Below are 54664 nucleotides of genomic sequence, written 5' to 3' on the forward strand. Positions count from 1 at the left end.
GTTGGCGGCGCGTGACATCTTCGCGAAAGTCGGCCCGCGCAGGCTCGATCTGGCGAATGCGATGGATGCGCGCAGCACAGCGACGGGCGACGAAGCGAAACGCGCGCTCGGCCAAAACATACCTCCCGGTGCTTGAGTGAAGTTCGTTGCGCTGGCGCGACAACGCGTGCAGGGTGCTTTATCGACGGCGATTGAAGCGGGCGCCGTCGCCTACGGGCCTTCGTGCCTGGGCCCCAACCAAAGGAGGACGCAATGTCTTCCAGCAATCCAGAACATTGTCTTCACTCCGACGACCTCAGCCTTCTGGTCGAGGTACTCGCCGCTGCCGGCTACTACGGAACGACCGCGACGGCAGACCCGGGCGGACGGCTTGCTGCCACGCGCTTCCTGATTGCGGCACTTGAAAGCGGCGTCGACAGCCACGCCACTCCGGAGGCGGCGCTGGCCGAGCCGGGCACTGCCGCGGAGTTTCCGAGGTCCCCTTCCCGTCCGGCGCCTTATGAGGAATTCAGACAGGCTGCAGTTGATCGAAAGACTGGCAGCGTGGCCCGCTGAGCCACCATCGTGGGTTTCCAGCCCACCCATCTAACCCCTATCTTCCGGCGGTCGGGGCGGAAGCTGGATCGTGCCCCTGCGTATGCGGTCTTTGAGATTGAGAATATCGAGAAGATCATCCGCTTCGTCGCGCGGCAAGTTGGACATCAGATAACCGTCAACAACAACCGGTTGCCCGGTGAAGACATCGACAACCGCCCAGACATTGTTGGCTTCGACCTTGAGACCGTACCTTAGTGTTGTCATCAGCCCAGTCCGTAATCGGGGTTTACCGCCTGCCCTTGCTCAGCCACATGCGGCATGGCGGGGCGATCGCTCGCATTGCCCTGAGGTGGCCTGAAGGCCCAGACAAGAAAAACCGACAGTGCGACCAGAAACAGTGAGAAGACCAAACGGGAGGACATCGCGCCTCTCCTTCATCGAATGAGGCCATCGCGGCTGGGGGGTGTCACGCGGCTGGGGAAAGAAAGCGCGCAATAACCTTCTGCAGGGTCTCGGCAGCCGCTCGGTTCAGCGCGACCTCGATCTGGCCGTCGTCGCATTCCAGGCAGAGAGTGCCGATCAGCGGCGCCTTGTGCAGGGTGATGATTTCGCTCTGGTAGAGTTTGTTCGGCTCGGACATGACAGTCTCCAGTTCCAAGCGACGAGCTTAACACATCCTCGATCGGCACGTGGCTTTTATCACGCGAGCAGCGAGAAACTCGGGAGAAACACCGGCGTCGCGCCAAAAACACTTTAAATCTGCGTCGGCAGACACACGCGCCTCAATTGAAACTCAATCGACGCGCAATAGTATATCCAAGTAAATTTGGCCGATGTGGCTTTCGCGGTATCAGAATTTCTAACCGCACCTATTCTCCTAAATTTTCGAACGACACGCAAGCTTCGGATCCAGTGCTTGGTCCATGCTTCGCCTCGAAGCACATCGCGCATTGTAACGTCTGTTCGTTCCCCGAACCTTGGTTGATCGGTCGATAACCGGCTCATCGCAGCCGACCGACCGTGCCTGCCCACACCTAAAAGGACTGAGACCACTATGAACGCTTTATCTTTTACGAAACGCATCATCCGCGGCCCCCGCGACCAGTCGCCGGTTCACCGCTTCCAGGTCGGCCAGCTTGTTCGCTCGAAGGGAGCGCTGACCAGAGAGTCGACCATCGGGGACACCTACCGCATAACCGCCACGCTCCCCATCCGCGACAATGCGCTCCAGTACCGCATACGCAGCAGCGACGAATGCCATGAGCGCGTGACCGATGAAGGCAATCTCGAACTGATCCGTCCCGCCGATGAGCGAATGGCCCTGGCCGAACGGGCCTTCAAGTCCAGGCACGCCCTTTAGATCCAAACCATCGTCCTAACAGATCAGCTGCAGGAGGCGATCATGAAGTACCACATACCGGCTCAGATCTATCTATTCGACTACCGCGGCCTGCTTGCCTGGATCGCCCTTTCGCTGGCGGTCGCCGTCGTCGTGACCACGATCCTTTTCGGGCGGATCTTGTGACGGCCCGTCTCTGGCCGGCCTGGCTTACCGCCAAAAGGATTACGACCATGCCGCTAACCTTCCCGAACCCATGCCGAAGCTTCGATGAAGCGCGCAAGGCCGTACGTTTCCTTGGCCATGATGGCATGTTCGAAGTGCCCTTCTATGTTGAGGCGGCGGCCCTCTCCCGTGGCGCGCCCACCCGGACGACCGAAGCAGCCTGCTTGCTGGCCTTCGATGCCGCGCGCAACGCAATCCACGAGGCCGCGACGGCAGCCTATGCCAAGGGGCGCCGGACGATCTATGTCCTCACCGCCGATGACTTTCGCTAGGTCCCGGGCCAAAACGCAGCAGCCTTTCGACCAACACCCCTTGGCCTAGCAGGGGTCTCCGCCTTATGCGGCAACGCCCCGCAGCGGCCGAAGGGCGTGGCAATCTCAACTGCACTGTTGAAATGCGCCCTGCTCTCCTGTGGGCGACGCTGTCGCGAGCGCTTGTCGCCGGCGCCTTTGCTATTATTATTCCGCGAATTCCAAACCCGTACCCGTGCATGCCACACCCGGCAGTTTCACGGACCTTCTGAAATCACCAAGCGACAGAACTTTCATGAAACTTGGATTCATCGGCACCGGCGCACTCTCCTCGGCGATCGTCACCGGCCTCAAGACGCTTCCCGGCGAGATCACCACCGTCGTCCTTTCGCCGCGCAACGAAGAGATCGCTGCGGGCCTTGCCGCCCGCTTTCCTGACGTGACTGTCGCTGCCGACAATCAGGCGGTGCTCGACGCCTCAGACACGGTCATGCTCGGCGTCCGGCCGCAGATCGCCCGCGACGTGCTGCCGACCCTGCGCTTTCGCCCGGATCACCACGTCGTCAGCCTGATTGCGACCTTCTCCTGCGCCGAGATCGCCGCCATGGTCGGCCAAGTGAAGCGGGTGACCAAGGCCTTGCCAATGCCGATGATCGCGATCCGCCAGGGCCCGACGATCATCTTCCCGCTGGATCCGGATATGGCGGCGTTTTTCGGCCGGCTCGGCACGGCGATCGAAGTAACAAGCGAGAGCGAATTCGATGCGCTAAGTGTGGCGACCGCCACCTATGCCAGCTACTTCAAGTACCTGGAAACGATCCATAGCTGGCTAAAGGACAACGGCGTCGACGAAGCGAAGGGCCGCGCCTATATCGCCAGCCTGTTTGGCGCGCTCGGCCAGGCGCCGGAAACGACCCCGGACGCAAGCTTCGCGCATCTGGCGCAGGACTACGCGACACGCGGCGGCATCAATGAGCAAGTGCTGCGGGAGTTGACGGAGCACGGCACCTTCGAAAAATTCAGGGAAAGTCTCGGCGGCATCCACCGGCGGATTATCGCAGCGTCGTGAGCCACTGGCGCAACGGAAAAGCCCCTCATCCGGCCTGCCGGCCACCTTTCTCCCCGCAAGCGGGGCGGAGGAAATTCGCGGCACCCACTCCGCCAACAATAAACACCACGATTTCCGCCTCGCTGCGGCTCCGCTCGGCGAAACTAAGATCGGGCCACGTCCCCTCGTTAGGGTGAGGGGCAATCCGGTTTGCAAGGACTCCGGCTAGCCTCGTCCACCGATGCTGGCCGAAGCGCAGCGGCTTACGTGAGCGCTCGTCCCTGCAACGAAAAATAAGCTCTTCCTAATCCCTATATCTGCGCTACCCTGCGTTACATCTCAGTGCGCGACTGCTGCGTCTTGGGACGGGAGGCACACCAGTGAAATTCCTCGAATACCTGCCCTACGCCATCGGCTGCGCCGCCGGGCTGCTGCTGTCGCTGGTCGTCGGCGCGGTCTGCAGCCTCTCGGATGACGTGAAGATGGTCGAATCCGTCGCCCTCGTCGTGCTCGGTGGCGGTGTCGCCGAATGGTACTGGAACCAGTTAAGCCGGCGGTAACGGGCAAGCCTTCATAACTCGGCCCTGTTCATCCGCGGGGCCGCCATGACCGACATCGCCAGCCAAAATCAAGCCGCAGGCGGACGCCCCGGCCGCGTCGTCGTGGTGACCGCGGGCGGCGAGAATCCCTGGATCATGATCAACGCGTTCTCCGCGCATTTCGCCGACGTTACGGTCGTCGAGGAGCAGCCGGAATCGAAGGGCCTGTTCCTGCGCCGCCGCGCACGCAAGCTCGGCTGGCTGACGGCGCTGGGGCAGCTTGCGACCATGATCGCCTCGCGCTTCGGCAAGCGTTTTACCCGCAAGCGCGCGGACGAGATCTCCGCGACCTACAAAGTCTCGGGAAAACCCGATCCGTCGATCCCGGTAAAATCCATCGCCTCCATCAACGACACGGACGCCACCGCCCAAGTGCGCGCGCTCAAACCCGATGTCGTCTTCCTCATCAGCTGCCGCATGCTGAAGGCCGAAACGCTGGCCGCCATCCCCTGCCCGGTCCTCAACTTCCACGCCGGCATCAACCCGGCCTATCGCGGCCTGATGGGCGGTTACTGGGCGCGGATCAACAACGACCTCGAAAACTTCGGAGCGACCGTACATCTGGTCGATGCGGGCGTCGATACCGGCGGCGTGCTCTACCAGTCGCGCCAGAAGCCTGCCCCTCACGATACGATGCACACCTATCCGCTGCTGCAGACGGCGGCTTCCACGGATATTGCGATTGCCGCCGTCGGCGATGCGCTCGCCGGAAAGCTGCAGGTCATCGATGTCGCAGGCCCGTCACGGCAATGGTATCACCCGCCGATCTGGACCTGGATATGGAACGGGCTGAAGCGCGGCATCTGGTAGGCTGACAAGCCGCCCCTTACCTCCTTCCGACATCGGCTAAAAGCCTGAAACTGCGGGTAATCCTTGCCGATGGTTCGTGGCTGCAAGAAGTGCCTCAACTGCGACTTGCGCATCACCGCCAAGACGTCTGATATGGCATCCGCGCCAGCGTCGTTTTTGGACATATCCGACGTCGTGGCGAGATGAGCCCGGACGCCGGTACATGCGCATTGTCGCAGAACGAGGAGAACAACACCCCATGGCAGATCGCATTATCGTCTACTGGCGCGACATTCCGGCCCAGGTCATCATCAAGAAGGGCCGCACGACGGCGAAGCGCGAGCTGTCTCTGCGCTTCACCGAAGCGATCGACATGTGCGCCATGCGCACCGGTGCGGCTGAAACCGACGACTACCTCGCCGAATGGCGCAAGGCCGATCCGGTGCCGGTCTCCGACGATCTGGAAACGGAAGCCGACCAGGCCGCCGCCGAGCTCGAAGCCGCCTATGACCGCGAACGCCTCGTCGCCCTCGTCAAAGCCGGAGGCCGCGACAATGGCTGACGCCAAACCGCCGAGCGAGCCGAAGGTCATGAAGGGCAACGCCGCCCCGGCCGCCAAGGCCGCAACCGGCGCGTTTACGCCGTCTGGCGTTTCGCCGAGCCGCCGCTCGCGCCACAAATATACGGTCCGCCTCTGGGCGGTCCGCAACTCCCGTTTCCTCGAATGGTTCTACCACCGCTTCGCCGACCTGTTCCTGCTGCTTCACCCGCTGTGGAACGCCATCGGTTATGGCCGGGTCGAGCGTCCGGTGACCTTCGTCGAGCGTCACGTGAAAGGCTTCCTCTTCGACTGTCGCATGTGCGGCCAGTGCGCGCTGTCCTCGACCGGCATGTCCTGCCCGATGAACTGTCCGAAGCAGCTGCGCAACGGCCCCTGCGGCGGCGTGCGCGCCAACGGCAATTGCGAGGTCGAGCCGGACATGCCCTGCGTCTGGGTGCAGGCCTGGAAGGGCTCGCAGAACATGGAGAAGGGCAACGCCATCATGAACGTGCAGAAGCCGGTCAACCAGTCGCTGCGCGAAACCTCGTCCTGGCTGCGCGTGACGGCGGAAGCCGCAGCGCGCCGTGAAGCGGCATCCAAGGAAGGCCAGGCATGAGCCCCGACATCAATCCCTTCGATCCCGGCGCGCCGCTCGAGCCCCTGCCCGGCCATTCCTCCCGCGGCCGTCTTGAGCGGGTTTTGCGCCGCGGCGAGTTCGCCGTCACCGCCGAACTCAACCCGCCTGACAGTGCAAACCCGCAGGACGTCTACGAGCGCGCCGCGATCTTCGACGGCTGGGTCGACGGCATCAACGCGGTCGATGCCTCCGGCGCCAACTGCCACATGTCCTCGGTCGGCATCTGCGCGCTTTTGACCCGCATGGGCTACGCCCCGATTATGCAGATCGCCTGCCGCGACAAGAACCGCATCGCCATCCAGGGCGACGTGCTCGGCGCCTCTGCCATGGGCGTTCAGAACATCATGTGCCTGACCGGCGACGGCGTGCAGGCCGGCGACCAGCCAGGCGCCAAGCCGGTCTTCGACCTCGACTGCATGTCGCTGCTCGAAACCGTCCGCATCATGCGCGACAACTCGAAGTTCCTCTCGGGCCGCAAGCTGACGACACCGCCGCAGGTATTCCTCGGCGCTGCGATCAACCCCTTTGCCCCGCCTTACGATTTCCGCCCCTATCGTCTGGCCAAGAAGATCGAGGCCGGCGCCCAGTTCGTGCAGAGCCAGTACTGCTTCGACGTGCCGATGTTCCGCGAATACATGAAGAAGGTGCGCGACCTCGGTCTGCACGAGAAGTGCTATATCCTCGTCGGCGTCGGGCCGATGGCATCGGCCAAGACCGCCCGCTGGATCCGCTCCAACGTGCCGGGCATCCATATTCCGGACAGCGTGATTACCCGACTTGAGGGCGCGCAGGACCAGAAGAAGGAAGGCAAGCAGCTCTGCATCGACATCATCAACGAGGTGAAGGAGATCGAAGGCGTCTCCGGCATTCACGTCATGGCCTACCGCCAGGAAGAATATGTCGCAGAAATCGTGCATGAATCGGGGGTACTGAAGGGCCGCCGCCCCTGGAAGCACGAGACGCTGCCGGAGGATGCGATGGTTGCCGAGCGCCTGGAGCACATTCGCGAGGGCAAGGAAGAAAACCAGCAACAGATGGCCGAAGCCGCGGCCCATCACCCGCACTGACCGCAGACAAAACTGGCGCCGGCCACAAGGCGCCTATCATCGACTTCACGGGCGTGATTACATAGACGCCAAATGACAAAGGACCCTGCATGACCCGGACCATCGTCGCTTCCGCCACCCGCGAGATCATCATCGGCTTCGACCAGCCGTTCTGCGTCATCGGCGAACGCATCAACCCGACCGGCCGCAAGAAGCTGGCCGCCGAAATGATCGAGGGCAACTTCGATACCGTCATCAAGGACGCGCTGGAGCAGGTTGCCGCCGGGGCGACGATGCTCGACGTCAACGCTGGCGTGACCGCCGTCAACCCGAACGAGACCGAGCCGCCGCTCTTGGTCAAGACACTCGAAATCGTCCAGGGCCTCGTCGACGTGCCGCTGTCGATCGACAGTTCGGTGACGGCCGCGATCGAGGCGGCACTGCGCGTCGCCAAGGGCCGCCCGCTGGTCAACTCCGTGACCGGCGAAGAGGAAAAGCTCGAAGCGATCCTGCCGCTCTGCAAGAAGTATGACGTTCCGGTCGTTGCCATCTCCAACGACGAAACCGGCATTTCCGAAGATCCGGATGTGCGTTTTGCCGTCGCCAAGAAGATCGTCGAGCGCGCCGCCGACTTCGGCATCAAGCCGCACGACATCGTCGTCGACCCGCTGGTCATGCCGATCGGCGCCATGGGCACCGCCGGCCAGCAGGTCTTCGCACTTCTGCGGCGTCTGCGCGAAGAGTTGAAGGTCAACACCACCTGCGGCCTGTCCAACATCTCCTTCGGCCTGCCGCACCGCCACGGCATCAATGCCGGCTTCATTCCGATGGTCATCGGCGCCGGCATGACGTCGGCAATCATGAACCCCTGCCGCCCGCAGGAAATGGAAGCCGTGCGTGCGGCAAACGTGCTAAACGGCACCGACCCGAACTGCACCCACTGGATCAAGACCTACCGCGACCACAAGCCGGCCGAAGGTGGCCACGTGGTTGCGGCAGCACCAGTGGCAGCCGCCGGTGGCGGACGTCGCGGTGGCCGCGCGGCCCGCACGGGTGGTGCGGCTGCCAGCGAGTAGTTCCTGGATCGGCGCTGATGCGCTCGAGGGAGAAGGACGATGAGAAGCCAGTTGCGCCTCCTTGCCGTCGTTCTCCCTCTGGTCGTTATCGCCAGGTACACACTGTTTGACGATGCGGCCGAGTTTCAGCGGTTCTACGCCGCGCTCCGCAGCTATGGTGCACCCGTGATCATCGTGACGGCTGCCGTACTTGGAACAATAATGATCGCCACCGTCACCAGGAAGGTCTATCTCGGTCCGCAGGAGCAGGTGATCAAGGCTTGCCTCTGGGGCAGTTCGGCCGTGCTGGCCGCGACTCTTGCCTATACATTCGCAGTCGTAAAACTTGCCGGGGCGCCGTAGCAACGCACGTCGGTTCATCCATCCGCCAACGCAAAGTGGAGATCACCATGACACGCAGCCTACGCCTGGATGCCGCCACCCTCTGGTTCGAGGCCCCCTTCGTCATCGCCGTCCGACTGCAGGAGATGCAGATGGCGGCGCTCACCGGCAAGACCCAGGACGTGACCGAGCTTCATCGCATGGTCTCCGAGAAGATCGCCGCCACGGCCGAAAGCGTCATGGCCGTGAACATGGCCCTTTGGAAGGCCGCCTTCGACAACACCTTGCGCCTGATGACCGGCGGCACGGCGTCTGGCCACGGAACCGCGATTGCGTCCGCAGCCCTCAGGCCCTATGGCAAGCGCGTGCGCAGCAACGCCCGGCGGCTGTCGCGCAAGTAAGCCTGACGCGCCGTGCCCCACGCCTAACTGTTTGAAACAGAAGCTTCCATGTCGGGATTGGACAACTATCGGGCGCCGTTCCGGTGCAGTCTGAAACCGTTTACCCGTGCTTCGCCTGACCCATTGAAGCGGACCTGACGAAAGACCACAGAGCATGCGCATTGAAGGTACCTCCGAGATCGAGACCAACATGACCGAAGCCGCGCAAAAGGACCCTCTCGTGCTGTTCATGCCTTCGGGCAAGCGCGGCCGCTTCCCGGTCGGCACGCCGGTTCTCGATGCGGCGCGCAAGCTCGGCGTCTATGTCGAAAGCGTGTGCGGCGGGCGCGCCACCTGCGGACGCTGTCAGATCGTGGTGCAGGAAGGCAACTTCGCCAAGCACAAGATCGTCTCGTCCAACGACCACATTTCTGAAAAGGGCGCCAAGGAAGATCGCTACGAGAAGATCCGCGGCCTGCCCGACGGCCGCCGCCTCTCCTGTTCCGCCCAGATCCTCGGCGATCTCGTCATCGACGTGCCGCAGGATACCGTTATCAACGCCCAGGTCGTGCGCAAGGCCGCAACCGACCGGGTGATCGAGCGCAACGCCGCCGTTCAGCTCTGCTATGTCGAGGTGGACGAGCCCGACATGCACAAGCCGCTCGGCGATCTCGACCGGCTGAAGGTGATGCTGGAGAAGGACTGGGGCTGGAAGGATCTGCTGATTGCGCCGCACCTGATCCCGCAGGTGCAAGGCATTCTGCGCAAGGGCAACTGGGCCGTCACCGCCGCCATCCACCGCGACATGGATAGTTCGCGCCCCTTCATCGTCGGCCTGTGGCCGGGCCTCAAGAACGAGGCCTACGGCGTTGCCTGTGACATCGGCTCGACGACGATCGCCATGCATCTGGTGTCGCTGCTCTCGGGTCGCATCGCCGCCTCGTCCGGCGCCTCCAACCCGCAGATCCGGTTCGGCGAAGACCTGATGAGCCGCGTCTCCTATGTGATGATGAATCCTGATGGCCGCGAGGCGATGACCAAGGCCGTGCGCGAGGCGGTCAATGGTCTCATCGGCAAGGTCTGCGCCGAGGGTGAAGTCGACCGCCACGACATTCTCGACATGGTCTTCGTCGCGAACCCGATCATGCACCACCTTTTCCTCGGCATCGACCCGACGGAACTCGGCCAGGCGCCGTTCGCGCTCGCTGTGTCAGGCGCGCTGCAATATTGGGCGCATGAGATCGATATCGACGTCAACCGCGGCGCGCGCCTCTACATGCTGCCCTGCATCGCCGGCCATGTGGGCGCCGATGCGGCGGGAGCAACCCTCGCCGAAGGGCCCTATCGCCAGGACAAGATGATGCTGCTCGTCGATGTCGGCACCAATGCCGAAATCGTGCTCGGCAACAAGGACCGCGTCGTCGCCGCTTCCTCGCCCACGGGCCCGGCCTTCGAAGGTGCGGAAATTTCGTCGGGCCAGCGCGCCGCCCCCGGCGCGATCGAGCGCGTGCGCATCGATCCCGTAACGCTGGAGCCGCGCTTCCGCGTCATCGGCGTCGAAAAGTGGTCGGACGAGGAAGGCTTTGCCGAGGCGGCCGCATCAGTCGGCGTCACCGGCATCTGCGGCTCGGCGATCATCGAGATCGTCGCCGAGATGTATCTTTCCGGCATCATCTCCGAGGACGGTGTCGTCGATGGTGCCATGGCGGCAAAAAGCCCGCGCATCATCCCGAACGGCCGCACCTTCTCCTACCTCCTGCACGAGGGTGAGCAGCGCATCACCGTGACGCAGAACGACATCCGCGCCATCCAGCTCGCCAAGGCAGCGCTCTATGCCGGCATCAAGCTGCTCATGGAAAAGCAGGGCGTCGACCACGTCGACACCATCCGCTTTGCCGGCGCCTTCGGCTCCTTCATCGATCCCAAATATGCGATGGTGCTGGGCCTCATCCCGGACTGCGATCTCGACGACGTAAAGGCCGTCGGCAACGCCGCCGGTACCGGCGCACTGATGGCGCTCTTGAACCGCGGCCACCGCCGCGAGATCGAGCAAACTGTCAGCAAAATCGAGAAGATAGAGACGGCGCTTGAATCAAAGTTTCAGGAGCATTTCGTCAACGCCATGGCGATGCCGAACAAGGTCGACAGCTTCCCGAATCTTTCGACCGTCGTCACCTTGCCGGAGCGCAAGGTGAGTAGCGATGACGGTGAAGGCGGCGGACGGCGGCGGAGGAGGAGCCGGGAGTAGTCCGGTAACCATTCCGAGCTCTCACAAGTCTCTGCCGTGTCGAAATACGACAACCGCCGTATGTCTTCGTTCTCACCGCAGGTCTACGCCGAGGTTGGCGCGCTTTTGCGCGTGCTTTGAACCAAGGAGAGACCAATGAAAATCATCATCGCAGTTGCGGCATCGCTTGCATTCGCCGGCTCCGCCTTCGCAGCGACTTCGCCGGGGGCCGCTGAAAATCAGCCGACCGCCAAAGCCATTGAAGCAATCGAGTTGGCGGGCGGTAGCGGGAAACCCAACACGACGCCAGGCACGGGCAGGTCCAACCTCACGCGCGGCAAAACCTCGTACTTTGGTTGACGCAAACGAAGGGCGGCACCAGCCGCCCTCTCGCCATGAAAGTGGCGGCCGACCGCACAAACGAAAGTCCTCGTTTGGTCGCGCATCGGGCTATTATGCTGTTTGGTGAATGTGGACACCGGAGATTTCAGCTTGCCTTAATTCCGGCGGCGGGCGACGGTCTGATGAAACCTATTCCTTAAACTGGCATCCAGAACCCATGAACGACAAAATTCTCGATACCCTGACCGGCATGTATTTCACCGTCGACGATCCCGATGGCACCTATGGCACCGGTCAGATCATCCGGCTTGCCGCCGAGGGGATCTACTTCATTCGCTACGACGGCAACGAGGTGGAATTGCCGATGGAGCTCGTTTCGATCGGCGAAATGCTGCAGACCACCGAAGAAGACTACAAGCTCTGGCGGTTCTTCGACACGACCGAGGAACGGGACAAGTGGATCGAGTGGCTGGACGCCCCCTCGAAGCCGCGCGTCGTCTCGCTGGTGCGGCCGACGCCTGCTCCGACGAAATAGGGCATCGTTGGAAGGTGACCGGGGCGGCTTTGCCGCGCCGGATTGGGCTTGGCGCGGTGGCTGCGGCGCCTCCCTCAAGGCTGGATCGAGGAAGGCTTTTCCTTAAGCCGTTCCATGAACCGACCATAGTCCGGCCGGAACAGGGCATAGGCGGTGGGTGCGGCATCGAACCAGTTTCTGGTCCCGACTTCAGCGGCCACCGGAAGCCTCCTTCTCCTAACGATGGGGGCGGCCTTCAGGCGGCTCGCGAACCCTTCCCGCTCCAGCGCCGCCCCGAGCGCCTGTAGCACCGCAAGAACCGGATATCCGATTTCCAGCTCGAGGCTCCGGATCGCCAGGAATTTCATCTGCCGGTGCGGCTCCAGAGTTGTCAGGAGCGCGACGCCCTTTTTCTTCAGCCGCAGGCCGGTCTTCCTGCCGTCGTCGAGGCCGCGCCGGGCAAGGAGCCCGCCCTTCAGCATCAGGCTGACCGTCTGGCTGATCGCGCCCTGGGTGAGACTGCTGTTGCTGGTGATCTCGGTGACAGTCTCGGCGCCGGCGGCAAGCGCGCGCAACAGGGGCGTATAGCGCGGCCTGTAGTCGATCTTCAGGGTTTCATATCGCTCGGCGGCACCCTGATCGACGCGTTCGCCGACATATCGCAGGAGTTCGCCGAGGTGCCGAGGTCTGGCACTGGCAAACACCCAGGGGCTCTCCCTCACCGAAATGGCCTAACCCATTTGGATCATGACGAAATCAGCGAATGATCCTATAGGCCTAGACGGCCGTTCACCGCCCTTTGTGTTATGCTTTAAGGGAGGGAGTAGATCCATGGCACCCACACGATCCGATGTTTCCGAACGCGTAAAGGCGATCCTCGTCGAGCTGCTCGGCGTGAAGGCTTCCGAAGTGAAAGACGATGCCGAGATCGAAGAGGATCTGGGCGCCGACTCGCTCGAAGTGTCTCAATTGGCGATGTTGGTGGAGGAAGAGTTCGAGATCTATCTGACCGACGACTCTGTCGAAAAGCTCGTCACGGTCGGCGACCTGATCGACTTTGTGCTCGCGTCGAAAACGCTGAAGTGATCATCCGGCAATAAAAAAGGCCGGGGCGAAACCGCACCGACCTTCCTCATCATCGCTCTTACACCAGTGCCAGTACATCCGTGGTCAAAAGTCTAAAGCGACGCGACAGTTGCGAGCGGCGAACACATTCAGCGCTCATAAGCAAATGTCGACAGATGGACTTATACGAAGCGATTGTGTTCGAAAGATGTCCACACGCGCTGCGCGTCGCTATTAAATAAACAGCCCTGGCGCCTTGCAAGCGCGCGAGGAAGCGCCGGGCATTCCAGACACAGAAAACACCGCGCGTTCGACGGAACGTGCGGTGCTTTGGTTGAGAGGGCGAACCGACCCGGATTACTGCGGCGTCAGGTCGAAGCCGAACCACTTCTCCGACAGGCGCTTGATGGTACCATCGGCCTTGGCAGCGGCAATTGCGTCGTCGAACAGCGCCTTCAATTCGGGGTCGCTCTTGCGCAGGCCAACGGAGCTGCCGGCGCCGAGGAAGCCGCCCTGGAAGCGGGGGCCGGTGATGACCATGTCGCTGTTGGCGGGCTTTTCGACGGTCGTCTTCAGGTAGCCCATGGACGCCATGACGAAATCGACGCGGCCGGCGACGAGATCGAGATCGTGCTGCTCGGTCGTCTTGTATTCGCGCACCTCGACGACGTCCTTCAGATATTCGCCGATGAAGCGCGCCGCGATCGAGGCGGTCTGGACGCCGATGGTCTTGCCTTCGATCAGCGGCTTCAGCTCGTCGACCGCCTTGCGCGCGCCGGCCTCGTTGGAGGCAAGCGAGAAGAGCTCGCCCTTCATCGGCAGGGTTTCGAGATCACCGCCCTTCAGCGTCGCGAAGGCCTGGCCGGTGCTGCCGTAGGACATCGAGAAGTCGATGACTTCCTTGCGCTTCTCGGTGGCCGACATGCCGGCCATGATCGCGTCGAACTTGCCGGCGTTGAGCGCTGGGATCATGCCATCGAAGGACTGCGCGATGACGGTGCATTCGACCTTCATGTGGTCGCAGAGGATCTTGCTGAGCTCGATCTCGTAGCCGTCGAGCGTGCCGTCCGCCTTGGTCAGGTTATAGGGCGGAAAGGCACCTTCGGTGGCGATCGTCACCTTCGTCCACTTCTTGTCTTCGGCCTGCGCCGGCATGGACATCAGCCCCGCGGCAACGGCAAGCGCCGATGCCATGATTGCGGTGGTCTTTTTCATTGCAGCATTCCCCTTTTGTGGATGTTGATTGCTTTGTTTTTCGGCCCGCCGATCACGACAGGCTTCAACTCTTGATGAACTGGCGGAAGCGTTCGGACTTGGAATGGGTGAAGACCTCGTGCGGCGGCCCCTCCTCCTCGATCGTGCCCTTGTGCACGAAGACGACGCGGCTCGAGACGTCGCGGGCAAAGCCCATCTCGTGGGTGACGACCAGCATGGTGCGCCCCTCCTCCGCCAGACCGCGCATGACGCGCAGCACCTCGCCGACCAGTTCCGGGTCGAGCGCCGAGGTCGGTTCGTCGAAGAGCATCGCCTTCGGGCGCATGGCAAGCGCACGGGCGATCGCGGCGCGCTGCTGCTGGCCGCCGGAGAGATGCGAGGGATAATGGTTGCGCTTGTCGGCGATGCCGACCTTGGCAAGCAGTGCTTCGGCCTCCTCGATCGCCTCGACGCGCGGGCGCTTCAGCACATGCACCGGCGCCTCGATGACGTTTTCAAGCACGGTCTTGTGGGACCAGAGATTGAAGCTCTGAAACACCATGCCGAGTTCGGAGCGGATGCGGTCCACCTGTTTCTGGTCGGCCGGGCGGCTGCGCCCGTCGTTCGATGTCTTCAGCCGGATCGCCTCGCCGGCGACCTCGATCGTGCCCGAATTCGGAACCTCCAGCATGTTGATGCAGCGAAGCAGCGTCGACTTGCCGGAGCCGGAGGATCCGAGGATGGAAATCACCTCGCCCTCGCGCGCGTCGAGCGACACGCCTTTCAGCACCTCGACCGGGCCGAAACTCTTGTGAAGGTCGTGCACGCGGATCGCGACCGGTGCGGTGACGGCGGCGGACATGTTCAATGGGCTTCTCCCTTGAGTTCGGCGGAGATCGGCAATGGCGCGCGCAGCTGCGGGTTAAACCGGTGTTCGGCAAACGCAACGAGCCGGGTCAGCACGAAGTTGATGGCGAGATAGATGAGACCGGCGACGACGAAGACCTCGATCACCCGGTAGCTCTCCGAGATCAGCTTGGCGGCGACGCCGGTGATTTCCATCAGCGTGATGATCGAGGCGAGCGAGGTCGCCTTGACCATGGAGATCATCTCGTTGCCGTAACCGGGCAATGCCTGGCGTAGCGCCTGCGGCATGACGATGCGGCGAAAGATCATGACGCGCCCCATGCCGCAGGCGCGCGCTGCCTCGACCTGGCCGTGCGGCACAGAGAGGAGGCCGCCGCGGATGATTTCGCTCGCATAGGCGGCCGTGTTCAGCATCAGCGCCAGCACGGCGCACCAGTAGGGTTCGCGCAGAAGCGGCCAGAAGATGCTGTGGCGCACGGCCGGAAACTGGCTGAGGCCGTAATAGATCAGGAAGATCTGCACGAGCAGCGGCGTTCCGCGAAACAGGAACACGTAAGTGCGGGCAAAGAGATCGAGCGCAAGAATGCCCGACAGACGGGAGAGCGCCAGCCCAAGAGCCAGCACCGAGCCGAGCGCGATCGATGTCGCGGCAAGCTCCAGCGTCAGCGGCAGCGCCGCCGCCAAGCTCCAGAAGGTTTCGAGGGCAAATTTGATATCCATCAGCCCCTCCTGACGCCGCGCGAGAACCGGCGCTCGGTAACCTGAAGAACGAGGCCCGACACGGTCGAAATCGCGAGATAGATCATGGCTGCGATGAAGAAGAAGTCGAAGGGACGGCTGGTCGATCCGGCGCCGATCTGCGCCTGACGCAAGAGTTCGACGACACCCGTGACCGAGACCAGTGCGGACTCCTTCAACACCACCTGCCAGACATTGCCGAGACCGGGCAGCGCATAACGCAGCGTCAAGGGTGCAATGATGCGGCGAAACTTGAGGAGCCGGCCCATGCCGCAGGCGGTTGCCGCCTCCAACTCGCCCGGATGCACGGCGCGGAAGGCGCCGCGATAGACCTCGGTCTGCTGGGCGCCTGAGGTGATGCCGACCGCAAGCGCACCGGCGATGAAACCGGGGAAGCTGACGAAACCCTCCGCACCGAACAATTGGCCGACGGCCGTCACGACGGCGCTGCCGCCGAAATAGAAGAGATAGATGACCAGGAGGTCGGGAATGCCGCGAAGGACCGTCGTGTAGGCCTCGGCGCAGCCACGGACGACCGGGCCGCCGGAGATCTTCGCCCAGGCGCCGAAGGTGCCGATGAGGCCGCCGATCGCAAAACCGGCAATCGCGATCAGGATCGTCATCCAGGCGCCGGCGGCAAGCGCCGGGCCCCAGCCGTCCGGCCCGAAGCTGATGATGTCGAGGAAACCGGGCTCAGTCATCGCAGCGCCTCCCTTCGCTTGTCGATCGATGACTTAACCATGGCTCACCCCGGGGATCGGCGGGTCGACATTGTCAGGAATGGGATTGACGAAGGGCGTGCCCTCGAGCCTTGCGGCATGGTCGGCCTTGGCGGCGGCAATGAGCGCGGGATCGAGGATCAGCTCCACCGCCGTGCTCGCCATCACCTTGGCCGCGTGCTCCATGCCCTTGTGCGCGGCCGGCAGCTTGCCTTGCGCCACCAGCTGCCAGGAATGGCCGGGCGTGCCGATCGCGTAGGTCGCGCCGCGCATCTGCACGGTCGGCACCACCCAGCTCACCGTTCCGACATCGGTGGAGCCGACAAGCGTGCCGGCGCCGTTTTCCGGCGGAAAGATCGTGTCGCAGAGCGAAACGCCCCGTCGCAGCTTGAGCCCGAAACGCTCGAAGGCAGAGGCGATATCCTCGCCGGTAAAAGTCTCCTGGAACTTTGCCGCCGTCCGCCGATCGTCCTCGTCGAACTGCGGCGGTCCCAGATGCTCAAGCTGGCGGTGCATCAGCGCTTCGAGCGGGGTGTTTCCGACGAGGTTGGCGTCGCCGCTGACGATCTCGTCCGTGACCGTGGTGCCCGTCATCAGCGCCGCGCCCTTGGCAACGCTGCGGACACGTTCCACGAGATCGAGCAGTTCCGGCAGGCTGCGGGCGCGCACGAGATAGCGCGCCTTGGCGCGGGCCTGCACCACGTTCGGCGCGTTGCCGCCGGTGTCCGTCACCGCATAGTGGATGCGCGCCGACGATGGCATGTGTTCGCGAAGATAGTTGACGCCGACATTCATCAGTTCGAGCGCATCGAGCGCGCTGCGGCCGAGATGGGGGGCAGCCGACGCATGCGAAGCCCGGCCGCTGAAGCGGAAGTCGAGCTCGTTGCAGGCAAGCGAAATGGGGTTGTTGACGCCGGCAAAGGGTGCGGGGTGCCAGGAAATCGCGATATCGACATCGTCGAACACGCCAGCGCGCACCATGAAGCCCTTGGACGAGCCGCCCTCTTCCGCCGGGCACCCGTAATAGCGCACCCGCCCCTTGATGCCGCTGGCCGCGAGGTAATCCTTGACGGCGGTCGCCGCCATCATCGCGCCGGCGCCGAGCAGATTGTGGCCGCAGCCATGGCCGTTGCCGCCGTCGACCAGAGGCCGTTCCTCGGCAATGCCGGCCTCCTGGCTGAGGCCCGGCAGCGCATCGAACTCGCCGAGAATGGCAATGACCGGCCCGCCCTCGCCCGCCTCGCCCATCACCGCCGTCGGCATGCCGGCGATGCCGCGCGATACGCGAAAGCCCTCGGCCTCCAGCAGTGCGGCGTGTTCGGCCGACGAGGAAAACTCCTCGTAGTTGGTTTCCGGCGTATCCCAGACCCGGTCGCTGAGCACGAAGAACCGTTCGCGCTTGGCTTCGAGGAGGTCCCAGACGGCATCGGCATTTTTCATCGTTTCTTGACTTCCGCAATAATAGTAACCAGAATTGGCGCCAATTTATGATAACATTTTTGGATACACAAGAGGGTCCTGAAACATTTCGAGCGATGTGCACAACGGCGAGAGGCAGGCAGGCAACGCCGCTCTCCCGCATTGAATTGTTCAGGACGGCATCATAGTTTCTCCAAAAATGGAGCCAATTCCGCTGCGGCGGGCGATGCGAGGCACGGCCGGGGACCTGGGACATGCACCAGCAACGTGCGTCAGAGGCCGGTGACAGGCGGAAAGAGAGTGTAAGGCAGGAATGAGCGACGATCTGACGGAAATGCTGGCGCCCGAGGAAAAGCCCGGGGACAAGAAGGACGTTACCGACCTCCTGCTGCACGACATTCTGACCGGGACCCTGCCGGCCGGCGCCTGGCTGAAGCAGATCGACCTGGAGCGCCGCTACGACTGCACGCGGCCGGAGGTGCGCCGGGCGCTCGACCGGCTGTCGCAGCGCAGGCTGGTGCAGCACAATCCCAACCGCGGCTACCAGGTCTATGAACTCGACGACCAGCGCACGCAGGAAATCAGCGATATCCGCGTGATTCTCGAAACCGGCGTCGCCGACCGCATGGTTGCCAATGCAACGCCCGCCACCATCGCCGAACTGAGGCAACTCGCCCGGCAGTTCGACGAGATGTCGTTTCGCGGCTCCATCATGGAGCACTATGACGCCAACCTCGCCTTCCACCGCGCCCTTCTCATGCTCTCGGGCAATTCCGAACTCGTCGACGTCGTTGCCGAAATCCGCCAGCGCACCGTATCGGCCCCGGTATCGCAATGGCGCACCCGCGCCCGCATCGAGCAATCGGCCCGCGAGCACCACCTGATGGTCGACGCGCTGGAAGCCCGGGATCTGCCCGAACTGAAACGGCTGATCGAAATCCACATCCGCCAGGCACCGATCAAGGTGTGAGCGAACCCTCGTCGCTCAAGGGCGAAAGTTATCCGCCAAAGAGGATCGTCACCGCCACCAGAGCCGCGCCGATCGCAGCCATCGCAAAGGCCATCGGCCAGGGGCTTCGGCCCATGTAGCGGCCGAGGCGCGCGCCGATGACGAAGAGCATGACGAGCGCAATGGCGTTGGAGGCGCGCATGGCGAGCGCGACATTGTCCGTCAGCAGGAAGGGAATGCTTGGCGGCAACGTCGAGGCGACGACCAGCAGAAAGATCGCGACGGCTGCCTTAAGGTCGTGTGCGGTCACCACCCTGTGCCTGGGGTCGGCGGAGAGCGCCCTCACCCGGACAAGCAGCGCTTCCGTTTCCTTGGGCGAAGAGACGCGGCGCACATCGTCCGGCAGGCTTTCGAGAAACAGTTCGCGGGCGCGATCGAGCCGCTCAGACCTGAGCCTGTCGAGAAAACCGCGCCGTCGCACGCGCTCCACCACCGTCGTCAGCACATACATGACGCCGTCGACGATGCCCCAGGCGATGTTGCAGCCGAGGGCGGCGACGAGCACGGCATTGACACCGCCCTCGCCGGCCGTGACCGTGCTCATGGTTCCCGTGAAGGACAGCGCCATCAAGAGGCCGAAGATGATCTCCGACAGGCGGTCGATCGGATCGAGAACGCGCGACCGTTCGCTCATGGCCGGGCACCCGACGAAAGTGGCCAGGACGACAGGAAGGCGGCGGGCAGCGACCGGGAAGAGCGCAACCGCGATATCTCCCCTTACTGGACCTGCAGATCGGCGAAGGCGTCGCGCACATGGTCGGCGACCGCCAGTACAGGCGCCGGCGCATCGCTGATCACCTGCAGGCCGATATTGTAGTGGCCGAGATCCGGCAGGCCGTCGCGCTCGCCGAGTTGCACCATTTCCCCCTGGACGAGGTAACGCGGCAGCGGCGCGATCGCGAGACCGGCAAGCACGGCGGCGCGCTGCCCGGTGGTATAGGCGCTGAGGAACGCAATGCGGAACTTGCGGCCGGCGCGCGCGAGTTTTTCTACCGCATCCGCCCGCCAGACGCAGCCGTCCTCCCACATCGACACCGGCAGCGGATCCTTCAGATGCGCGCTGCCGCACTTTGCGCCGGCCCAGACCAGCTTTTCCTGCATCAGAATTTCGCCATTGCGGGGCGTTCCCTCGGTCAGGCTGTTGAAGATGGCGATATCGAGCCGGTGCTCGTCCACCTTCTTGCGCATGGCGTTGCTCATGCCGATCGACACATCGACCGTGACGTTCGGATAGGATTCGGCGAAACGCTTCAGCACCTCGGGCAGGATGCGCTCGCCAACGTCCTCAGGCGCGCCGACGCGCACTACGCCGTTCATATCCGGCAAGAGAAAGCGGGAAACCGTTTCGTTGTTGAGCGACAGCAGGCGGCGGGCAAAGCCGAGCAGCAACTCGCCCTTCGGCGTCAAGGTGACCGAGCGGGCGTCTCGCAGGAACAGCGTACAGCCGAGCATCTCCTCGAGCTTCTTGATCTGCATCGAGACAGCCGACGGCGTGCGGTAGACGGTTTCGGCGGCGGTGGTGAAGTTGCCGGTCTCGGCAATCGCGATGAAAGTCTTCAGCACGTCCATTTCGAGAAGCGGAAGCGCATGGCGCATCAGCATGTTCATGGCGTCAACCTCATTCAAAAAAACTGAAAGATAGCTTCACTTCATTTCGTTTGATTGAACATCAGCAATGGCCGATAGTCAAGCTCAAGGACGACGCAGGAAGGAGAAACGCATGTCCACCGCAGCCCTTGTTATCGCCGCTTCGAAGAGTTCCCTCCGTAACAGCCGCCTGCCGCAGGCAGTGGTAAAAAAAGAGCATAGCAGGAGCAACGACATGGTCCTCAACGCCCTCAATCAAATGATCGCCGTCCTCGACGGTGTTGCAAGGCAACGACGCGAAAAACAGATCGCGCGGAATCGGGTGGAAGCCCGGCGCGAACTCGCCAAACTGCCACAGAGAGTCCGTGACGACGTGATGTTTGCGGACCCGCTAATCAATCACCATGTTTGATGAAAGGCATCAAACATATTCGTTGGAATGATAAGTCAGGTTAGGCCATAAATACCATCATGGTCGCGACCGGCTGAGACACTCAGAAGGAGCCATGAAATGTCCAACACTCAGTTTTCATCGGCCTCGGAACGGGCATCCTCCCACTCGTCCCTTCCGGGTCTCTTCAATCTGCAGGTTCGTGCCTGGGCAGTATGGAAGCGTTATCGCCAGGAACGGGCCCTCGAGAACCTGTCCTATGACACGCTGAAGGACATCGGCTTCCCGTCGGTGGACGATGCGGTGCATAAGACCGAACAATGAATGACGGCGTGATCTGTCCCTTCTGAGGGCGTCACGATCCGGATCAATCGAAGGGCATCGCCGACAAGGCGGTGCCCTTTTCCTTTGCGTTCGAACGTGTCGTCGCGCAATCCGAAACGCAATGCGGCCTAGGTCAGCAACTCTGCGAGAAGCGACGGCCGACTGAGGAAACAGCCGGCGACAAGCCCCACGAACCCGAGCGCCAACGCCCCACGATGCCGTGGCCCAACCATCCGGCGTGGGCACCGATGGCGGTTGTCGCGACGATGACCGAAACAGTCCACAGGGCCTTCAGCAGCGAAACGGCGCGCATCAGAACTGTTGGCTGATTCTGCCCCACGCAACGTACCCTTCCAAAGAGACCGCCGCATCGCAGGTAGTGTCGAAAGCACGCGCCGCCAATGGCGTGTGATCATCGGCCGATTTGGCTCGTACCTCTACTCGCGGTGCCGTTAATCAGGCTAGCGAGCGATCGCACGAGGTCCACTTGTCTTTTACCGACACCCGCGCCAGCCGTGTGAAGCGTCGCAATCGGCAAACACAACCCTGGAGAGCGCTTTGCGAATGTTGCGTATCTCTGGCAGTTCTTGTCCGATAGCGTCAACAGTGCTGTAAAAACTGTCGCTTTCCTTACAAAAGCCTGAAAGCGGGGCCGAGCCGCCTTTCACCGCGCGATGTCGCAATGCGAAATCTCTTTGCGGTCGCTGCTATCCATGCGAATGTCGCAAACAGACAAGCCGAAGAGTATCTTCCAAGCGACGAATATACCGCATCGCCAAGCATGGGAAGCCTCATGAACAAGCCACTGACCAAAAAGCGTTCTCTCGTCTTCTTCCTGGTGCCGAACTTTTCCATGCTGCCCTTTTCGGCGGCGATCGAAACGCTCCGCATCGCCAACCGCATGCTCGGCTACGAGGCCTATTCCTGGCGCCTCGCATCGTCCGACGGCGAAAAGGTCCTGTCGTCGAGCGGTATCGCGCTCGAGGTCAACTCGTCGCTTGCAGACGAGCGCAAGTTTCTCGGCGGCGAAAACCGCCCCTCGATGGTGCTGGTCTGTTCCGGCATCTATGTCGAGGACTTCAACAACAAGTCGGTCAATGCCTGGCTGCGCGAGGTCTACAATCGCGGCGTCGCCGTCGGCAGCCTCTGTACCGGCGCCCATGTGCTGGCGTCGGCCGGTCTTCTGACCGGCAAGCGCTGCGCCATCCACTGGGAAAACCTGCCGGGCTTTTCCGAAAGCTTCCCGCAGGTCGACGTCTATGCCGACCTCTACGAAATCGACAGCAACATCTACACCTGCGCCGGCGGCACCGCCTCGCTCGACATGATGCTGAACCTGATCGACCAGGATTTCGGCGAGAGCCTCGTCAACCGCGTCTGCGAACAGGCGCTGACCGATCGCGTGCGCGGGCCCCATGACCGCCAGCGCCTGCCGCTGCGCGCCCGTCTCGGCGTGCAGAACGCCAAGGTGCTGTCCATCATCGAACTGATGGAGGCAAACCTCGCCGAGCCGCTTTCGCTGCTCGAAATCGCCGAGGGCGCCGATCTCTCCCGCCGCCAGATCGAGCGCCTCTTCCGCCAGGAAATGGGCCGCTCGCCTGCGCGCTACTATCTCGAAATCCGCCTCGACCGCGCAAGGCACCTCTTGATCCAGTCGTCGATGCCGGTGGTCGAAGTGGCCGTAGCCTGCGGCTTCGTCTCCGCCTCGCACTTCTCCAAGTGTTATCGCGAACTCTACAACCGCTCGCCGCAGCAGGAGCGCGCCGACCGCAAGCTGACGCTGCAGATGGCGCGATAAGCGGCAGATCATATGGATCAGACAAGGGCGGAGCTTCTCCGCCTTTTTTCGTTGGTGACACTTTCCGCTTGTGCCGTCATGACGCTTGCACGCGCCGCTGTTTTGGATTGAATGGTCGGCGTTTCAGCGGAGCGAGGAGCACAACGAACGATGGCCCCCGTGGAGATCGATCCCGCCAAGGTTCACGAATTCAAGGACTTCCAGAGCTTCTACGACTGGCTCGCCGCTCACCACCAGAGCGAAACCGAAGTGTGGATCAAGACCCACAAGGTCAGCTCCGGCCTCGCCTCGGTCACGCCCAAGGAGGCGATCGACGCGGTGCTCTGCTGGGGTTGGATCGACGGCGTGCGCAAGGGGCACGACGACAGGAGTTTCCTCCAGCGCTACTCGCCGCGCGGCAAGAAGAGCATCTGGAGCCAGATCAATGTCGACAATGTCGCGCGCCTGATTGCCGAGGGCCGGATGACTGAGCACGGGCTCAAACAGGTCGATGCCGCCAAGGCCGACGGCCGCTGGGACCGGGCCTATGCCAGCGGCAGGGACATGCAGATCCCCGACGACCTGCAGGCGGCGATCGACGCTGAGCCCGAAGCCCGCGAAATGCTTGGCAAGCTCAGCGCACAGAACCGCTTCGCGCTCGCCTTCCGCACCCACAACATGAAGACCGAAGCCGGGCGCAAAAAGAAGATCGAGACCTTCGTCGAGATGCTGAAGCGCGGCGAAACGATCTATCCGCAGAAGAGCAAGTAAAGCGATTGCGGGGCACGACCGAAAGGTCGGCCTTGTTCCTGGCGGACCGGCATAGCCCGAGACCGATCCGGCACCGGCAAGGCTCGACGCCCGACGGTCGGGGGCCCAAAGCTGTTTGCACGCTCAATCTTGGCAATATCCGGCTTGATCATGCCCGGCATCGCCACCGTCACGCGCTTGGCACGTGCAGGGTCGGACGCACACAAACGTCGCCGTAGCCCTTTGACTTACAGCCCGGCGTCACTGACCGGCGCGGCCGAAGCGCGCGGCACCACCTCCGACGAAGCGTAGGACCGGCGGACCAAAGCGGTTGTCACCCTCCTCGCCTGCGAGGAAGCCCAACATGACGAGGCCCAAGCGCGGCCCGACGACCGGGACGCACAGCGCAAGGTTCCACCACCCGGAACGGCCATGGTCGTGCCAGCGCTTGGTGTTGACCGTTAAGCCGAAATAGAAACTCGCGGCGATGATGAGGATGACAAGCATATGCATAAGGCTGAATCCCGCAGCATAATTGTCGACGCCCGAAAGCGCCAACAACGCCCCGCCGGCGAACATCGCGGCTATCGCCGCAATGCAGATAACGATCTGCGCCAACCACCAGGCCTGACGTCCGATACGGCCATCAACACTCGTAAACATCTGTAAATTCACGTCGTCTCCCCCCAACAGCCAGTGCGCTTCCAAGTGCCCCCGCGCCGGCCAGCCTTGTCATCCTGTAAAAGGTTCCCTCATAAACGGGTAGATGTCTTCGCGACAAAAAGCGCCCCATGGTTGCGCAGGCAGGCGGCCTTGTGCCTGGCATCTCGAGCGTCGCTGGAGGCGGGGCATGGCCCGCCTGCCGCTTCCATAACTTGCGGGTCCTGCACCCACGAGACAACCGGCTTCTAGCCGTGAAACGCCCGCTCCAGTTCGGCGATATCGAGCTTGATCATACCGAGCATCGCCTCCGTGACGCGCTTGGCGCGCGCACGGTCGGAATGGGCGACCATGTCGCCGAGCACCCTTGGCACGATCTGCCAGCACAACCCCCAGCGGTCGCGGATCCAGCCGCATTGTTCGATCTGTCCACCGTTTTCGCTGATCGCGTTCCAAATCCGGTCTATCTCCTCCTGGGTATCGCACTGGATCATGATCGAGAAGGAATGGTTGAACGGATCGAGAGGCCCGGCTTCGAGCGCAAGGAATTCCTGGTTGCCGAGCGTGAACTCGATGGTCGTCACGCTGCCGGGCGGTCCGCTCGGGCTTTCCGCCGGCAAGGTGGTGACGCGGATGATTGCCGAATTGGGAACGAGCGAAACATAGAAGTCGACGGCCTGGCGCGCCTCCTTCGCAAACCAGAGATTTGAAACGACATTGGTCATGATTTGGTCCTCCTCGTGCCGCCTGATCATGTGCGGTAACCGAAGGACGATCGACTTCGTTCCAAGCCGACAGGTGACGGATCATTATTTCCGGGTGGGCCTGCCGGTCTGGCCCGGCAGTTTACGAGGCCAGCGCGTCGAGCAGCGCCAACTCGGAAATCACCCGGTTCCGGCCGGCATGCTTGGCCATGTAGAGAAACTGGTCGGCGGCATGCAGGTAGTTCTCGAAGGCCTCCGAGGTCTCGATCGTGGCAAGCCCGATCGAGACGGTAATCGTCAGCTCCTCGTCGTCGGCGACGATGCGGGATTTTGCGAGTTCCAGGCGCAGCGCGTCGCAAAAGGCGAAGGCGCGCCGCACGTCGCAGCCGTTGAAGAGGATGCCGAACTCCTCGCCGCCGAGGCGGGCGAGCAGATGGTCCTCGCCAACGAGCACGGAGAGGCGCTTGGCCACATGCTTCAGCACGATGTCGCCGATCTCGTGGCCATAGGTGTCGTTGAGGCGCTTGAAATGATCGATATCAAGCACGGCGATCGCCGTCGGCTCGCCGCGCCTGAGGCACTGCTCGACCAGCCGCGGCCCCGCCACGAAGAAGTGACGGCGGTTGTAGAGGTCGGTGAGGTAGTCGCTGGCCGCCTGCCGCTGCAGCGTCTGCAGCCGCTTCTGCACACCGGCCGCCTGCGCAATGCGCCCATTGAACTCCGCTTCGAGGAAGGGCTTCTGAATGAAATCCGTACCGCCCGCTTCGAGGAAGCGGGCGCCGGCACGCCGGTCGCCGCTGTCGGAGAGACCGATGACCGGCACCGCGCCGTCGCCCCGCCGCCGTTCCACCTCGGCAAGCAGCGCTGCGCCGGACATGTCGGAGAGATCAAGGTCGGTGACGACGAGATCGACGGCCTCGCCGCTGTCGAGCACCTGCAGCGCATCGGCGGCAGATGCGACCTCGCAGACGGAAATCCGCTTGCGCCTCAAGATGCCGGCCAGTTCGCTGCGCGAGGCGGCATCGGAATCGGCAAGCAACACCGTCGTCTTGCCGTTGGTCAGCGCCCGATCGACGGCGCCAATCAAAAGATTGATCGATTCCGGCTGGTGCTTGATGACACAATCGAGCGCGCCGCGCCTGAGGATTTCCTCGCGCGTATGGTCGTTGAAGGCCGCGGTGAAGACGACGGCCGGCACCTGGTTGTCGAGGATGAATTCGAGCGCCTCGCAATTGGGCGCATCCGGCAGGTTGAGATCGAGAACGGCGAGCGAGAAGCTCTCCGGCGCCTGCTCCAGCGCTTCCTTCAGCGCCGCCAGCGAGTTGCAATGGGTAACGCGAATGCCGTGGACGGACTCAAGCCCGTACTTCAGCGCCGTCGCAAACATCCGGGAATCTTCGACAAGCAGCATGCGCTTGTCACTGTGCTTCTGCACAGAATTCACCCGGCCTGGCGTGCGGCGCAATCTCACGTCCCTGCAACCCCTCTCGAGCCACAGGCGTGCTTCCCTCAAGGGGTGACGCTGGCTCCCGAAATCTTCAACCCGGCCACTTGCCGCGCCTGGCCTTTCGGCCGGCGTGATCCGTGTGACCGGGTTCCCCGCTCCTGCTGCGGCGGATTGAAGACCGTTCGGATTGCAATTTCGTTAATACGGCAACCTGTGCGCGGCGTTTTTGATGCACGAACCCAATAATTCTTAGGGGTTTTTACCCATCCTGCTTTGATGGTTAAGCAGGAACCCTAACTTTTTCACTGAGTGTGCGGATCTTGGTCAGCGTATCCAGGTTCTGGTTGACGCGGCAGTAGAATTCCTCGTTGACGAAGGGACGAACGACGAAGTCGTTGCCGCCGGCCTTGAGGAAGCGCGCCGAAAGAAGCCGGTTGGTCGACGACGAAACACCGATGATGCGCAGCTGGTGCGGTCCGTAGGAACTGCGAATGCGCCGCGTCAGCTCGAAGCCGTCGATATCAGGCATGTTGTAGTCGGTGATGACGAGGCCGATATCCGGATTGTTCTTGAGGAGCTCCAGCGCCATCGCGCCGTTTTCGGCCGAGCTGGTGCGGAAGTTGTAGCGCTTGAGCTGCGTCGTCAGCAGCGCGCGTGCGGTCGGGCTGTCGTCGACGATCAGCACATGGTGCTTGTGGTTGGTGAGGAACCGGCAGACGGATTCTGCCAGCATGTCGACGGCAAAGACGCTGTCCTTGATGACGTAGTCGACGATCTCCTTGGCCAGGATCTTCTCGCGCGTCGATTCCTGGAACGAGCCGGTGAAGACGACGGTCGGCACGCTCATCTCGATCAGGTAGTTGAGCGCCTCGCCGTTTTCCGCCCCCGGCAGGTTGATGTTGGAGATGGCGAGCGAGGCCGGGAATGTCGCGTTTTCGACGGCGAACTGCAGATCGTCATAGTCACGGCAGACGATGACATCGATGTCGAACAGCTCTTTCAGCCGCTTCGAGACCATCGAGGAAAAGAGGTTGGAGTCCTCGGCAAGCACGATGCGGTGCTCGGCAAGGGATTCGCCGGAATAATACATTCCGGAAACGCCAAAAAATGACATTGAACGCCTATGTGAAAGAGTGTCCCCCTACAGCTCCGCGCGTTCTTCATGCCCGCCTAGTCGCTGTAACTTGCAGGCGCCATGCTAGAGGAGAAAGGCTTTCTTCGGTGTTAATAAGCGGCCGGCGAATTAACGAGACCGGCGTGCCGGCTTGAGACGTCCGGCCGCCGTGACGCCGGCTTTTCTCATGCCTCCGGGGGTCGGCCACGCCGCGTCTCGGCGGTCCGGCGGATGACCTCGGCGATCTCCGGATTGCTGCTCGACAGCATCTGGAAATCCTCCGAATAGAGCGACAGCAAAGAGACTTCTGTGGCAGCCGTGACGGTCGCAGAGCGCGGCTCACCCGATATCAGCGCCATCTCGCCGAAGAAACTGCCGGGGCCGAGCTCGACCGGCGTCGGTGACGGCGTTGCAATCGTCACGCGCCCCTCGACGATGAAGTACATCTGGTCGCCCGGCTCGCCCTTGCGGCAGATGATGCTACCTGCCGGCACCACCCGCGGCCGCAATGCCCTGACGATCTCGACGAAGGCGGCCGAGCCGAGCTTTTCGAACAGCGGCACCGCCGCGACCAGCTGCCAGTTGCGCACGAAATCCTGTCGGCGCACTTCTTCGAAAAACCCGGTGGCGAGAATGCCCGCCCAGAGCGCAAAGATGCCGATACCGCTCATCATCACCAGACCGGCAAGCACCCGGCCGGCCAGTGTCTGCGGGATCTCGTCGCCATAGCCGGTGGTCGACAGCGTCACCACCGCCCACCACATGGCCTGCGGAATGCTGCCGAACTTGTCCGGCTGGATGTCGCGCTCGATCAGATAGGCGACCAGCGATGCGCCGAAGAGCACGATGCCGAAGAGCGAGGTGACGCCGACGAGATTGGGCGCGGCGCGCGCCACCACCCGGCCGAGCAGCCGGAAGAAGGTGGAATGGCGCAAGGGCTTCAAGAGCCAGACTCCGCAATAAAGGCTCTGGTCGCGCGGATCGGCGAACAGGAAGGCGGCCAGCGGAACGACGACGGCCACCATATCGATGACGAGATGCGGCATCAGCGCGCGACGATCCGCCGTGGGCCAGGCGGCGAGCGTATCGGCCAGTTGCAGCACATAGAAAAGCCAGAGGCCGCCAAGCACCACCTCCAGCGACAACCGCGCCGTCGCGCCGATATTGCGCGTCGTCAGCGCCGCGACGGCGGCAAGGCCGAGCGCTGCCAGCAGTCCGTTGAGTGGCGTGGAAATTCGTAAGGAAGGCCGTGCCGACATTCACTCCCCCAGCGTCCGCTCGCCGACGACGCCTCGGCCGGACGGGGGCGGCAACGCTTTGATCTAAAGCACAATTCACTGCATGAATCGATGCTCATTTAAGGGGATTCGAATTTGTAGCGAAACGGGCCTAGTAGCGAGTGTCGGCCGGCTCCTCGTCGCCGGTGCGTTCGCGATCTTCCTGGTACTGCGCGGCACCCTCCACTGGCCGCAGCCAAGGCTCCCGGCGCTTGACCCAGAGCTCGTAGCTCGGCTTCAGCGGCGTCGGCGCCGGGGACAGGATGCCGAGCTTGACCTCCGCCTCGCGCGCGTCGACCGAAAAGACACGCGAGCCGCAATGCGAACAGAAGCACCGGCCCTGGAAATCCGAAATTTCGCCCGAATATTCAAACTGTTCCGCGGGCCAGATGCCATAGAAGGTGAAGGCGGATCCGCTCTCCTTGCGGCAGTCCATGCAATGGCAGATGCCGACCCGGATCGGTTCGCCGCGCACCGAGAGCGCGACCCGACCGCAAAGGCATTTTCCCGATAGCGCCGTCATGATCCTATCCCCTGTCGCAACCACTGATGCCAGACCAGGGAAACGACGTGGTCGGTTGTTCGGTTCCCGCGCTTGTTGCCGGCATCAAGATGCGCTCTGAGATCGCCTGAACCCGACTGTCTTGGCGGAACCTTTCGCCGTTTGACGCCTTCTGCCGGTATGCCAAACGGAGGTACAAACCATGGCACATGCCGACGAACAGGAGATTATCGACCTCGAACAGGAATTCTGGCGAAGCATTCTGGAGAAGGACACCGAGGCATCCGTGGCCATGCTGCCCGAACGCTCGATCGTCGTCGGCGCGCAAGGCGCAGCGGTGCTCACGCCGGACGACTATCGCAGAATGGCAGAACAGGCCGAGCGTTCCTGGAAGCTCAAATCGTTCCGCCTCGACGACGTCAGCGTGGTCTTTCCGCGCGAGGACGTCGCCGTCATCGCCTATACGGTGACGGAAGAGATGGATGTGGACGGGCAGCCTTTGACACTGAAAGCCGCCGACGCCACCACCTGGATACGCGAGAACAGCGGTTGGCAGGCCTGCCTGCACACGGAGTCCGTGCTTGGCGATCCCTTCGGTCGCGACCGCAAGGTAGCCTGAGGAGTGCTGGCGAGGTGGAGCGTAGCGAATGACGGGAAGGCGGTCGGCCGCTTTCCCCTCGACCAATCCTCACCGATAAACCGTCTGCCCCGGCGCCCGTTTTCGGTGTAGGATGCCGGCATGAGTGAAGCCCAGCCTCTGTTCGATATGCTGCGCCAGACCGTGCAGCCTGAAATCGCCGGCGTATTGGAGCGATTTGTCCGGGAAGCGCCGGACCGCAAACTCGGCCGCATCAACGCACTCGCCTTTGCCGCCGAGCACGGGCTCGACGAGGAGAAGGCGATCGCCGCCTTCCTGCATGCTTCCCGCCTCGGCCTTTTCGAGCTTTCCTGGAATGTGCTTTGCCCAGGCTGCGGCGGCGTGCTCGATGCCAACACCTCGCTGAAGACCGTGCAGAGCGACACCTATACCTGCTCGCTCTGCGCCGCCGGCTATGAGCCGACACTGGACGAGATGGTGGAGGTGACCTTCACCGTGAACCCGCGCATACGCCACATCGAGGCCCACAGCCCGCACGAACTGACGCCGCTCGAATATTTCCGGCAGATCTACTGGGGCTCCGGCATCGAGCTGCCCGAGGAGGGCTACGAGGCCCAGGTTGACGATTTCATGATCGAGGCGCTGGAATTGCCGCCCGGCGAAAAGGCGGTGATCTCGCTGCAGATGCCGGCGGAATTCATCATCATCTTCGAGCCGGTGACCCATGCCGCGCAGTTCATCGACGTCAAGGGCGAGCCGACCAAGGAGCGGCGCACGCTGTCGCTCGTCTTCGACCGCGGCCATCGCCACGACGAAGCGCTGACCATGCAACCCGGTCCCTTGCGCATCCAGGTGGAAAACCACACGGATGTCCGCACCCTGCCCTCGGTCTGCATCGCCAACGACGCGCTGCACGATATCCTCGGCCGCCGCCGGCCGTTCCTGACCGCCAAGCGGCTGCTCTCCAACCAGACCTTCCGCGACATCTACCGCACCGACACGATCGACGTGGACCAGCGGCTGAAGATCACCAGCCTCACCTTTCTCTTCTCCGACCTGCGCGGCTCGACCGAGCTTTACGAGCGGGTCGGCGACCTCGCCGCCTTCGATCTGGTGAAGACCCATTTCAGCGTCGTCAACGAGATCGTTGCGGCGGAAGCCGGCGCGGTGGTCAAGACGATCGGCGACGCCGTCATGGCCACCTTCCCGACGCCGGACCGGGCGGTTGCGGCCGCCATGCGCATGCGCGACGCCATGCGACAGCTGAACGAGGACCGCGGCTCGGAAGACCTGCTGCTGAAAATCGGCATTCACGAGGGACCGTGCATCGCCGTCAGCCTCAACGAGCGGCAGGACTATTTCGGCCAGACGGTCAACATCGCCTCTCGGGTCCAGCACCTCGCCAGCTCGCGCGAAATCTTTGCGACCGGTTCGGTGCTCGACGATCCGCGCGCCTCGAGCCTGCTCAGCGATCGCGGCCTCAACCCGCAATCGCACAATGTCGCGCTCAGAGGCATCACGAACGAGATCAGCATTTTCTCGATCCCGTGAGGCTGGCCGGGAACGGAACGCCCATATCCCTCGAGCGGCGATCAGCGTTCGGCAAGCCGGCTTGCCGTAGCGCCTCGGCCATCTGATGCTGCCACTGCGGTATCCTCTGAAACCAGGGCAGTGCCCGATACCGCTCGATCGTGAACCCCGGCTCTGCTGCCAGCAGCTTCTGCGCCGCCCATCGGGCGGTCTCCATGTCCCCGGTCATCGCGGACCAGGCCGCGAGGTGGCGATAGGACCAGGTCACGTCAGGATAGTTGTTGACGACGTCCTGGGCGATCGCGATGGCTTCGCAGAGAGCCCCTTGCATGGCCATGGAAAAAGCCATCCCCAGTTTCATGTTGAATGCGAGCGGGTCTCTCGGGCTCAGCGTCATCCCACGCCGGAACCGCTCCGTTGCGCGTGCGGGATCGTCCGTGAAGATCGCGATCCAGCCGAGCCGAGCCCATGCCCAGGCATTGTTCGGATCAAGCGCCAGCGCCTTTTCGATAAAGGTGGCGGCGCGATCCTGATCGCCGCAGATGCTCATTGCCGCGCCAGCCGCAGTCAGAGCCGTCGGATCGTCGCTGATCGAGCCTGCACCTTCGATCGCTGCACGCGCCTGATCCAGTTCATACTCCGGCCGGTCGGTCCATAGGTAGGAGGCGCTCGAGGCATGGCACCACGCCAGAAGCGCATGCGCGCGGCCGTAGCCGGGATCGACCAGGATCGCCTGCCGAAGCAGTTCGATCGCCTGGTTGTTGCTATCCCTGCGGCGCCCCCAGAGATTGGGGAAGGCGCGCATGACGAAATCATAGGCGCGCAGACTGGCCGGCGGCTTGCGCTTGGCAAGCTCGATCTCGGCATCGCGGATGGCGGGGTGAATGGCGCCTGCCACCTGCGCGGCGATCCGATCCTGGAACTCGAAAATATCCTCGATTGCGCCCTCGTAGCGATCCGACCAGGATTGGGTCCGCGTCTCGGCGTCGACCAGTTGCACGGAAATGCGCAGCCGGTCGCCACCGCGGCGCACGGTGCCTTCAACCACATAGGTGACACCGAGCTCCCTGCCGACGTCACGCACGTCGACGAAGCGCCCCTTGTAGGTGAAGGCGGACTGGCGCGCGATGACGAAGAAATCCCGGACGCGCGAGAGCGCCGCAGTGATCTCCTCCACGACACCGTCGACGAAGTACTCGTCGCCTGGACCGCTCAGATTGTCGAAGGGCATGACGACGAGCGACGGCTGGTCCTTGCTGCGACCGGCCAGCGGCGCCCCGTCGAGGACGCCACCTCCGACAGCGATCTCGTCTTGCCAGTCGACCCGGAAAACCAGAATGGGCCGGGGGATGTTCTTCAAGGTCCGCTCGCCGAGGCTGGTCAGCGCGAAGGGCACCTTGCCGTCGAGATGTTCGCGCACCGCCCCGGAAATACAGATGCCCGACGGGACGGCGATCTCCTGCAGGCGCGCGGCGATATTGACTCCGTCGCCAAGCAGATCGTCTCCCGACACGACGATGTCGCCGAGATTGACACCGATGCGAAACTGCAGGCGGCGTTCGGGGGGCAGTTCCTGCGCATCGAGAAGACCGCGCTGGATTTCCACCGCGCAGCGGACGGCCTGAACAGCGCTTGGAAACTCGGCGACGAGACCATCGCCGGCACTGCCGAAGATGCGGCCGCCATGGTCATCCACCAATTCGGCAATCCGCCCCCGGCAAAGGTCGAGCGCGCGAAGCGTGTTCTCTTCGTCGAGCGCTGCGAGGCGACTGAAGCCGGCGACATCGGCCGCCAGGATGGCTGCGAGCTTTCGATCCACAACGGTGACCGCTCCTGCGGCGGAGGATTTCGTTGTGTTTAATATGCGCGAATTTTCGAATATTCACAGATACCTGTGGCAAGCGAGAGCGGATCAAGACCGCAGCCGGTCAAGAAGGCGCCCCCGGCAGCCGTGCCGCACAACAGCTTGCCTGCTGCGACGTGTCGGCCGCCTAGACCACGGGCGGTATCAGGGTCAACACGTCGCCATCATCCGGAATGAGCAACCTGGGCAAGGCGATGCCGTGGGCGCTGGCGGCGGCGCGGAGATCACCTCGGCTGACCGTCGCATGGTCGAGCGCCTCCATGTGCGTTGCAACCACGATGCTCTTCTTGGAGGCCTCGCAGACCGCGATCGTCTGCGCCGCATCCATCACGATCAGGGCGCCGTCCCAGCGTGCGCCGCAGGAATGGGTGACGATCACATCCGGCTTCGTATCGTGGATGGTCTTTTCGATGGCCGGATAGAGCACCGTGTCGCCGGCCCAGTAAACCGTCGGCTCGCCCTTGGCCTCAAGGCTGAAACCCATGACCGGCCCCATGTCCTGAACGACAGGACCAAGGCCGTGGCTGCCGTCACGTCGGGTGAGCTTCAGGCCCTGCCACTGCGCCTTGCCGAGAAGGGGCGTGACGTCGCGAAAACCAGCGCCACGGATCGCCTCCTCGTCGCCCGGCTGGCAGAAGATCGGCAGCCCCTTCGGCAAGCGATGCTTGGCGGTGTCGTCGAAGTGGTCCTCGTGCAGATGCGAGATAATGACGAGTTCGACCCCGGCAAGAATGGTATCGGTGTCGAACGGCAGCCCGACCAGCGGATTGGGCGCCCGCCCCGCAAAGGACGGCAGGCTGTCCTTCGGCCCTAGAAAGGGATCGATCAGCACCGTGTGACCGGCATAGTCGAGCTTGAGTGTCGCATTGCGGATAAGCTGGAGCTTCATGGGGTGTCCTCCCTTGCCGGAACCGGCCTTGACCATCGCGGCGATCCTTGCGCATGCGGCAGCGAAATCAAGCCCTGAAATGACGCGCGAGGGTTGAGAAACGCCGCCGTCCTTCACGCCAACCCCGTTCGATGGCGCCAGCATGCGCTGTCCGCGTTACCGCCAGCCGCAATCCCACGGCTGGCCCCTAGCGGTGCGATGACAGGCAAAGGCCCGGCCGCAGGAATGGGTGGCGGAAATCGTCATGCGGCCCCGGCCCGAGCCGCGGGCAAACATCTGCCGGAACGCGACATCGGCATTTGCGGGGCAATTGGCAAAGCTCTTTTTCTGCAGTTCGGCCGGTGGGCTGATCGCGCGGGTGCCGGTGTTTTTCTGCGGTGCCTTGATCGTGCCTTGCGTCTCGCCTGGTTGCGGCAGCTTCGCCTCGCGCCGGATCGTGACGCAGCGCCCATCCTTCGCCTCTTCGTTACGGCCGCAAGCAAGCGGGCAGATCCGCACCTTCTCCGACTTCAGGCGACCGAGCACGTCGCTGGAGGGTTCGAGCGTCGCAAGGTCGACCTTTGCGAACTTGCCGAAGGCTTCGAGCGCCTTGCGGCTGCCGGCACCCCAGACGCCATCCTCGCTGCCGGCGCGACAGCCCAGCCGGTTGAGCTCAACCTGTACGGAACGGGCCAATGTCGTGTCGTCGGCATTGGGCGCGGCCAGCGCCGGATCGATGGCCGCCACGGCCTGGCCACCCGATCCGCCGGGCACGCCTTCGGATGTAGGCACTGAAGCCCGCTCGATGATCTTGATCTTTGCCTTGGCGAGCGATGCGAACGCACCGTCGGGATATTGCTGCAGATAGGCGTCGAAGAGGTCGCGGTCGGTCGCATCCTTGATCGTTTCCCAATAGGCAAGCTCGGCGGCCTCACCCGTCGCGGGCGCCTCGGCCGGCGCCGGCTTGCCGTCAACGACGGGCTTCAGCACCACTTCGCCGGTCAGCGAGGAATTGTCCCAGGGCACCTGCTTGCCGCCGGTTGCCGCCAGCACGTCGCGGCGCACGTCGATCAGTTCGCGGGTAATGTCGCGCCCCGGCTGGCCGAGATGTTTCAAGAGCGCCGATGTGAACGGCGAATTGCGCCCCGATCCGTCGAGGGCAACATTGCCGGGCTGGGTGGAGAAAGCGATCAGCGTGCCGATGCCGGTGCCGACCTTGGCCAGACCGCGGCCGACCGAGGCGGAGCGCGTGCCCATCGAGCGGGCGAGATTGACCGCTAGCGGATTGTCGCGGCAGGCGTCGAGCAGGATGATATTGACCCGTGTACTGCGCTCCATCGCCGACAGGATCAGGTTCATCGGCACCGCCTCGAATTCGAGATCGACAGAGGAAGCGAGCGTGGCATCGACGGGGGCGAGATAGTTTTCGCCGTTCACCTGCAGGCCGTGGCCGGCATAGAAGAACAGCGCGAGGTCGGCGCCGTCGAGCCGGCCGACGAAGTCCCGCACCGCACGGCGCACGCCCGAGAGGTCGAGATCGGCGCCCGTCACCACCTCGAAGCCCAGCCCTTCGAGCTTTGCCGCCATGTCGCGCGCGTCATTGCCGGGATTGGGCAAGGTGGCCACATGCTGATAGGCGGAATTGCCGATGACCAGCGCCACACGCTTTTCGGCCAGCGCCTCCGATGCGAAAAGCACTAGCAGAACGGACAAGGCGATGCGAAGGAATGGCATGGCTCCCCCCGGCAATGCGCGGATGATCGCGACCACGCGCGTCACCCCAACGCCCAAGCGTGCTACCGGCAATGCAGCCTGTCAATGCAAGGAGAGTGTCCGGCAGGCCCGAGGCGGGCTTGCCCGCCCGAACGAATGAGAGCTTCGGCGCCCGCGCCCATCCCTTGGGATTAGGCTTGGAGCGAAGAAAGCACCGCGACCGTTACTAGAGGGGTTGCCGGCGCCATCAGCGACGGCACCTGCCGAGCTATCGAGCGAATGGAGTGCCGCCCGACAGCGGCGCGCCTGCCGCGCCGCTGTCGCGGAATGAAAGGTTACTTGACGACGACGTTGCCGTTGACGATCTCGACGTTCTCATCGCCCTGCAGGCCGATGCGGTCACCGCTCGGCGCGGTGACGAAACAGCCGCTGGGGCAGATCATTTCGGTCGCTCCGGATGCGATCGCCACTTCCACACGGCTTTCACCCTCGACGACGATCAGAACGGCGGTCTCGCTGTCCTTGTTCGTGACAGTCGCGGCACTGGCAGCACCGGCCATCGGCGCCCCGGCCATCAGCAAACCGGAAAGCAAAGCAATCACAAATTTCTTCATCGCCCATCGACGCCAGACGCGCCGCCCTCTTGCCGAGCCGGCCGCCCCGTCGGTTACGCGACGCTGCGCCGGCCACCTCTTCAGCCGATGACCAGCGTAGTCGGTCACCAGAAGAATTGCATGCTTTTTATGGCAGGCCGGCTGAATAGTGGCTGAACGGTCCGTTTATCAGCGGTTTGGGTTTGCCCGGCGGCTGGCGCTCCGGCGGCTGCTTGCCCCCTCCACTTCGCGCTCCTCGTCGAGCGGCGCCGCAGCGGCAGTTTTCTTGTCCGAAGCGGCAGACTTGGCTGCGGCCCTTTCCTCGGCGGAGGTGGCGCCCTTCGGCTCGCCGACCTCTTCCGGGTGGTGGCTTTCGATGCCGGTCTGGTCCTCGACCGGCACGTCCTCGATCTTGACCGGGAACGGCGCACCGATGCCCTCGTCGCGGAAGCGTTCGTAGATCGAGACACGCAGGTCGTTGCGCACGCCGCCGCCGGTCAGGACGTCGGCCACGTAGATGCGCAATTCGAAGGTCATGCGGTCATCACCAAAGGCGGTGAAGCCGACGCTCGGCGACGGGTTCTTCAAGACCATGGGATGGGCGGCCGCGATCTCGGCGAGCAGCTCCATGATCCGGCGCGGCTCGCTGGCATAGGTGACGGTGATGGCGATTTCGGAGCGGCCAAGCTTGTTGCGGTGCGTCCAGTTGCCGACCGAGGCGTTGATGAGCAGCGAGTTCGGCATCATGATCGACTGGTGCTGGAATGTCTCGATCTCGGTCGCGCGGACAGAGATGCGCTTGACGAAACCTTCCGTCGTGCCGCTGACGATCCAGTCCCCCACCTTGAACGGGCGCTCGACGAGCAGGATGAGCCCCGAAACGAAGTTCGAGACGATGTTCTGCAGGCCGAAACCGACACCGAGCGAGAGAGCACCGGCAACGAGCGCGAGGTTGGAGAGGTCGATGCCGGCCGCCGACAGGCCGATCAGCCCCGCAAGCCCGACGCCGGTATAGCCGATGCCGGTGCGGATCGAGTTGCGCACGCCCGCATCGACCCGGCTGCGTGCCATGATGTTGCCGTCGATCCAGCGCTGCACGAAACGGGTAACGGCGTAGCCGAGCGCGAAGAACAGGATGCCGGCGAGGATGCCAACCAGCGAAATCGTGATCGAGCCGATCTTGATCTCGGTCACCATCCGGTAGGCCCAGGACTCGATGTCGGCGACCTGGAAGCCCCACTGCAAGAGGATCAGCGGGATGAAGAACATCACGACCAGCGCGTAGATGCTGAGGCCCGCGGCAAGGCCGATCTGGTCGAGCGCCACCTGTTCGAGATTATAGCGCCGCTCGAGATAACGCCCGGCGGCGGTCTCCGCAAAGGCGCCCTGCTTGGCAACCGCCCGGCCGGTGAGGATGCCGATATACATCGTGACGAGGATCGCGCCCGTAATGATGATCTGCGTGGCGATGAAGCGGGCAAGACCGACATAGCCCGACACAGCGGCAATGATGAGCAAGGCGCCGGTCGCGAGCAGCGCGAAAGACACCACCCGCGGCCAGGCGCGGCCATGGGCATCGAAGGATTCATCCTTCCTGAGCGTCGGCTTGATCCAGGCCGAAGCCATGATGATGAGGCCGATGACGATGGAGGCAATGTAGCTCTTGACGACGGTCAGGACGACAGGCGAACCGAGCGCCTCGCTGACGCCGCCGAAGAGGTAGTCGAGGCCGTTGACCAGCGCCATGGCGAAGATCGCGATCATCAGCATCCGCGCGCCGCGATCGGAAACCCGGACGAGCCGCCAGCGCGAATCGCGCGGCGACAACACGGCCTGAGCGAGCCTCGTCACGAAGAAGACGACGACGGCGACCCCGAGCGTGATTGCAATGATCGGTGCGATATCGGAACGCAGCACGTTGAAGCCGCGCAGGAACAGAAAGCTCGAGACCGCGAAGGCGGCCGACGCGATGGTCGGGATCAGTGTCGACCAGAATGCGACGGAGAGCCGCCGGAAGTAGCTCGGCTCCTCATCGGTAATGTCATGCTCGATCAGCGGGCGAAAGAGCCTGCGGCTGCCGGAAAGGAACACGAGCGCCGCCAGCAGCGACAGGAACAGCGCCGTCAGGAGCGGCACGCGCTTGTAGTTCCAGGCAAAGCTCAGCCAGCTACCGACGCTGCGCGACAGCACCCGGGTCTCGTCCGCCGTCGCCGTCAGCGCGTCGTCGAACATTCCGGTCGACACTTCGGTATTCTTCAGGAGCGTATTGGAAAACAGCGCGCGCCTTGTCGCGGTAATGGCGTTGGACAGCTTCGTCGCCTGCACCGACAGGCCTTCCGCCTCGCCGGTCAGCGCATTGATGGCACCACGTTCGGCCATCAGCCGCTTGCGCTCGGCCGTCACAATGTCGGCTTCGGGCGGTTGCCCCTCGGCCGGCGGATCGCCAAGTTCGGTCAGCCGCGCCTTGATTTCGTCGAGGCGCGGGCGGGTCGAAACCGAAACGCCGATGATCTGTTTGGCGAGCGCGTCGACCTGAACCTTGAGGTCGGCAAGCACGATGTCGTCGTCCTTGGCTTTCTCGACCCGTTCGGTCAGTCCCTTCAGTTCCTCGTCGGCCTTGGTCAGCTGCTCGGCCGCCTGGCTCTGGGCCGGCGGCGTCGCATCCGCCGGCAAGGCATCGGCCGCCGGCTGGGCATTCTGGGCAGGCTGTGTGGTTGTCGCCGCAGGTTCCGTGGCACCGGGGGTCGCCCCGTTCTCCGCTGGCTGCGCCTCCTGCGCCGGCTTGCCGGCAGCAGGCTGGGCGGCGGTCTGGGACGATTGTGCCCCTTGCGGCGATTGCGCCGGCTGTGCCGATTTCTGGCCCGCCTGCCCGTTTGCCTGTGCGGTTTGTTGCGCTGTCGGCTGCGCCGCCTTCTGGGCCATGACCGGGCCGCCCACGGCAAGCGCCAGCAGGCAGACGAGAATGGCGGGCAGTTTTCCGACAGAACGCAATTTCATGATCCTTGCAGATTGAGACCGTGGTCCGGAATCGCTCCGGCCGTCTTCACGTTTCGATGTGAATACGAAAGACGGCGGAAAGATGCAAAGAACGGCGATAAATCCCCGTCAGCGCCCGCTTTCCCGTTAAAAACCGGCGCCGGGCTGCGCCAGATAGGCAAGTTCGGCCTCCGTCGAGGGCCGCGCCAGGAAGGCGTTGCGATGCGGGAAACGACCGAACTGCTCGATCACCTCGCGGTGCCGGATGGCATAGTCGAGATAATCGGCATCGCCGAGCTCGGTAAAGAGCTTCACCGACATGGTCTGGTCGGTAAGGTTTTCCGAATGCTCGAAGGGCAGATAGACGAAGGCGCGCCATTCCGGCTTGATCGCCATGTCGGCACCGGCGCCAACGGCGAGCTTGGCCTCGTGCAGTGCCAGGCAATCGGTAGCAAAGGCGAGCGGCGTGCCGCGAAACATGTTGCGCGGCATCTGGTCCAAAAGCACGATCGCCGCCAGCCGGTTTTCCGGGCTCGCGCGCCAGATCTCGTCGACACCACGGGCCAGCGCCAGGTGCGACGCCTGGAAGCGGCGGATACAGGACTGGTCGAGTTCGTGGCTCGTCCCGAACCAGTCGTCATAGGTGAGTTCGCCAAACCAGAAATTCAGAACGTCCTGCGGCGTGCAGATGTCAGCTTCGTTCGCCATATGCTCCTCATGCGGGCCAATCGCCGATCCCTCGGCTGCGCTAACACATAGGCCGGAACCGGCCCTTGTCCATAACGTGTTCCTACCCGCCTTACGCGCGTCGCTTCAGGATGGCAATGAAGGCGATACCGCCGACGAGCCCGGTGACGACGCCGATCGGCATGTCCTCCGGCGCCATGATGACGCGGGCCGCCAGATCCGCAAGGATGAGCGTCAGCGCCCCGAAGAAGGCCGAGAGCGGAATGACCCGCACGTTGTCGCTGCCGGCCAGAAGCCGCACGAAATGCGGCACCATCAGCCCGACGAAACCGATCGCGCCGGAAAAGGCGACCATCACCCCGGTCAGAAGTGCGGTGACGACGAACAGCGTCAGCCGGAAGCGGCGCACGGGAATGCCGAGCGTCATCGCGGTTTCGTCGCCCATGGCGAGCGCATTGATTTCGCGCGCCCGGATCATCAGCCAGCCGAGGGACGCGAAAAGCACCACGCCGGGATAGACGAGCTGCGACCATTGCGCCAGGCCAAGACCGCCGAGCATCCAGAAGATGACCGTATGGGTCGCCCTCGGGTCCCCAAGGAAAATCATGAGGTTGCCGACGGATGTCAAGACGAAGGCGACCGCGACGCCGGCCAGCACGAGACGGTCGGCGCTGCTGCCGAGCACGCGGGAGACGAAGGCGACGAGCACGGTTGCGAGCAGCGCGCCGGCAAAGGCAAAGAGCGGCACCGTGGCAAGACCGAGGATCATGCCGGTGTGCAGCAGCGCCACGATCGCGCCGAGCGCGCCGCCGGAGGAAACGCCCAGCAGATGCGGATCGGCAAGTGGATTGCGCGTGACCGCCTGCAGCACGGCGCCAGTCAGCCCCAGCCCGGCGCCGACGAGGCCCGCCAGCATGACGCGCGGCAGGCGCACGTCCCAGACGATGCTCTCGCGCCCCGCCGACCAGAAAGCCTCGACGCTGCCCGGAGAAATCTTGCTGGCGATGATCGACCAGACGGTCGCAACCGGAATCGGCGCCGAGCCGAGCGATACGCCGGCCGTGACGGTCAAGGCCAGCAGCAAAAGCGCCGCCATGAGACCGGCACCCGCCTTCAGCGCCCGTGCCGGCGCTAGGCGTGAAACGGCGACGGAACCAGGCGACGCATCCTCAGCCAGCATCGCTTACAGGCCCTCGCCCTGAAAGGCCTTGGCAAGCCTGGCAATGGCGTCGATGTTGCGCGGGCCTGGCGTCGCCTCGACATAATCGAGCACGACGAAGCGATCGTTCTTGACGGCATCGACATTCTTGAAGGCCGCATTGTTCTTCATGAAGGCGATCTTGTCCTCGGCCTTCACCTCGCCGTAGTTGACGATGACCACCACTTCCGGGTTGCGCTCGATCACCGGTTCCCAGGAGATTTCCACCCAGCTCTTTTCCACGTCGTCCATGATGTTGGCGCCGCCGGCGGCCTCGATCATCGCCGTCGGAATGCCGAAGCGGCCGGAAGTAAACGGCTTCTCTTCGCCGGAATCATAGACGAAGACCCGCGTCGGGTTAGCCTTGCCGGCGGTCGCCTTGGTGATTTCGGCAAGCTGGCGGCGATAGCCGTCAACCAGCGTCTCGGCGCGATCCTCGACGCCGAAGATGCGGCCGAGATTGAGAAGATCGACGAACATGTCGTTCATATCAGGCTTCTGCTTGGCCATCACGTGGATGCAGGATTCGGTCAGCTCGTAGACGCCGATCTTGAAGGGCGCCAATGTCTCGGGCGTGACCTCGCCGCCGACCTTCATGCCGTAGTTCCAGCCGGCAAAGAGGAAATCGGCATCGGCGTTGAGCAGCACTTCCTTGGTCGGATATTTCTCCGAAAGCTCCGGCAGTTCCTTGACGCCTTCGCGCAGCTTCTCGTCCAGCGTCTTCCAGCCGGAAACGCCGGTATAGCCGACCATGCGGTCCTGGAGCCTCAGCGCCAGCATCATCTCCACCAGGTTGACGTCGTTGGCGATCGCGCGCTTCGGCGCCGCGTCGAAGGTCACCTCGCGGTTGCAGCTCTTGACGGTGACCGGATAGGCGAGCGCCGGCGTGGCGGCGGCAAGCACGAAAAGAAGGGAAAATGGGGCAATATTGATCTTCATGAAATCGATCCCTGTCGAGGAAGTGAAAAGGAAAAGCGGGCGCCGCCGGCAGCGGCATTGTGAACGGTGGCGGTGACGCCGAAGGCGGCCGAAAGCTCGCCGGGGCTAAGCACCTCTTCGGGCGGGCCGAAGGCCGTCAGCCGCCCGGCGGTCAAGATCGCGACATCTGTCGCAAACTCGGCGGCGAGGTTGATGTCGTGCAGCGTCGAGACGATTGTCAGCTTCAGCGTCTGCAAGAGCTCGAGGATTTCGAGCTGGTGGCGGATGTCGAGATGGTTCGTCGGCTCGTCGAGGATGATGATGCGCGGTTCCTGCGCCAGCGCGCGGGCGATCAGCACCCGCTGCTTCTCACCGCCCGAAAGCGTCGAGAACTGGCGACCGGCAAGATGGGCGAGATCGAGATGCGCGAGCGCATGCTGCACCCGCTCGCGGTCGAAATCGTTCCAGCCGCTCAGGCCCTCCCGCCGCGGAATGCGTCCCATCATCACGACGTCGCGCACGCTGAAGGGAAAATCGCCGGGCATCTCCTGCAAGACGACGGCGATTGTCCTTGCCGCCTCGCGCGCTGAGATCGACCAGAGATCGACGCCATCGACCGAAACACGGCCGGCGTTCGGCTGCACCGCCCGGTAGAGGCAGCGCAGAAGCGAGGTCTTGCCGGCGCCATTCGGCCCGAGGATCGCAAGCCGGCTGCCGGCCGCGATCGCAAAGCCGATGTCGTTGACCAGCGTCAGGCCCGAACGCGGCCCCCAGCGAAGGCCCTCGACCGTGAGGGCTGCACCCGTTGCGTTGCAGCTCATGGGTTCGTTCCTCTGCGCGACCTCATTGGAAGTGCCCGCCAAGATCTTCGGAGACGAGCATCGCCGCGGGAATGCGGGCAAGCGTCTTGCCTTTCAGCCCGCGCGGCCGTTCCGCCGCCCGCGTCATGCCATCGCCACGCTCGGCATAGGTTGTGGCAAAGCGCACGAGATCGTCGATGTCCTCTTCCGGCGAGACGTCGCCGAAGAGATAGGTCGCCTTCCCCGTTGCCTGGAAGGCGATGGTGCAGGGCCGCGTGCAGGCCGCCATGCAGACCGTTCCGGCGATCGAGAAGTCGCGATCGAGCGGTGCGCCGAGCGCTGCGATGCTCAGGTTGAGCCGCTTGATCAGCTCGGCACCGGGCACGCATGGGCCGCCGGTGAAGCGGCAATCGGTGCAGACCGTTATCTTGTGCTGTCGGAAATTCGGCTCAGCCATTCCTGCCCTCCGCCGGACTGACGGCAAGAGATGGCGAAACGGCAAGAGGACGGAAAACCGTCGTATGAAAGCCAGTTCTTTTCCATCGGAACACCCCGTCCGTTGTGGTTGATCGGTTCGATGGCAGGTCTCCTGGCTCGCGGGTCGTGGCGCATCCACGTCTTCCCGGTCTTCGACCAGTGACATGGTGTGAATGCGCTTTCCGCTCACAGTTGCGGGGGCAGCCACGGTCTCGGCCCCATCAGGGTCGTCCGTTCCGTGTTCCCTTTTCAGCCGCTTCCGCATTGTCGCGGACGCAGCACCATCAACGCCTTCCTCGCATGAATCGGCAGATGAGACAACCGCACGACACAGGCGGGAGGGATCTATCAACATGCGGCGTTTCGTCATGCGAGATTTGTTATTAAATAACATTACGTAACGCAAGCCGAAAATTGGGCGCCGGACACAATCCGACGCCCGCGATAGCGACCACGCTAAAACACGTGCCGTGCTACCTCAGAACTCCGGCGGCAAGAGTTCGGCCGTCAGCGTCACCGCGACAGAGGCGTTGCCCGGCAGGTTGCGCACGCCGCAGACGGAGCGAACATGGCCAGCCCTTTCGCCAAAGGCGGCCGCCAGAAGCTCGGAAGCACCGTCGAGGACCTTCGGGTGCTCCAGGAAATCCTCAGTGCAGGCGACATGTCCCTCCAGCCGGACGATCTGGCGAATACGCTCGAAACGGCCGAGATGCTCATGGATCTGCGCCAGCGCGTTGAGCACTGCCAACTCTGCGGCCTTGCGCCCCTCGTCGATGGTCACATCGCGCCCGAGCAGCCCCGTATGCACGAAGCGCCCGTCCAGCAATGGCCCCTGCATCGAAACATGAAGCATCTCACCCGCCTCGATCACCGCGCGATAGGCGCCGAGCGGCCTCGGCGGCGTCGGGAGCTGAACGCCAAGTGCGCCGAGCCTTCGGATAACCTCGTCCATCATTGCTTCCCCTCCTCGTCACCTTACGAACCGGCCGCCTTGCGGAGACGACACCGCCTTTTTCTCAAGCCCTCGAAATTCTGCCGCCCCTATCGCAAGCAGCAAGACGCGCCGTTCCGTGCCCAGCAACTTTTCCAAGCATAACCAAGAGAAAACGCCTCATGCCTCACGTTGGGAGATAACGTTACGAATTACAACACCAGAGTTGAAGTGCCATCGCGATCCGGGCCAGTGCCGCGGTCTTGCGATCGAATGCGACCGACACATCGTGGCGGCCTCGATCCCCAACCCCAAGTAAAAACGCTGAAATGTAACATACGTTACGCTCACGTAACCCTATGCCCGTTGAGAATTTCGACGACCGAAGCGACAATTGCCGGGATTAAGATTGGGCATCGACAAGCCTCGGAAACAAGCTCAACTTAGCCGCGCAGATCCCGAAATGAAGTGACGGCAACTCAACTTTCAGAAGGGAATAGCATCAGTGAATCCCATTGATTTCTTCGTCGACACGCTTCGGACCTATCCGCCTGTCGCCGTCTTCCTCGCCCTCGGCATCGGCTTCCTCATCGGTCCGATCAAGGTCGCGGGGTTCAACCTTGGAAATGTCACCGCCACGCTGCTTGCGGGCGTTCTCATCGGACAGCTGGGTATCCAGGTTTCCGGCGACCTGAAATCCACCCTGTTTTTGATTTTCCTCTTCGCCGTCGGCTACGGCGTCGGGCCGCAATTCGTGCGGGGCTTGAGCACCGATGGACCGAAACAGATCGCCTTTGCGCTCTCCGTGCTGGTGCTGTGCCTCGTCGTTCCCTATCTCTGCGCGCTGATTGCCGGGCTGCCGCTCGGCTATGGCGCCGGCATGTATGCCGGCTCGCAGACGATCTCGGCTGCAATCGGGGTTGCGACCGACCAGATCAATTCGCTCGGGCTGACGCCGGAGCAGGCCAAGACCTTTGCCGACCAGATCCCGATCGCCTATGCGGTGACCTATATCTGGGGCACGATCGGCTCGGCGATCATCCTCGCCCAGCTCGGTCCCAAGCTTCTTGGCATCGACCTTCCGGCGGCCTGCCGCGAATACGAGGCCAAGCTCGGCGGTGGCAGCGAAAGCAGCGAGCCCGGCATTACCCGCGCCTATCACGACTTCGGCCTCCGGGCCTATCGCGTCGACGCGGCAAGCGGGCTCACCGGAAAACCGGTCAAGGACATCCTTCCCGGGATCCGCGTCTTCGTCGAGCGCCTGCGGCGCGGCGACCAGATCATCGAGGCCGATGGCAACACCGTGCTGCAGCCGGGCGACGTCGTCGCCTTTTCGGGCCGGCGTTCGCTGCTCGTCGAAAACCTCGACAACAAGCTGCTCGAGGTCGAGGACAAGGAGCTGCTCAACGCGGAAGCCGAAGTCCTCGATGTCTACGTGACCAGCAAGGCGCTCGCCGGCAAGACGCTGGCGGAAGTCAGCACCATGGATTGGGCGCGCGGCGTCTATGCTCGCAAGATCATCCGCTCGCTGGTTGAGATCCCGGTGCTGCCCGGGACGACGGTCGAGCGCGGCGACATCGTCACCATCGGTGGCGCGAAACGCCATGTCGAAGCGGCGATCAAGGCGCTCGGCTTTGCCGACCGGCCTGTCGAGACGACCGACATCGCCTTTCTCGGCTGGGGGCTTTTCATCGGCGCGATGATCGGTGCGCTGACGATCACGATCGGCGGCATCCCGATCGGCCTTTCGACCTCCGGCGGCGCGCTTCTGGCGGGCCTCGTGCTCGGCTGGCTGCGCACCACCTACCCCGCCTTCGGCCGCATCCCGTCACCGGCGCTGTGGCTGATGAACACGCTCGGCCTCAACATCTTCATCGCCGTCGTCGGGATCGGCGCCGGCCCGGGCTTTGTCGCAGGCCTGCAGGAGGTCGGCATTTCGCTGTTCATCTGGGGCGTGGTCGCCACATCGATCCCGATGATCGCCTCGGTGCTCCTCGGCCACTATGTCTTCAAGTTCCACCCGGCGATCCTGTTTGGCGCCTGCGCCGGTGTGCGAACGACGACGGCAGCGCTCGGCATGATCCAGGAGGCGGCCAAGAGCAAGGTGCCGGCGCTCGGCTACGGCATGCCCTACGCCATCGGAAACACGCTGCTGACCATCTTCGGCCTCGTCATCGTCATCATGCTCGCCTGAGGCGAACGGGCGAAGCCGACCATCGTTCAAAATGCATAGATCACAGGGAGTGTGGACCATGTTGGACAGAAATTTCTACGACAGCCTTTCCGATCTCAGCCCGTTCGAAATCAAGGACGAACTGATCAAGCTCGCCAAGTCGAGCTCACAGAAATCCGCCAAGGCTTTCCTCAATGCCGGCCGCGGCAACCCGAACTGGACGGCGACACGCGCTCGCGAAGCCTTCTTCCTGCTCGGCCAGTTTGCGCTGACGGAAGCCAAGCGCGCCTATTACGACCCGAAGGCCGGCGTGGCCGGCATGCCGCCGAAGGACGGCGCCCACGCGCGGTTCGAAAAGTGGACGAAGAAGCTGCTGCAAAACACGGCTGACTGGGACGAAGAGGATGAAGGCATCCCGCCGGCAAAGACGCTTTCCGACGCCGTCAACTACGCCATCACCACCTTCCGCTTCGATGCGGACGCCTTCGTGCACGAGCTCACGGACTCGATCATCGGCGACAACTATCCGGTTCCCGATCGGGCGCTGCACCACAACGAGATCATCACCCACGAATACCTGATGTGGGCGATGTGCGCCGGCCACCGACCGAAGGCAAAGTTCGACCTTTACCCGGTCGAAGGCGGCACCGCCGCCATGTGCTACATCTTCAAGGCACTGAAGAACGCCCGCCTGCTTAACGCCGGCGACACGATCGCGCTCGGAACGCCGATCTTCACGCCCTATCTCGAAATGCCGGAGCTGGAGGACTACGATCTCAAGACCATCAACGTCAGCGCCGAGCAGGAGGACCGGTTCCAGTTCACCGACGAAGACATCAAGGCGCTGGAGAACCCCAAGGTGAAGGCGTTGTTCCTGGTCAACCCCGGCAACCCGTCCGCCGTGGCGATGGATCCGGATTCGATCAAGCGCCTTGTCGACCTCGTCAACAAGAAGCGCCCCGACCTGATCGTGCTGACGGACGACGTCTACGGCACCTTCGTTCCGGGCTTCCAGTCGCTGCTTGGGCATCTGCCGCGCAACACGATCGGCGTCTACTCCTATTCGAAGTACTTCGGCTGCACCGGCTGGCGCCTCGGCGTCATCGCCGTCGCCGAGGACAACATCTTCGACGAGAAGATCAAGGCCCATGGCGAACCGATCCAGAAGCTCCTCGAAAAACGCTACAAGGCGATGACGCCGAAGCCGCGCGAGGTGAAGTTCATCGACCGCATCGTCGCCGACAGCCGCGACGTGGCGCTGAACCACACCGCCGGCCTGTCGCTGCCCCAGCAGGTGATGATGACGCTCTTCGGCCTGGTCGAGCTGATGGACGTCGAGAAGGCTTACCAGAAGGCCTGCATCGCCATCTGCACCAAGCGCTTCTGGAACCTGATCGAGGGCATGGGCGTCGAGTCCAATCCGGGCATCTATTTCGACCACTATTACGGCATCATCGACTTCGAGTTCTGGCTGCGCAAATATGTCGGCGAGGATGTCGTCACCTGGGTGAAGGACAACATCCACCCGCTCGACATTCCCTTCCGGCTTGCCGAGGACCACGGCATCGTGCTGCTCAACGGCTCGGGTTTCGATGCGCCCAGTTGGTCGGCACGCGTCTCCTTCGCCAACCTCAATGACGAAGCCTATTCGCAGATCGGCCGCGCCGTGCGCTCGGTGGCGCGCGGTTACGTCCAGACCTACCAGGCCGCCAAAGGCCTGAAGATCAGCTAGCCGATCGGGCGGCCGGCAGCCATGCTGACCGCCCTTCCCCAACGCCTGGCCAGTGTTTCCTTCGGCCGACAAGCATCCCCGCATCTCCGGCTGGCGACTTTCTTTCCGCCGGCTCAGCGACCAGCGCATCATCCAGCTGAAGCGGCTTTCTTCGGCTTGGCACCGGGAGGAACCGCCGCGTGATCGACCACCTGTTCAGCATCCTGCGGGCGCATCCGGAGCTTGCCCTGTTCCTCGCGCTCGGCATCGGCTACGCGGTCGGCAAGATCACCATCTTCGGCGTCACCATCGGCGCCGTCACCGGCTGCCTGCTGGCGGGCGTGCTGATCGGCCAGACCGGTGCTGTGCTCTCCAACGACGTCAAGCAGGCGTTCTTCCTGCTCTTCCTCTTTGCCATCGGCTACCGCACCGGCCCGCAATTCTTCCAGAGCCTCAACGCCGACGCGCTGCCGCAGATCGCCGTTACCGTCACGCTCTGCGTCGTCGCGCTTGCCGTTGCGATCGTGCTCTCGATGCTCTTCGGCTTCGATCTTGGAACGGCAGCCGGGGTGCTCGCCGGCGGCGCGACGGAATCGGCGACCGTCGGCGTCGCGATCGACACCTTCCGCAAGACGGCACCGACGCCGGAAGCGGCGAGCCAGTTCGAATCCGCCGTGGCGACCGGCTTTGCCGTCGCCTATCTCGTCGGTGTCGTCACCGCCATCCTCGTCCAGTCGCAACTGGCGCCGCGGATGTTCGGCCGCAGCCTCAAGGAGGCCTGCGCCGAGCTAGAAGCCGAACTGAAGATCGCGCCGCAGACGAGCGGCGACACCGCACGGCGCGAAATCGAGGCGCGCGCCTTCGTCATTGCCGACGCACTGGTGGGGCTGGCGGTCGCGGAAGCCGAAGCGCGCGTTCCCGAAAACCAGAAGGCCTATATCGAGCAGATCCGCCGGGGCGAGGAGATCATCACCCCAACGCCCAAGGAGCGCCTGCAGGCTGGAGACATCATCGCCGTTGCCGGTCTTCGCGGCTTCCTCGTCGAATATTCCAGCCGGATCGGCACCGAGATCGACGACCGCACGCTGCTCGATATCCCGGTTGAAGTGCTCGATATCGTGGTAACGAACAAGGAGGTTGCGGGAAAACGCCTGTGGCAGCTGAGGCAGCAGCCGGAAGCGCGCTCGGTGTTCCTGCGCGGCATCCTGCGCGCCGGCCAGCCGATCCCGATCTTCCCTGGCCTCACCGTCCGCCGTGGCGACGTGATGTCGATTGCCGGCGCCAGACGCCATGTCGAGGAGGTGGCGAAGCTGCTCGGTTATGCCGACCGTGAGACCACCGCAACCGACATGGTCTTTGTCGGCGTCTTCATCTTCCTCGGCGGCCTCATCGGCATCCCTGCCCTGAAACTCGGCGCGCTCGAAATCGGCCTCGGCGTCGCCGTCGGCGTGCTGATCGCGGGCCTTTGCGCCGGCTGGCTGCGCTCGGTCCGGCGCACCTTCGGTTTCGTGCCGGAGGCAACCCTCTGGTTCTTCGACAGCGTCGGGCTCTGCGCCTTCATCGCCTGCGTCGGTATCTCGGCCGGCCCGAGTTTTGTCGCCGGCCTCGTCCAGTCCGGCCCGGCGCTGGTCATCGCCAGCCTGCTGATCTGCCTGATCTCGCATCTGGCCGCACTTGCGCTCGGCCGCTGGGTCTTCGGCATGAACGAAGGCGTGCTCGCCGGCACCTGCTGTGGCGCCGGAACCTCAGCCCCGGCGCTTGCCGCCGTGCAGGAGGCGGCCGGAAGCAAGGTCCCGACACTCGGCTACGGTCTCGGCTACGCGATCGGCAACGTGCTGCTGGCGCTCTGGGGCGCGGTTCTCGTCACCGTTCTGGCGTAGCGCAGCGAGGCTCCGCTCGGTGTCGAACTGCGAGAAGGTGCGGTTGCGAGGGGGCCAGCCGACCGGACAACCCCGCCGCGGCGCGCCCTCTCGTAACGACACAAGAACGCGCGGCCCACAGCGGCAGCGCCCGCAAATTGTGTCGAACGCGCCCGTCCGATTGACGACCGCCAGGGGCTAGACGCCTTCCAGAAAGTGCGCTTTCTGCGCCGGATAATAGTCTGAAAATGACGGCAAAGCCTTGCCGGCGCGCGCGGCGACCAGCATATCGAGGTAATATTCCCAGCCCGGCCCGACGTCGCCTGCGAGTTTCGGGTCGCTCAGATGTTGAACCAGGCGCAACTCCGTCGTGTCGCCCGTCTGCGTAAACGTCAACGCGATGCGCCACTCGCCGGCGTCATCCTTCATCGCCACGACCAGGCGGTGCGGCGCGGCGCACTCCTCGATCAGGACATCCGTCCATGGCTGGCTTTTCTCATGGAGCAGTTGCAGCCGCACGGTCTTGCCGGGCCCCGCTTCGCCTTCCCAGCGGCCGAACCAGAGCGCGGTGCTCTCGGACTTTGTCACGCTCGTCCAGACGTCGGCGATGGGTGCATGAAACGTGCGCGTCAGGATCAGGTCATTGCCACTGACGTGGCCGGTGGGCTTGGGGCTCATGCCATCTTCTCCCTCTTGTCGCTCACGGATAGGCAAATCTGCGGCGGGCGCTACCGCGCGTCTACCTGTACACGGTCGCGGCTATTTATGCGAGCATCCCTGTCGGCGAGGTGCCAGTCGCACCACACCTAACGCAGCGGCCACACCAGCATCAGTGTCGGGATGCTGACGATCACGATCACCACCGACAGCGGAAGGCCGAGGCGCGGATAGTCGCTGAACTTGTAGCCGCCCGGCCCCATGACCAGCGTGTTGCACTGGTGGCCGATGGGGGTGAGGAAATCGCAGCCGGCGCCGATGGCAACTGCCATCAGGAAGGCTTCCGGCTTGTAGCCGAGCGCGCCGGCGAAGCTCGCGGCGATCGGCGCCATAACGAGCACGGTGGCGGCATTGTTGAGGAACGGCGTCACCGCCATGGCGGCAAGCAGGATGATCGTCAGCGCGCCGGCCGGCGGCAGGCCTGCGGCAACCGTGCCGAGCCAGGCCGCAATGACATCGGTGCCCCCGGTCGTGCGCAAGGAATCGCTCACCGGGATCAGCGCCGCCAGCATCACCAGGATCGGCCCATCGACCGAGCGATAAAAATCGCGCAAGGGGATGATGCGGAAGACGACCATGGCGAGGGCTGCCGCGAAAAAGGCGATCGGCACCGGCACAAGTCCAACTGCCGTTGAGCCCATCGCGGCCGCCAGAACCAGAAGCGGCAGCGGTGCCTTTCGCGTCGTGCCAAGCAGGATCTCGCGCTGCGCCAGCGGCAGGCAGCCGAACTCCTGCAGGAAGAGCGTCAGTTCGCGCCGCGCGCCCTGCAGCACGATGATGTCACCTGCCCTCAAGCGGATACTGCCGAGCCGCTGCTTCAGCCTCTCGCCCTGGCGGCTGACGGCCAGCAGGTTGATGTTGTGGGTGTTGAACAGCGCCAGGCGCTGTGCCGACATGCCCTCGAGCGGGGAACCGCTGCCGACGACAGCTTCGATCGCCTCGATCTCGTCCCCGGCCTTTTCCCGCCCATGCGGCGCGCGGTCGCCGGCAATCTTCAGCTTGCCTTGCGAGACGATGCGATCGAGCGCTCCCGGACCGCCTTCAAAAATCAGGATGTCCTCGGCTTCGAGGGTAACGTCGGGAAGCGGCGCCAGATGCAGGCCGCGGCGAAAGATGGCGATGACGACAGCGCCGCCGTCGCCCAGTTTCACCAGATTGCTGAGCGCCTTGCCGATCGCCGGCGAACCGGCGGCAACAACCGCCTCGGACGTATAATCGGTGATCTCGATCGCCGAATGGACGGAGACCTGGCTGCTGGAGCGCTGCGGCACCAGCTTGTAGGCAAAGAGCAGGAAGATGCAGCCGACCAGCGCCAGCGTCGCGCCGACGGGCGTGAAGTCGAACATCGTGAAGCTCTCGCCGGTCAGCTCCTGGCGCACCCGTGAGACGACGATGTTCGGCGACGTGCCGACCTGGGTCATCAGCCCACCGATCAGCGAGCCGAAGGCCATCGGCATCAGGAAGACCGAAGGCTGGACATTCGACCGCCGGGCAAACTGGAAGGCGACCGGCAGCATGATCGCCAGCGCCCCGATGTTCTTGATGAAGGCGGAAAGCACTGTCACCGTGATGACCAGCAGTGCGAGCTGGGCCCGGACCGATGAGATGTTCGGCAGGAACCGCTGGATGGCGGCGTCGACGATCCCCGAGCGCGCCACCCCGGCGCTGACGATCAGGGCGCTGCCGACGATGATGACGATGTCGTCGCTGAAACCATCGAAGGCATGATCGTAAGGCACGATGCCGACGGCGACCGCCAGCATCAGCGCCGAACAGGCGATCACGTCGTATCGAAACCGCCCCCAGATAAAGAAGACCATCATGGCGCCGATGACGAGAAACGCGAGAGACTGTTCGGCGGTCATGCAATATCCGGGTTCAGCAAAGAGACTGGGCGGGACGGGACGTGCGGCCGACACAAGCCGAAACGCGCAATCCGCGCAGAAGTTCACACAAGACGTAACCCATGTTTCGGCAAATCGGAATTCATCTCAGCGACAAATCTGGGCATGAGTGCGAAGCGCATGGACCGCCGGCCGCGCCCGGCGGCGAGGCGACAGCCCCTGCCGCCCGCTACTCGATGGTCCCGAATACGGCCGTCTCCAGCGTATCGATCGCCTCGCCCCGCTTCTTGCCCTTCATCAGAAATCCAACCATCCGCCAGGCGTCTCGCCCGCGCAGCGCAATGGTTATCTCGGCGGTGGCGTCCGGTTCCTTGAGCGACTTCATCGCCAGGCGCCCCTTGGCCGTTGATCATAACCGGCGTCCAGTCCGCGCTCGCCTCGTATCCCGCCCTCGCCTGCAGTTCGGCGAGCACCTCGGCATATGGCCGTTCGTTCATTGTTGCCGGGACCTGCTCGTGCCCGCCGCTTGCTTGGTCCGCGCTGATCGCGAAGAGCATGTTGTCGCGCGAGAGATCCTCGACGTGCCAGGCGGCCTCGAACGTCGTCTGCCTGCTTATCACCGGATTGACGAAGGTCTGCATCGGGGGCGGCGGGCCACCAAGGCAGCCGGTATGTAAAGCAGCAGCATGTCGAAAATGCGCGCCAGAAAACGGGGCCATGGCCGGGCAAGCGGATATTCGGGCACTGGCGGCGGCGCGTCGGCGGACGGCCCGGGTCCTGGCGTCGCGCGGCGGAGGCCGCTTTGATTTCGGCCATGTCGCAGGCCGGGATCCGCTCCCCGTGTCCCTGCCGCCAAACCAGCACATCCGTTGAAAGCTCGTCCCGCGCTATCATCACCAGCAAAATGTTGTCGCTCACGGGCCCGTGTCGCTCGACCCGATCACATAGTGCCACGCTGCCATTTCGCCCCCAAAGGCGTGTCCAAAAAAGCTCGGAACGCACCCGAACGCCAGGTTGCGCGCAAGCCCGCCGCAACTGTCGCGATCAGGCACTCCACAACTGGGACAAGCCGTGAACATTTGCAAGCATTGCTTGCCGGAATCCGCATGACAGAACTTGGAAATTTCCGTTTAAGCGCTACACTTTAGAAGAGAGTGCTGGACCGCACCGGCAACGATCGTCCAAGGCGTTTCCGCCTGACGCTTGACGCCGTGTGGGCCAGGCTCAGCCATTCTGAGGATCGCCGACATGAAACACGCTTTTGCCGCCCTCTCCGTCGTGCTGCTTCTCAGTGGCTGCACGGCGACCACCGGCCCCGACATCAGCTACGGTTACTCGCCGAACATGCAACCGATTCCTGGCAGCATCACCTATGGCGGGCAACCGCGCACCAAGCTGAAGAAGGCACCCGTCGGCAGCATCGTCCCGCACCAGTTCATCGATTCCTACGGCCGCAAGGTCTACGAGACCTATATCATCGAGCCTGACCGTTCGTTGCGCCTCACCAGTCGCCGTTGGGCGCCGGACTTCCTCGGCTTCGACGACTGAACGAGATCACCTCACGGATCAGGCATCGCCGCTGAACTGCGCGTGCACCCAATCGCGAAGCACGCGGGTCGCTGGCCGGTCCGCCATGCGCGCACTGTAGACCAGGTCGTATCGGTCGCTTTCCAGCGTCAGGTCGAACGGCTGGACGAGAATGCCGGAGGCAAGCTCCTCGGCGACCAGCGTGAGGCTCAAGAGGGCAATTCCCTGCCCGGCGATGGCCGACTGCACGGCATGGATCTCGTC

The 54664-nt window shown here is 63.4% G+C and carries 62 protein-coding genes and 1 riboswitch (2 of these 63 running past the window's edge); of the genes, 29 read left to right on the top strand and 33 right to left on the bottom strand.

Annotated features, from left to right (window positions below; genetic code table 11):
- A protein-coding gene (locus IB263_RS08255; protein WP_060601052.1) for a hypothetical protein crosses the window boundary here: on the top strand, window positions 1-136 show its 3' portion. The gene continues 98 nt to the left of window position 1, outside the view; the window shows 136 of its 234 coding nt (coding positions 99-234); the start codon falls outside the window, past its left edge; its stop codon occupies window positions 134-136.
- Window positions 137-252: 116 nt separating this feature from the next.
- The gene (locus IB263_RS08260; protein ID WP_060601055.1) at window positions 253-555 is read left to right on the top strand and encodes a hypothetical protein; all 303 of its coding nucleotides are present in this window, start codon (window positions 253-255) and stop codon (window positions 553-555) included.
- A 30-nt stretch (window positions 556-585) separates the two neighbouring features.
- Here the strand turns inward: IB263_RS08260 and IB263_RS08265 are convergent, their stop codons facing one another.
- Genes IB263_RS08265 through IB263_RS08275 form a run of 3 tightly spaced genes read right to left on the bottom strand, consistent with a single transcriptional unit; the run spans window position 586 to window position 1177 of the window.
- On the bottom strand, window positions 586-801 hold the full coding sequence (locus IB263_RS08265) for a hypothetical protein (protein WP_034788194.1): 216 nt from the start codon (window positions 799-801) through the stop codon (window positions 586-588).
- Window positions 801-959: a hypothetical protein gene (locus tag IB263_RS08270; RefSeq protein ID WP_156400735.1), complete on the bottom strand. Its 159-nt coding sequence runs from the start codon at window positions 957-959 to the stop codon at window positions 801-803. The genes IB263_RS08265 and IB263_RS08270 overlap by 1 nt, the downstream gene beginning before the upstream one ends.
- Window positions 960-1003: 44 nt before the next feature.
- Entirely contained in the window at window positions 1004-1177 is a 174-nt protein-coding gene (locus IB263_RS08275) for a hypothetical protein (protein WP_156552966.1), read from the bottom strand.
- 414 nt (window positions 1178-1591) lie between these two features.
- On the opposite strand from IB263_RS08275, the gene IB263_RS08280 reads away from it, so the two are divergent.
- The 15 genes from IB263_RS08280 to IB263_RS08345 all read left to right on the top strand — a co-directional run bounded on the left by IB263_RS08280 (window position 1592) and on the right by IB263_RS08345 (window position 11893).
- Complete coding sequence (locus tag IB263_RS08280) at window positions 1592-1897, top strand: hypothetical protein (RefSeq protein WP_034788191.1); 306 nt, start codon at window positions 1592-1594, stop codon at window positions 1895-1897.
- Between the two features lie 42 nt (window positions 1898-1939).
- Window positions 1940-2062 carry a hypothetical protein gene (locus IB263_RS34450; protein ID WP_034788190.1) on the top strand — a complete coding sequence of 41 codons (123 nt, stop codon included), beginning with the start codon at window positions 1940-1942 and terminating at the stop codon, window positions 2060-2062.
- A gap of 47 nt (window positions 2063-2109) precedes the next feature.
- On the top strand, window positions 2110-2373 hold the full coding sequence (locus IB263_RS08285) for a DUF1488 domain-containing protein (RefSeq protein WP_034788542.1): 264 nt from the start codon (window positions 2110-2112) through the stop codon (window positions 2371-2373).
- 274 nt (window positions 2374-2647) lie between these two features.
- The gene (locus IB263_RS08290) at window positions 2648-3421 is read left to right on the top strand and encodes a pyrroline-5-carboxylate reductase (protein ID WP_192438234.1); all 774 of its coding nucleotides are present in this window, start codon (window positions 2648-2650) and stop codon (window positions 3419-3421) included.
- 359 nt (window positions 3422-3780) lie between these two features.
- On the top strand, window positions 3781-3960 hold the full coding sequence (locus IB263_RS08295) for a hypothetical protein (RefSeq protein WP_060601062.1): 180 nt from the start codon (window positions 3781-3783) through the stop codon (window positions 3958-3960).
- A gap of 45 nt (window positions 3961-4005) precedes the next feature.
- Window positions 4006-4809 carry a formyl transferase gene (locus tag IB263_RS08300; protein WP_192438236.1) on the top strand — a complete coding sequence of 268 codons (804 nt, stop codon included), beginning with the start codon at window positions 4006-4008 and terminating at the stop codon, window positions 4807-4809.
- Window positions 4810-5047: 238 nt separating this feature from the next.
- Window positions 5048-5350, top strand: coding sequence for a virulence factor (locus tag IB263_RS08305; protein ID WP_060520592.1), 303 nt, complete (start codon window positions 5048-5050; stop codon window positions 5348-5350).
- Complete coding sequence (locus tag IB263_RS08310) at window positions 5343-5945, top strand: methylenetetrahydrofolate reductase C-terminal domain-containing protein (protein ID WP_034788176.1); 603 nt, start codon at window positions 5343-5345, stop codon at window positions 5943-5945. The genes IB263_RS08305 and IB263_RS08310 overlap by 8 nt, the downstream gene beginning before the upstream one ends.
- On the top strand, window positions 5942-7033 hold the full coding sequence (locus IB263_RS08315; protein ID WP_034788174.1) for a methylenetetrahydrofolate reductase: 1092 nt from the start codon (window positions 5942-5944) through the stop codon (window positions 7031-7033). The genes IB263_RS08310 and IB263_RS08315 overlap by 4 nt, the downstream gene beginning before the upstream one ends.
- 89 nt (window positions 7034-7122) lie before the next feature.
- On the top strand, window positions 7123-8088 hold the full coding sequence (locus tag IB263_RS08320; protein WP_034788171.1) for a methyltetrahydrofolate cobalamin methyltransferase: 966 nt from the start codon (window positions 7123-7125) through the stop codon (window positions 8086-8088).
- A 39-nt stretch (window positions 8089-8127) separates the two neighbouring features.
- Window positions 8128-8430, top strand: coding sequence for a hypothetical protein (locus IB263_RS08325; RefSeq protein WP_112976517.1), 303 nt, complete (start codon window positions 8128-8130; stop codon window positions 8428-8430).
- Window positions 8431-8477: 47 nt separating this feature from the next.
- Window positions 8478-8810, top strand: coding sequence for a hypothetical protein (locus tag IB263_RS08330; RefSeq protein WP_060584867.1), 333 nt, complete (start codon window positions 8478-8480; stop codon window positions 8808-8810).
- A gap of 154 nt (window positions 8811-8964) precedes the next feature.
- Window positions 8965-11037: an ASKHA domain-containing protein gene (locus IB263_RS08335; RefSeq protein WP_192438238.1), complete on the top strand. Its 2073-nt coding sequence runs from the start codon at window positions 8965-8967 to the stop codon at window positions 11035-11037.
- Window positions 11038-11172: 135 nt separating this feature from the next.
- Complete coding sequence (locus IB263_RS08340; protein ID WP_192438240.1) at window positions 11173-11376, top strand: hypothetical protein; 204 nt, start codon at window positions 11173-11175, stop codon at window positions 11374-11376.
- Window positions 11377-11575: 199 nt separating this feature from the next.
- Window positions 11576-11893, top strand: a complete 318-nt coding sequence (locus IB263_RS08345) for a hypothetical protein (RefSeq protein WP_034788160.1) — start codon at window positions 11576-11578, stop codon at window positions 11891-11893.
- 74 nt (window positions 11894-11967) lie between these two features.
- Here IB263_RS08345 and IB263_RS08350 read toward each other — a convergent pair whose 3' ends face one another.
- Window positions 11968-12576 (bottom strand): MarR family transcriptional regulator, encoded by a 609-nt coding sequence (locus IB263_RS08350; RefSeq protein WP_210338228.1) that lies wholly within the window; start codon window positions 12574-12576, stop codon window positions 11968-11970.
- A gap of 127 nt (window positions 12577-12703) precedes the next feature.
- On the opposite strand from IB263_RS08350, the gene IB263_RS08355 reads away from it, so the two are divergent.
- Window positions 12704-12958, top strand: a complete 255-nt coding sequence (locus IB263_RS08355; RefSeq protein WP_034788158.1) for an acyl carrier protein — start codon at window positions 12704-12706, stop codon at window positions 12956-12958.
- A gap of 336 nt (window positions 12959-13294) precedes the next feature.
- Here IB263_RS08355 and IB263_RS08360 read toward each other — a convergent pair whose 3' ends face one another.
- The 5 genes from IB263_RS08360 to IB263_RS08380 all read right to left on the bottom strand — a co-directional run bounded on the left by IB263_RS08360 (window position 13295) and on the right by IB263_RS08380 (window position 17895).
- The gene (locus tag IB263_RS08360; protein WP_192438242.1) at window positions 13295-14152 is read right to left on the bottom strand and encodes a transporter substrate-binding domain-containing protein; all 858 of its coding nucleotides are present in this window, start codon (window positions 14150-14152) and stop codon (window positions 13295-13297) included.
- A gap of 64 nt (window positions 14153-14216) precedes the next feature.
- Window positions 14217-14993: an ABC transporter ATP-binding protein gene (locus IB263_RS08365; RefSeq protein ID WP_034788153.1), complete on the bottom strand. Its 777-nt coding sequence runs from the start codon at window positions 14991-14993 to the stop codon at window positions 14217-14219.
- 2 nt (window positions 14994-14995) lie between these two features.
- Window positions 14996-15718, bottom strand: coding sequence for an ABC transporter permease (locus IB263_RS08370; protein WP_134886591.1), 723 nt, complete (start codon window positions 15716-15718; stop codon window positions 14996-14998).
- Window positions 15718-16437 (bottom strand): ABC transporter permease, encoded by a 720-nt coding sequence (locus tag IB263_RS08375; RefSeq protein ID WP_089044217.1) that lies wholly within the window; start codon window positions 16435-16437, stop codon window positions 15718-15720. The genes IB263_RS08370 and IB263_RS08375 overlap by 1 nt, the downstream gene beginning before the upstream one ends.
- Window positions 16438-16470: 33 nt before the next feature.
- Window positions 16471-17895: a M20 family metallopeptidase gene (locus IB263_RS08380; protein ID WP_192438244.1), complete on the bottom strand. Its 1425-nt coding sequence runs from the start codon at window positions 17893-17895 to the stop codon at window positions 16471-16473.
- Window positions 17896-18187: 292 nt separating this feature from the next.
- Between IB263_RS08380 and IB263_RS08385 the strand changes: the two genes are divergently transcribed.
- Window positions 18188-18844, top strand: a complete 657-nt coding sequence (locus IB263_RS08385; protein WP_060584849.1) for a GntR family transcriptional regulator — start codon at window positions 18188-18190, stop codon at window positions 18842-18844.
- Between the two features lie 28 nt (window positions 18845-18872).
- Here the strand turns inward: IB263_RS08385 and IB263_RS08390 are convergent, their stop codons facing one another.
- Complete coding sequence (locus IB263_RS08390) at window positions 18873-19517, bottom strand: VIT1/CCC1 transporter family protein (RefSeq protein WP_192438246.1); 645 nt, start codon at window positions 19515-19517, stop codon at window positions 18873-18875.
- Between the two features lie 83 nt (window positions 19518-19600).
- Complete coding sequence (locus tag IB263_RS08395) at window positions 19601-20491, bottom strand: LysR substrate-binding domain-containing protein (RefSeq protein ID WP_034788138.1); 891 nt, start codon at window positions 20489-20491, stop codon at window positions 19601-19603.
- 112 nt (window positions 20492-20603) lie between these two features.
- Between IB263_RS08395 and IB263_RS08400 the strand changes: the two genes are divergently transcribed.
- The 4 genes from IB263_RS08400 (at window position 20604) to IB263_RS08415 (ending at window position 23733) form a co-directional block, all read left to right on the top strand.
- Window positions 20604-20882: a hypothetical protein gene (locus IB263_RS08400; protein ID WP_051659126.1), complete on the top strand. Its 279-nt coding sequence runs from the start codon at window positions 20604-20606 to the stop codon at window positions 20880-20882.
- A 99-nt stretch (window positions 20883-20981) separates the two neighbouring features.
- Complete coding sequence (locus IB263_RS08405) at window positions 20982-21185, top strand: DUF1127 domain-containing protein (protein WP_034788135.1); 204 nt, start codon at window positions 20982-20984, stop codon at window positions 21183-21185.
- A 793-nt stretch (window positions 21186-21978) separates the two neighbouring features.
- Complete coding sequence (locus IB263_RS08410; protein ID WP_034788530.1) at window positions 21979-22983, top strand: GlxA family transcriptional regulator; 1005 nt, start codon at window positions 21979-21981, stop codon at window positions 22981-22983.
- A 150-nt stretch (window positions 22984-23133) separates the two neighbouring features.
- A complete protein-coding gene (locus tag IB263_RS08415; RefSeq protein WP_113293983.1) occupies window positions 23134-23733 on the top strand; it encodes a YdeI family protein in 600 nt (199 codons plus the stop codon).
- Between the two features lie 240 nt (window positions 23734-23973).
- Here the strand turns inward: IB263_RS08415 and IB263_RS08420 are convergent, their stop codons facing one another.
- The 6 genes from IB263_RS08420 to IB263_RS08445 form a co-directional block, all read right to left on the bottom strand.
- Entirely contained in the window at window positions 23974-24420 is a 447-nt protein-coding gene (locus IB263_RS08420; protein WP_192438248.1) for a DUF805 domain-containing protein, read from the bottom strand.
- A gap of 200 nt (window positions 24421-24620) precedes the next feature.
- The gene (locus IB263_RS08425; RefSeq protein WP_034788525.1) at window positions 24621-25097 is read right to left on the bottom strand and encodes a VOC family protein; all 477 of its coding nucleotides are present in this window, start codon (window positions 25095-25097) and stop codon (window positions 24621-24623) included.
- Between the two features lie 121 nt (window positions 25098-25218).
- Window positions 25219-26511, bottom strand: coding sequence for a diguanylate cyclase (locus tag IB263_RS08430; protein ID WP_226020692.1), 1293 nt, complete (start codon window positions 26509-26511; stop codon window positions 25219-25221).
- A gap of 292 nt (window positions 26512-26803) precedes the next feature.
- The gene (locus IB263_RS08435; RefSeq protein WP_034788121.1) at window positions 26804-27637 is read right to left on the bottom strand and encodes a response regulator; all 834 of its coding nucleotides are present in this window, start codon (window positions 27635-27637) and stop codon (window positions 26804-26806) included.
- Window positions 27638-27822: 185 nt separating this feature from the next.
- Window positions 27823-28896, bottom strand: a complete 1074-nt coding sequence (locus IB263_RS08440; RefSeq protein WP_192438250.1) for a cyclic nucleotide-gated ion channel — start codon at window positions 28894-28896, stop codon at window positions 27823-27825.
- A 130-nt stretch (window positions 28897-29026) separates the two neighbouring features.
- Window positions 29027-29437, bottom strand: coding sequence for a GFA family protein (locus IB263_RS08445; RefSeq protein ID WP_192438252.1), 411 nt, complete (start codon window positions 29435-29437; stop codon window positions 29027-29029).
- Between the two features lie 181 nt (window positions 29438-29618).
- Here IB263_RS08445 and IB263_RS08450 point away from each other — a divergent pair, with 181 nt between their 5' ends.
- Window positions 29619-30035, top strand: coding sequence for a nuclear transport factor 2 family protein (locus IB263_RS08450; RefSeq protein ID WP_192438255.1), 417 nt, complete (start codon window positions 29619-29621; stop codon window positions 30033-30035).
- Window positions 30036-30155: 120 nt separating this feature from the next.
- On the top strand, window positions 30156-31565 hold the full coding sequence (locus tag IB263_RS08455) for an adenylate/guanylate cyclase domain-containing protein (protein WP_034788105.1): 1410 nt from the start codon (window positions 30156-30158) through the stop codon (window positions 31563-31565).
- Here IB263_RS08455 and IB263_RS08460 read toward each other — a convergent pair.
- The 11 genes from IB263_RS08460 to IB263_RS08510 all read right to left on the bottom strand — a co-directional run bounded on the left by IB263_RS08460 (window position 31543) and on the right by IB263_RS08510 (window position 44593).
- Window positions 31543-33363: an adenylate/guanylate cyclase domain-containing protein gene (locus IB263_RS08460; RefSeq protein ID WP_192438257.1), complete on the bottom strand. Its 1821-nt coding sequence runs from the start codon at window positions 33361-33363 to the stop codon at window positions 31543-31545. The genes IB263_RS08455 and IB263_RS08460 overlap by 23 nt on opposite strands.
- 172 nt (window positions 33364-33535) lie before the next feature.
- A complete protein-coding gene (locus tag IB263_RS08465; RefSeq protein ID WP_034788518.1) occupies window positions 33536-34297 on the bottom strand; it encodes an MBL fold metallo-hydrolase in 762 nt (253 codons plus the stop codon).
- A 156-nt stretch (window positions 34298-34453) separates the two neighbouring features.
- A complete protein-coding gene (locus IB263_RS08470) occupies window positions 34454-36010 on the bottom strand; it encodes a caspase domain-containing protein (protein WP_112770956.1) in 1557 nt (518 codons plus the stop codon).
- 314 nt (window positions 36011-36324) lie between these two features.
- Entirely contained in the window at window positions 36325-36603 is a 279-nt protein-coding gene (locus IB263_RS08475) for a hypothetical protein (RefSeq protein ID WP_034788099.1), read from the bottom strand.
- A 168-nt stretch (window positions 36604-36771) separates the two neighbouring features.
- The gene (locus IB263_RS08480) at window positions 36772-39579 is read right to left on the bottom strand and encodes a mechanosensitive ion channel family protein (RefSeq protein WP_162741178.1); all 2808 of its coding nucleotides are present in this window, start codon (window positions 39577-39579) and stop codon (window positions 36772-36774) included.
- A gap of 126 nt (window positions 39580-39705) precedes the next feature.
- Window positions 39706-40266: a DUF924 family protein gene (locus IB263_RS08485; protein ID WP_192438259.1), complete on the bottom strand. Its 561-nt coding sequence runs from the start codon at window positions 40264-40266 to the stop codon at window positions 39706-39708.
- A 91-nt stretch (window positions 40267-40357) separates the two neighbouring features.
- Entirely contained in the window at window positions 40358-41341 is a 984-nt protein-coding gene (locus IB263_RS08490) for an iron ABC transporter permease (RefSeq protein WP_113506228.1), read from the bottom strand.
- Between the two features lie 87 nt (window positions 41342-41428).
- Window positions 41429-42382: an ABC transporter substrate-binding protein gene (locus tag IB263_RS08495; protein ID WP_060601113.1), complete on the bottom strand. Its 954-nt coding sequence runs from the start codon at window positions 42380-42382 to the stop codon at window positions 41429-41431.
- Entirely contained in the window at window positions 42379-43182 is an 804-nt protein-coding gene (locus tag IB263_RS08500; RefSeq protein ID WP_060584840.1) for an ABC transporter ATP-binding protein, read from the bottom strand. Before IB263_RS08500 ends, IB263_RS08495 begins: the two co-directional genes overlap by 4 nt.
- 22 nt (window positions 43183-43204) lie before the next feature.
- Complete coding sequence (locus tag IB263_RS08505; protein ID WP_034788085.1) at window positions 43205-43618, bottom strand: DUF1636 domain-containing protein; 414 nt, start codon at window positions 43616-43618, stop codon at window positions 43205-43207.
- A 104-nt stretch (window positions 43619-43722) separates the two neighbouring features.
- Window positions 43723-43939: riboswitch (cobalamin riboswitch) on the bottom strand.
- A gap of 177 nt (window positions 43940-44116) precedes the next feature.
- Complete coding sequence (locus tag IB263_RS08510) at window positions 44117-44593, bottom strand: RidA family protein (protein ID WP_200949942.1); 477 nt, start codon at window positions 44591-44593, stop codon at window positions 44117-44119.
- A gap of 481 nt (window positions 44594-45074) precedes the next feature.
- Between IB263_RS08510 and aspT the strand changes: the two genes are divergently transcribed.
- The 3 genes from aspT (at window position 45075) to IB263_RS08525 (ending at window position 50333) form a co-directional block, all read left to right on the top strand.
- Complete coding sequence (gene aspT / locus IB263_RS08515; protein ID WP_226020693.1) at window positions 45075-46763, top strand: aspartate-alanine antiporter; 1689 nt, start codon at window positions 45075-45077, stop codon at window positions 46761-46763.
- Window positions 46764-46821: 58 nt separating this feature from the next.
- Complete coding sequence (locus IB263_RS08520; protein ID WP_051659121.1) at window positions 46822-48474, top strand: bifunctional aspartate transaminase/aspartate 4-decarboxylase; 1653 nt, start codon at window positions 46822-46824, stop codon at window positions 48472-48474.
- A gap of 179 nt (window positions 48475-48653) precedes the next feature.
- Window positions 48654-50333, top strand: coding sequence for a TrkA C-terminal domain-containing protein (locus tag IB263_RS08525; RefSeq protein ID WP_192438261.1), 1680 nt, complete (start codon window positions 48654-48656; stop codon window positions 50331-50333).
- 177 nt (window positions 50334-50510) lie between these two features.
- On the opposite strand, the gene IB263_RS08530 is transcribed toward IB263_RS08525, so the two are convergent.
- From IB263_RS08530 to IB263_RS34655, 4 genes are all read right to left on the bottom strand, one after another.
- A complete protein-coding gene (locus IB263_RS08530) occupies window positions 50511-50990 on the bottom strand; it encodes an SRPBCC family protein (RefSeq protein ID WP_192438263.1) in 480 nt (159 codons plus the stop codon).
- A gap of 128 nt (window positions 50991-51118) precedes the next feature.
- The gene (locus IB263_RS08535) at window positions 51119-52894 is read right to left on the bottom strand and encodes an SLC13 family permease (protein WP_034788081.1); all 1776 of its coding nucleotides are present in this window, start codon (window positions 52892-52894) and stop codon (window positions 51119-51121) included.
- 208 nt (window positions 52895-53102) lie between these two features.
- Window positions 53103-53258: a hypothetical protein gene (locus IB263_RS08540; protein WP_192438265.1), complete on the bottom strand. Its 156-nt coding sequence runs from the start codon at window positions 53256-53258 to the stop codon at window positions 53103-53105.
- On the bottom strand, window positions 53255-53875 hold the full coding sequence (locus IB263_RS34655; RefSeq protein WP_371814062.1) for a DUF4339 domain-containing protein: 621 nt from the start codon (window positions 53873-53875) through the stop codon (window positions 53255-53257). The genes IB263_RS08540 and IB263_RS34655 overlap by 4 nt, the downstream gene beginning before the upstream one ends.
- Before the next feature lie 246 nt (window positions 53876-54121).
- Between IB263_RS34655 and IB263_RS08550 the strand changes: the two genes are divergently transcribed.
- Window positions 54122-54421 (top strand): hypothetical protein, encoded by a 300-nt coding sequence (locus IB263_RS08550; protein ID WP_034788071.1) that lies wholly within the window; start codon window positions 54122-54124, stop codon window positions 54419-54421.
- 18 nt (window positions 54422-54439) lie between these two features.
- Here IB263_RS08550 and IB263_RS08555 read toward each other — a convergent pair whose 3' ends face one another.
- Window positions 54440-54664, bottom strand: partial view of a LysR substrate-binding domain-containing protein gene (locus IB263_RS08555; protein ID WP_192438269.1) — the end only. Its footprint extends 669 nt past the window's final position; 225 of the gene's 894 nt are visible here — the last part of the coding sequence; its start codon lies off the right edge, out of view; it ends in the stop codon at window positions 54440-54442.

This window comes from Ensifer sp. ENS03 (assembly GCF_014852035.1).
In the GTDB taxonomy this organism is placed as follows: domain Bacteria; phylum Pseudomonadota; class Alphaproteobacteria; order Rhizobiales; family Rhizobiaceae; genus Ensifer; species Ensifer adhaerens.

Bases quoted from the DNA above. Each gene is read 5' to 3' on its own strand.
- IB263_RS08435 (WP_034788121.1), bottom strand. From the start codon at position 27,637: ATGTCATTTTTTGGCGTTTCCGGAATGTATTATTCCGGCGAATCCCTT.
- IB263_RS08265 (WP_034788194.1), bottom strand. From the start codon at position 801: ATGACAACACTAAGGTACGGTCTCAAGGTCGAAGCCAACAATGTCTGG.
- IB263_RS08355 (WP_034788158.1), top strand. From the start codon at position 12,704: ATGGCACCCACACGATCCGATGTTTCCGAACGCGTAAAGGCGATCCTC.
- IB263_RS08530 (WP_192438263.1), bottom strand. From the start codon at position 50,990: ATGAGCCCCAAGCCCACCGGCCACGTCAGTGGCAATGACCTGATCCTG.
- IB263_RS08550 (WP_034788071.1), top strand. From the start codon at position 54,122: ATGAAACACGCTTTTGCCGCCCTCTCCGTCGTGCTGCTTCTCAGTGGC.
- IB263_RS08520 (WP_051659121.1), top strand. From the start codon at position 46,822: ATGTTGGACAGAAATTTCTACGACAGCCTTTCCGATCTCAGCCCGTTC.
- IB263_RS08345 (WP_034788160.1), top strand. From the start codon at position 11,576: ATGAACGACAAAATTCTCGATACCCTGACCGGCATGTATTTCACCGTC.
- IB263_RS08465 (WP_034788518.1), bottom strand. From the start codon at position 34,297: ATGAAGCTCCAGCTTATCCGCAATGCGACACTCAAGCTCGACTATGCC.
- IB263_RS08455 (WP_034788105.1), top strand. From the start codon at position 30,156: ATGAGTGAAGCCCAGCCTCTGTTCGATATGCTGCGCCAGACCGTGCAG.
- IB263_RS08510 (WP_200949942.1), bottom strand. From the start codon at position 44,593: ATGATGGACGAGGTTATCCGAAGGCTCGGCGCACTTGGCGTTCAGCTC.
- IB263_RS08370 (WP_134886591.1), bottom strand. From the start codon at position 15,718: ATGGATATCAAATTTGCCCTCGAAACCTTCTGGAGCTTGGCGGCGGCG.
- IB263_RS08385 (WP_060584849.1), top strand. From the start codon at position 18,188: ATGAGCGACGATCTGACGGAAATGCTGGCGCCCGAGGAAAAGCCCGGG.
- IB263_RS08400 (WP_051659126.1), top strand. From the start codon at position 20,604: ATGTCCACCGCAGCCCTTGTTATCGCCGCTTCGAAGAGTTCCCTCCGT.
- IB263_RS08300 (WP_192438236.1), top strand. From the start codon at position 4,006: ATGACCGACATCGCCAGCCAAAATCAAGCCGCAGGCGGACGCCCCGGC.
- IB263_RS08315 (WP_034788174.1), top strand. From the start codon at position 5,942: ATGAGCCCCGACATCAATCCCTTCGATCCCGGCGCGCCGCTCGAGCCC.
- IB263_RS08470 (WP_112770956.1), bottom strand. From the start codon at position 36,010: ATGCCATTCCTTCGCATCGCCTTGTCCGTTCTGCTAGTGCTTTTCGCA.
- IB263_RS08480 (WP_162741178.1), bottom strand. From the start codon at position 39,579: ATGAAATTGCGTTCTGTCGGAAAACTGCCCGCCATTCTCGTCTGCCTG.
- IB263_RS08540 (WP_192438265.1), bottom strand. From the start codon at position 53,258: ATGAAGTCGCTCAAGGAACCGGACGCCACCGCCGAGATAACCATTGCG.
- IB263_RS34450 (WP_034788190.1), top strand. From the start codon at position 1,940: ATGAAGTACCACATACCGGCTCAGATCTATCTATTCGACTACCGCGGC.
- IB263_RS08375 (WP_089044217.1), bottom strand. From the start codon at position 16,437: ATGACTGAGCCCGGTTTCCTCGACATCATCAGCTTCGGGCCGGACGGC.
- IB263_RS08305 (WP_060520592.1), top strand. From the start codon at position 5,048: ATGGCAGATCGCATTATCGTCTACTGGCGCGACATTCCGGCCCAGGTC.
- IB263_RS08440 (WP_192438250.1), bottom strand. From the start codon at position 28,896: ATGTCGGCACGGCCTTCCTTACGAATTTCCACGCCACTCAACGGACTG.
- IB263_RS08310 (WP_034788176.1), top strand. From the start codon at position 5,343: ATGGCTGACGCCAAACCGCCGAGCGAGCCGAAGGTCATGAAGGGCAAC.
- IB263_RS08485 (WP_192438259.1), bottom strand. From the start codon at position 40,266: ATGGCGAACGAAGCTGACATCTGCACGCCGCAGGACGTTCTGAATTTC.
- IB263_RS08495 (WP_060601113.1), bottom strand. From the start codon at position 42,382: ATGAAGATCAATATTGCCCCATTTTCCCTTCTTTTCGTGCTTGCCGCC.
- IB263_RS08405 (WP_034788135.1), top strand. From the start codon at position 20,982: ATGTCCAACACTCAGTTTTCATCGGCCTCGGAACGGGCATCCTCCCAC.
- IB263_RS08365 (WP_034788153.1), bottom strand. From the start codon at position 14,993: ATGTCCGCCGCCGTCACCGCACCGGTCGCGATCCGCGTGCACGACCTT.
- IB263_RS08260 (WP_060601055.1), top strand. From the start codon at position 253: ATGTCTTCCAGCAATCCAGAACATTGTCTTCACTCCGACGACCTCAGC.
- IB263_RS08475 (WP_034788099.1), bottom strand. From the start codon at position 36,603: ATGAAGAAATTTGTGATTGCTTTGCTTTCCGGTTTGCTGATGGCCGGG.
- IB263_RS08285 (WP_034788542.1), top strand. From the start codon at position 2,110: ATGCCGCTAACCTTCCCGAACCCATGCCGAAGCTTCGATGAAGCGCGC.
- IB263_RS08380 (WP_192438244.1), bottom strand. From the start codon at position 17,895: ATGAAAAATGCCGATGCCGTCTGGGACCTCCTCGAAGCCAAGCGCGAA.
- IB263_RS08360 (WP_192438242.1), bottom strand. From the start codon at position 14,152: ATGAAAAAGACCACCGCAATCATGGCATCGGCGCTTGCCGTTGCCGCG.
- IB263_RS08505 (WP_034788085.1), bottom strand. From the start codon at position 43,618: ATGGCTGAGCCGAATTTCCGACAGCACAAGATAACGGTCTGCACCGAT.
- IB263_RS08280 (WP_034788191.1), top strand. From the start codon at position 1,592: ATGAACGCTTTATCTTTTACGAAACGCATCATCCGCGGCCCCCGCGAC.
- IB263_RS08490 (WP_113506228.1), bottom strand. From the start codon at position 41,341: ATGGCGGCGCTTTTGCTGCTGGCCTTGACCGTCACGGCCGGCGTATCG.
- IB263_RS08410 (WP_034788530.1), top strand. From the start codon at position 21,979: ATGAACAAGCCACTGACCAAAAAGCGTTCTCTCGTCTTCTTCCTGGTG.
- IB263_RS08330 (WP_060584867.1), top strand. From the start codon at position 8,478: ATGACACGCAGCCTACGCCTGGATGCCGCCACCCTCTGGTTCGAGGCC.
- IB263_RS08340 (WP_192438240.1), top strand. From the start codon at position 11,173: ATGAAAATCATCATCGCAGTTGCGGCATCGCTTGCATTCGCCGGCTCC.
- IB263_RS08415 (WP_113293983.1), top strand. From the start codon at position 23,134: ATGGCCCCCGTGGAGATCGATCCCGCCAAGGTTCACGAATTCAAGGAC.
- IB263_RS08395 (WP_034788138.1), bottom strand. From the start codon at position 20,491: ATGAACATGCTGATGCGCCATGCGCTTCCGCTTCTCGAAATGGACGTG.
- IB263_RS08270 (WP_156400735.1), bottom strand. From the start codon at position 959: ATGTCCTCCCGTTTGGTCTTCTCACTGTTTCTGGTCGCACTGTCGGTT.
- IB263_RS08535 (WP_034788081.1), bottom strand. From the start codon at position 52,894: ATGACCGCCGAACAGTCTCTCGCGTTTCTCGTCATCGGCGCCATGATG.
- IB263_RS08390 (WP_192438246.1), bottom strand. From the start codon at position 19,517: ATGAGCGAACGGTCGCGCGTTCTCGATCCGATCGACCGCCTGTCGGAG.
- IB263_RS08500 (WP_060584840.1), bottom strand. From the start codon at position 43,182: ATGAGCTGCAACGCAACGGGTGCAGCCCTCACGGTCGAGGGCCTTCGC.
- IB263_RS08450 (WP_192438255.1), top strand. From the start codon at position 29,619: ATGGCACATGCCGACGAACAGGAGATTATCGACCTCGAACAGGAATTC.
- IB263_RS08325 (WP_112976517.1), top strand. From the start codon at position 8,128: ATGAGAAGCCAGTTGCGCCTCCTTGCCGTCGTTCTCCCTCTGGTCGTT.
- IB263_RS08290 (WP_192438234.1), top strand. From the start codon at position 2,648: ATGAAACTTGGATTCATCGGCACCGGCGCACTCTCCTCGGCGATCGTC.
- IB263_RS08425 (WP_034788525.1), bottom strand. From the start codon at position 25,097: ATGACCAATGTCGTTTCAAATCTCTGGTTTGCGAAGGAGGCGCGCCAG.
- IB263_RS08275 (WP_156552966.1), bottom strand. From the start codon at position 1,177: ATGTCCGAGCCGAACAAACTCTACCAGAGCGAAATCATCACCCTGCAC.
- IB263_RS08320 (WP_034788171.1), top strand. From the start codon at position 7,123: ATGACCCGGACCATCGTCGCTTCCGCCACCCGCGAGATCATCATCGGC.
- IB263_RS08445 (WP_192438252.1), bottom strand. From the start codon at position 29,437: ATGACGGCGCTATCGGGAAAATGCCTTTGCGGTCGGGTCGCGCTCTCG.
- IB263_RS08335 (WP_192438238.1), top strand. From the start codon at position 8,965: ATGCGCATTGAAGGTACCTCCGAGATCGAGACCAACATGACCGAAGCC.